The following is a 40,871-nucleotide window of genomic DNA, read 5'->3' on the forward strand; positions in this document are numbered from 1 at the left end:
TATTTTAAAGCAGGTGTATTAATAGATATAGAGCAGCCCCTTCAACTACTCGATTTAAAAATACCGTATTTGAAAGATAATCAAGTTCTGGTGAAAATGCATATGGCTGGCTTGTGTAGAAGCCAGCTGATGGAGAGTAAAGGCCTTAGAGGAGAAGACAAGTATTTGCCCCACTTAATGGGTCATGAAGGTGTAGGTGAAGTAATAGCAGTTGGCAATAGTGTTACCAAGGTTAAACAAGGAAATCGTGTCGTTCTTGGTTGGCTAAAAGGCAGTGGAATCGATTCCGGTGGGACACATATAATTAGCAAAGAGGGTCAAATTATCAATGCAGGTCCAGTTACGACTTTTTCAGAGTACTCTGTTATATCTGAGAATAGAGTAACCATTTGCCCTGAAGGTATTTCAAATGAGTTAGCTGTTTTACTCGGTTGCGCCCTCCCCACAGGAGCCGGTATGGTTCTTAACCAGATACAACCACACTCTAATAGTAATGTGATATTAATCGGACTAGGTGGTATAGGCATAAGTGCACTATTAATGCTTAAACATTTCAGACCAAAAAAAATCATAGTTGTAGATATTGAACAATCTAAATGTGACTTAGCACTACAACTAGGCGCCGATGAAGCTTATTTATATGAAGAAGCAAGCCTAGCTTTACTCAAAGAGCAACACCCTAACGGCTTTGATTATGCTATTGAGAGTGCTGGACTATGTGAAACCATAGAATTCGCTTTTAATAATATACATAACAGCGGTAAATGCTATTTTGCCTCACATCCAAAAACTGGCGATTTTATAAAGTTAGATCCTCATCAACTAATTTGTGGAAAGCAAATTTTTGGAACTTGGGGAGGTAATTGTAATCCAGACAAAGATTTAAAATCGATTGCAGATATTATTCAAAAACTTGAAATATCTATTAATTCTTTGATAAGCCATCGCTATTCTTTGAATCAAATCAATGAAGCAATATCGGCGCTCGAACGAAGAGAAATTACCAGAGCCATCATTACTTTTGAGAATATTGAAGTATGAATAAGCAAGTCCTTGTTCAAGGAAATTTTGACATTTTACACCCTGGCCACATTCGCTTACTTCGTTTTGCAAAAGAGTGTGGTGATAAACTAATTGTTGCTGTTAACAGCGACAAATCTATGGGGTTAAAGAGTCGGGTAAACGAACAACATCGCCTAGAGATGGTTCAATCCCTCGAATGTGTGAATGAAGCATTTTTATCAGATTTAACTCCAGCAGAAACCGTAAAGAGCCTCAAGCCTCATATTGTCGTGAAAGGTAAAGAGTTTGAAAGTAGGCACAATCCTGAGCATGCTCTTGTTGAAATGTACGGAGGAAAGCTTATTTTTGGCTCTGGTGAGTTCGAATCTAATTCCGAACAATATATTACAAGAACAATAAGCCATGGTCATAACTTTGATTATAAAAAATGCCAAAGTTATGCAACAAGGCATCAGTTTAATTATCAATCAATCAACACGGTATTTTCTCAATTTAGTGAAAACCGTGTTGCTGTAATTGGCGAAATAATCGTCGATGAATATATCCAAGGTACTGCGGTAGGCTTATCTCAGGAGGATCCTACCATAGTGATGACACCAGATAGAACGGATACATTTTTAGGCGGAGCAGCAATTACAGCAGGTCATATAAAAGGGCTAGGAGCTAATCAAGTTACGCTTTTCTCGGTACTTGGCAAAGATGATAAAGCTGATTACGTAAAAAATCATATTAACGCATACAATATTGATACTATACTTTTCGATGATGGCAGTCGCCCAACACCATTAAAATCACGATATAGAGCTGGCAATAAAACACTTCTAAGGGTCAATCAAGTTCGACAGCATAAAATTTCTAAAGAAATTCAAACAGATTTATACATGCAACTTGAAAGTAGTATTAACAACTTCGATTTACTGGTATTTTCTGATTTTAATTATGGATTATTACCTCAAACTCTGGTCGATAAAGTCATTGCTTTATGCAAAGAAAACAATGTACGTGTTGTCGCAGACAGCCAAACATCTTCTCAAGTTGGTGACATTGCCCGTTATAAAGATATGATGCTAATAACACCAACAGAAAAAGAAGTACGCGTAGCATTGAATAATATTGATGATGGTCTACCTATATTGGCCCAAAAACTTTGCGAAAAAGCAAATCCAACGTCTTTAGTTATTACCCTCGCAGGAGAAGGTATTTTTATCCATCTACCAGATCAAAACGGCCAATGGGAAAATGATATGCTTCCTGCGATTAACCGTAATGCGGTTGATCCTGCGGGAGCTGGTGATTGCTTCTTAGCTGCCAGTAGCCTGGCATTGTGCTCAGGTGCGACACCTTGGCAAGCTTTTTATATTGCAAGTATTGCAGCCGCTTGCCAAGTAGATACTCTCGGAAATCAGCCACTGTCCTTCAACACGCTACAGCAACGAGTACTGGAGTCATTCAAAAATATATGAAAGCAATATTGCTTGCAGCAGGGTTAGGCACTCGGTTAAAACCTTTGACTAATACAATTCCAAAATGTTTAGTGCCTATTAAAGGCAAGCCTTTATTGGCTTATTGGCTAGAAAAGCTCGATAAACTTGGTGTCAGCGACATACTCATTAATGTGCACTATTTCGCTGAACAAGTAGAAGAGTTTGTGTCAAAGTCCGAATACCGTAATAAAATAACAATCGTTAGAGAGAAAAAGTTACTCGGTACAGGCGGCACTTTGATTAGTAATAAAGAGTTTTGGCATTGTAGTCCCACAATGGTCATTCATGCTGATAACTATTGCGAAGATACCCTTACTAATTTTGTAGAAGCCCATTCAAAAAGGCCCAAAAAGTGTGATGCTACGCTTTTACTTTTTGAATCTGCTTCTCCCTCCTCATGTGGTATTGTTGAACTTGATTCAGACGCTTCAATCCAAAGGTTTCATGAAAAAGTATCCAATCCACCAAGTAACCTAGCAAGCGGGGCATTGTTTTTATTCTCCGCAGGAGTGTATGAAAAATACTTTTCACACTTTAAACAGGAAAGCTTCTATGAAATTAGCCACGACATGGTGCCTTTATTATTGGGCAGTCTTTATAGCTATAAAACCCATCTGAGATATATAGATATAGGCACTCCACAAGCTTATAATAAACTTCAAACTGAATTGCTGGCTATCAACAAACCTGCTTAATATTAAGATAAATAAAAACTAGGATATAAAGTGAAGTTATCTGAAAAACTTAAAAACAGCATTGCAAGCCATGCAAAACTTCCTGCAATTTTTGTTGATAATCAATACATTACTTATAAACAGTTTGCAAGTTACGCTAATAATATTAACACGAGCGAAATAAGTGAAGCTGAGCAAGTTGGAATTTTAAGTTACCGAGATACTCACTATTATAGCGCCGTACTTGCCTGCGCTTTAGATTCACGAACATTTATACCACTTGGGGTAAAACTGCCAATAGCTAGATTGGCTTCTATCATAAAGCAAGGCAACTTAAAGTATGTTTTATACAGTAAAAAATATTTGTCGATCAGCCAAGCATTAATAAAAGCACTCCCAGATAGAGTATTTGTATGTTTGGACGATATAGTCAATAAAAGCATTGTATCAACTAAATCACTACAAGCTCGCAGCCTATCCAATATCGCTTATGTTTTATTTACTTCAGGTTCTACAGGCTCACCAAAAGGTGTGCCTATTAGCATTGCGAATCTTAAGTCTTATCTTGATACTATGTGTGAGTCTTTACCCCTCAGTAATACAGATAAGGTAAGCCAAGTATTTGATCCAACGTTTGATCTAAGCATGCATGATATATTTGTTACTTGGCTGCAAGGTGCTTGTCTTTATGTAGTGCCTGAAACCGCTATATTTGCGCCAGGTAAATTCATTAAACAACACGGGCTTACAGTGTGGTTTAGTGTCCCTTCTACTGCATCAATTATGGCTAAACTAGGAATGCTTAAAAATGATGCCTATCCTAGCCTTCGTGTGAGTCAGTTTTGTGGTGAGCCCTTACCTAGAACACTCGCTCTGCAATGGCAAAAAGCAGCACCAAACAGCAAGGTTATTAATTTATACGGACCAACTGAGGCTACAATAGCATGCAGTAGATATGTATTTGATTGTAATGATGATAGTGATAGTAGCTATATTCCCCTGGGTAAAGCACTTAAAAACATGAGCTTTGATTTAGATGCACAAGGTGAGCTTTTGATTTCGGGGCCTCAAGTATTTTCTGGGTATTTAAATGACAATATTAAAACTCAGCAATGTTTAATTAAAACAAATAACATTACCCATTATCGAAGTGGTGATCTCGTAAAGCGTGATGCTCAAGGAGTATTTCACTATATTAGCCGTGTAGATGACCAAGTTAAAATCCAGGGATACCGCGTTGAGCTATCCGAAGTAAATACACTAGCACAAAATTTTTTATCAAACCCTTTGGTACAGGCTATAGCAACGCCAATACAACAACCTCAAAGTTTGACTTTATTTATTTGTAATCCAGCCGATAAAGAAAGTGAGCAAACACTGATTGATTACTTAAAGCAACAGCTGCCACTTTATATGGTGCCCAAAAAGATTATATGGATCGATTCCATGCCACTAAATAGTAATGGTAAAATTGATAAGAGCGCCCTACATACCATGACGGAGAAATAATGAGCTTAACAAATTCGATTGAACAAGCTATCAATAATAAATTAATAGAAAAGCATGGTGAGCAAATACTCGTATCATTGAATAAACAGGATAGTTTAATAAGTTCAGGTCTTTTAGATTCACTTGATTTTATTAGTATGTTGATGGAAATAGAAAACAGCTTAAATCTTGATATTGATTTTGAAGAAGCAGACCCTGTGCAATTTACATCTTACAGTGGCCTAATAAAGCTACTTAGTGAGTCTACTAATGCCTAACAAAGTGAACTGGCAAGAAATATATAATACGGAATATGTAAATGCTCCTGAGTGTTGGAAAACATGCGGTGGTTACTGCTGTAAAAATTTTTACGGAGAGCATTTTAATATCCTAGACAAAAGCGGTGTATCTTTACCTCTTCTTGAAAATGAGTATGAGTACTATAAATCAATTGGTGGTATTAAAAACATTACTACACCAGCAAAAAAGCGCACATTTACGCTTTCAAACGGTAAAAGCTTCAGTATCTACTTGCTCTCTTGTCAGTGTGGTGGTTTATGTGAACCTCATGGACACAGACCCTTAGTTTGCAGAATATATCCCTATTTCCCTATAGTAGATGCGTTTGGTACTGTTATTGACTTTGAGTATTCCGCTTTAATGGATCTTTTTTACCGTGATCCTGATAATAACCATAAATGTACGCTGGTTAGAGAGCAAGCCATAAAGTTGAAACGTGAACTTACAGTTTCTATGAAACCACTATTACGTGACCCTGAAGTAGTTTTTATCTTTAGGTGTTTGAAGGAGCTTGTAGACCGCCTCAAAGAAAAAATGGGGGGCTTTATTGATACCTTAGATGAATCACAGAAAAAAAAGTTTATTGCTAAATATGAATGGATGATTCTGTCAGGCAAGCCGTGGAAAGATCCCGCTTTTTCAAAAAGAATTGACACTATCTACGACGAAGTGAAAGCAGCTTTCGGCAATGAGGACTTTTTGTGAGAAGTATCAGCCAAGAACAAATTATTGCAACATTACATTCAGTTGGTATCAACATGAATGATAGTGTGTTTATACACTCTTCATTATTTACACTTGGCGCTATAGAAAATCACTCAGTAAAAGAAGTGCCTGAGGCGTTTCTAAACAGCTTTAAAACTGCAATTGGTGATAACGGTAATATATTTATGCCAGCCTTTAATTATCAATTCCCACGCAGTCGCAAAGAAGATTTGCGCTCACAAGAATGTGTCTTAGGGTATTGGCCTGAGTGGTTTCGACAACAACCAAATGTAGTACGCTCAGGGCACCCTATGTTCTCAATCTGCGGTTTAGGGCCTGATGTGGCAAAAATCTGTTTACCCAAAAAACCTGAATATTATGCCTTTGCAGAAAACTCAACGTTTAGTAGGTTAATAGAACAAGATACAGTGCTTGTACTGCAAGGCATTGGCCTTAGAGTCGCCACGGTGATTGTTCAAATAGAAGCAATGTTAGGATTAAAATACCGGTTTAATAAACCTTTTACCGGTGTGACAACGCTCACAAATGGAGAAGAGGCTAACGGTACTTTTTACCACTTTTGCTTTCCTATAAATAATGCCTACAGGGAAGACTATTCCAAGTTAGAAGCTGCATTATTAAACTCAGGGATTATGAAACAAGCCCAACTTGGAAGATCATTTATCTATACAATAAAGATGAAAGCACTTTATCATTTTGTAAAAGACTTTGTTGCTGATAACCAATTTGCATTGCTTAACTGTAACCCATCTGAACTATATCGTTTTGATAATGGAAAAGAAGTCTCTTATTCTGTCGATAAATAATTGTTTATATCGTTATATGCGGCAACAAGTACATCAGCTTGTCGCCATTGTTTACCGCCTGATCTGCCTGAAATAATTATATTATCGACACTGTTTTTTAATGTATCAAAATTAGCTTGATTATTTTTTTCAAATTCTAAAGTTGGCACAGGAAAAGTGCCATGTATGACCTGTTTAATATGACTGATACATGTAGCATCTTGGCCGACAACTTGCATTTTCTTTAATGTATTCACAATTTCATCCACGTCATACTGCTCCACCTCTTCTGGCCTGCATAATATTTCTGCCGACAAGTTCGCATGCTGACTTTTAGTGCTGAGGTTAGGGTATAACGTCAACCTAAATATATCCGTTTGATGATCCCACACCCATAGATAATGCGATTTTTGATCAAGTAAAGGCAAGTCAAAATTCAAATGAAATACAATAGCAGTTCTCAGTTCTGGCTTGTTATAAACTAAAGGTAAGCCTAATGCTTTTAAGGCAATAAACGGAGGAGCACTCCAAAATAACAACTGACACTCAAGGATTTCTGCTTTATTAGTAAGCTTTACTCCCGTGATCTGCCGTCCATTAGTCTCTATCTTCTCTATTGATGAAGAAAGTACAACCTCAACTCCAGCGCTTTTAACTTTAGTTACTAAATACTCAACCCAAGACTCAATGCCTTTATTTTCTAATGGATAAAAGTAATTTGGAGTTTTTGAGTTGTCTTTGGTTTGTCTTTCATGAAAATGCGCTTGCGTTTGATATCCAATTTTAGCATCAAAAGTAGGAATATTTTTCAGTGCATTTGCAACATCGGGCTCAAAAGCAAGAATGCGAGTAAAGCCAAATAGTCCTGCTGCGACCGTTAATGTATTTAAATCTGTATGTTTACCATAGAGCTTATACAGAATTGGTTTAATAATATGCTGGGTAAACGTCTTGCCTAATGTTTCTTCGCAATAAGGGAGTATAAGCGAACTGCCACTAGAAGAGGTTGCTTGAATAAGCTCAGCACAACCTTGATAATACTCTTCGCTTGGCAGTTTGTGACTATCTGGAAACGGAGAGTTTAAATCCCATTCACCGGCGAAGTAATTACCTGATTGCAGTTTTTCTATTACGTGCCAATAGTAATCACGATTTTCTAGCTCGCCAAATAACAGAGTATCAAGCGCTTCTATGCCCGTTGCGTTCGGTATATGTGATCCCATATCATAATATGCACCTAACTCATCTTTTATAGAACAAAATAATCCCCCAACACGCTCACTTTGCTCAATTATTGTAACTTTTTTAAAAGACTGTTTGAGTAGTAATGCCGCCATTAAACCACATACCCCACCACCAACAACGATAGCTGAATTTCGCATAATAATTCTCCAGAAACTAGTAAGTAGTAGCTATATGATAACCACTCATGATTACGTAATTTGAGCAATAGGTGATTTATATGCAACGATACTTCTTTGTGCAGAAGTGATCTTATCATTCTGATCATAAGAAACATCATACGATTGCTGCGTTATTGCAAATTTACTGAATAGTTCGCAAACATCTGCTTTAGAAGCAAAAAATAGGCCATCAATGTCAGTGAAATAATCCGGCGAAAATTGTCGCGCAAACCCATCATGCTGATATCCTGAGTTTATAAATGCAGGATGAGTATCAGCATACATAATAGAAAATATACAACCGCCTGGTTTTAACACTCGGTAAGATTCACTAAGGGCAACTAAAATATCTGAGCGAGGAACACAGTTTAAAGCGCTTCTGTCTATCACTAAGTCGAACGAATTATCTTGCCAAGGTAACTGAGTAAAATGACCATTAACTAAATCAGCTTTAAGTTGTAACCTTGTTAGACGCTCTTGAGCAAAATCTAAAGCAACTGAAGATATATCAATACCAGCAACATCAACTCCCTCTTCAGCCATAAAAACGATATTATTTCCAGCACCACAGCCTAACTCTAATGCGCTTAAACTTGAATTAGTGTGCCTTAATCGCATCACCAATGATACGATTGCATCATAAGGGTATTTATTTAATTGCCTGCCCTGCTGATAAATATTCTGCCAATTACCCATTTCACTTCATGACCAAGAGTGTTTGTTGCTCTAGCTTGTCAATTGCAGACGCCATATCTAAAACACTGCATCCATATTTATCCGCAATATCAATAGAGTCGTGCTCTCCATCACTATAATTTAATAACATCTTAATGTGATTAAGCTCATCGAGTTGGCTTACACGCTCTTTACTAAAAAAACTTAACGTTGGATACAACCCTTTACTACCTAAGTTAGGTTCACCAAAAGGTAGTGTATTCTCAAAAGTCGCAGCTTGTTCAAACGCCAAAAATATTTTCTCTAATTTATCAATACTATCAAGCAGTGGTTTTATTCCCATAAACGCTTTAGTATCAAGGGAAGTATGATACTGGTGGTAGCCAGAATGAAAACTACGGCTGACACAGCACACTGGCAATTGAAAGCCGGGAGAATTATATTGCCTTTCATCAGAACCACTTAAAGGACTAAATTGTATGTTTTCATGGTTATAATCATGTTGATTTAGATGATATAAAAGTTTATCTAGCATACCATTATCATTCCGACTATGTTTAAAAACTAATTTTTCAGGTTCTCCACCCATACAATTAATAACCAGTCCAGAAACCATGTTTGCAGTAAAATGCTCCCCCATTAAATGAAGCAATCCTAAACTACCTATTGTTTCAGGGTGTAATGCAAAACGGTAGGAGTAACGACGTTTTGGCCATTTTTTAATACGATTAAATAAGCCTAAAAGAACTAAAGGGCCGCTCAGCTCATTATTCGCCATTGATGGATGACATAGATATGAACTTAGTAATACTTCTTGTTTTGATTCACCATTTAAAACTGATTGGGCGATATCCAACGAACCATCTACAAACTGACTCCTAATTACAGCTTTGTATGTTCCCTCTTTAAGTTGTTCACGTATTTCATGAGCGATACAAAAACCCCAACGCTTTTTATAGTAGCTAGTAACATAAGGGATTGCCGTTGGCTGCTCAGGTAGGCTATATAAGTGCTTTTGAAGCTCTTCAAGGCTAAGCTCTATTTCTACAGATTCTGAGTAATTAACGACCTCAATATTCAATCGCTGCATATCAGCAATTTTCTCTCCATCAGGCCCTAATAAATAAGCATCTTCACAATGCCACTCCTTAGGTACAGTCCAATCAAATATTTTTTCACCAGAAGCAATAGAAGAAATATTAAGCGGCATATACCGCGAGAGAATACTATAACTTTGTCGTAAGCCTGGACCTGTTATAGAACGAAGAATAGGGAAAAGCTCATCAAATAACTCACTGTAGAAAGCCTCTGATTCTTGGTAATCTGTCACTATTATTCCTTTCCTAAGTCACATTTTTCATCATAGTGGATTTTATAATCAGCCATTATCTCTTGGATATAACATTTCCATAACTTATTTAGCTGTTTATATTTTTCTAAACAAAATACTTCGTCTTCATATTGATACAAAAGCGTAATCATCGGGCAGTGATAATATAAGAGCGCGCCTTTTATTATATGAAATATATGCCCTAAGCTAGTATTTCTTAAAGAGTAAACATACCTAGCTTGACGCTGTAATTGCTTAGCAGCAATACTACGACTTGTAATATCTTCATCAATAATTGAGAGTAGATGCTCGCAAATATCCTGAAGTCTATCCACTGCAATCAATCTATCTTCTACATCATCAACAGGTAATACTGTAAAATAATTATTCTTGATATTGCTGATAACCAACTCTTTATCAATCTCTTTTTCAATATCAATTAAATTATCTGCTGCAGTAGGAATAGCACCTTGAAGTTTTGCACCGTTTCCTACATTTATGCAGTTATTCACTTTGTAAAGACTTAGAAGCTTTTCTAACTGCGCATGAGCCACAAGAAAGAGATCATTTGAAACAACATGGCCACCCAAATTACCTTCAATCAATCGACCATTGAACTCTAAACTACCGTACCCCTCTGAATCATCATCATTATTTACTTTGTAAATACTATCTTTACTGTGATGTGAGCCTGATGGCTGTTTACCGTTATCAATACCAAAAAGATAGATATTTCTAAATCCCATATGAAGTAAAAACGAAAGGGCTGCATTTGCAACAACAGGATTACAGTAAGGGATCAATGGTAAAATTTGGGACAAATGAACTTGAGATATAACGTCCATTAAACATGTTCCCGCCTCATTACCTTTTCCCGCTATTCCTGCCCATTTATAACGTTTATTCGTATCAGGATATAAAGTATTAAGGCCCAGCAAGTTCACTTTTTTGTATTCATCAGCAGGGAAAATATCACCAAAAATTTTATAGTTCGAATATGGACGTTCAACTAACACATGAAAGTCAACTGGGATACCCTTCTTATATAATGACGCTATGGCGGTTCCCGCAGCGATTACGATCCCTTTTTGATGGTTATTTTTTAAAAATACTTCAGCTTCATCCAGCGATGGACCATTACCAACAATAAATATAGGTGTATCAAAGTCTATTTCCTGGGTCGTCTTCGTTAGTAACGCAGCTTTATTTCGAATATGATGGATACTATGAGCAAGCCCAGTTATTGCATCGTTGTAAAACCCATGACCAAACTGAAAACGGAAGTAATCTTCACTCCACTGCTTAATCAAAACATTTAGTTCTGTACCGGGTGTATGCTGATAGCAAAAACTGCGCACTAAGGAAAATGCACCAATGTCTTCGGCTATTTTTTCAAGGTCAATTATAAATGATTTATGATCAACACCTAAATGAAAAAACAAGCACCCTCCATTGGAATCAATTTTTTTTATAATTTCAAACCAATCAGTGCAAAATAAACTCGCAAAAAATTGTTCAAAATCTGGTTCAACTAAAAATATATAGTCAAATTGAGTATCTTCCAAAAGAAGCGGAACATGATAACCTAACCCGATACCAAAAATAACTGCGGAAGGAAATGAAGATGGTAAGTTACGAACTACAGGTTTACTTTCGGCTCTGACTTTTTTCATAAAGCGAGTTAACTTTACCATATATCGAGAGTGAATACGGGTATCGTCATCATCTTCAGGATAACCAGTGTAGTCAGTTAAACTAAATACGGGCCTTTCTCTTTGTGCCTGTATTTGTTTTTCAGTTTGAGTAATGGGGTCTTGTGAATAAAGTAAAGTATTTCCACCACTTGGTATAAAATTACCATGCCCGGACTCTGTAACATGTAAGCAAAAGTCATCTTTGGTTTTAAAGTTTTTTATTGCTATTGCTATATCAGGGAAAAACTCAGAAAAACACTCAAAATTCTTTTCAAATCGCTCATTTGCTTCTGTAGCAAAAATCGCCTCTCTTTCTTGATGTTTTATAGTTTTTTCAAGTTTTTCTGAGATGTGCTCAAGCTCGTTATTAATATCTATATTCTTTATCATGTCGGTTACCTACTTGATATTTTTATACACATTTATTTTTTTTTGCGTATTAATATGAATACCAAGTTCTTTTGCAGCCTGCTGTTTTTTGAGGCTTATTTCTAATACCGTAGTATTCAATTTGATTGAAAAATCCGATAAAAATAACACATCGTTTTCGCTGAGGTTCTCAGGTGAGGTAAAGAGTGCTTTCAATGTTCTATCAATTAATAGTAACTTGCTTTGAGCTGACTCTATATCACCTTCAGCTAAATATTGATTAATTACAGACAAATCGGGGGCTAACTGAGACAATAAACTAGCCGACATTAGCATCTATACCATTTTCACTAAGTGTTTTTTCTCGAACGTCATGAGGAATAGCATCCCAAGCAGACTTTATTTCTTTTAATAAATTAGATACTTCTTCAACAATTGCAGGATCATTTTTTATTGTTGCATCAACTAAGCGATCTATCATATAAGAATAAAGTGCATATAAATTATCAGTCACTTCACCACCAACTTTAAAATCTAAACAGCCCCTTAAGGCTTCAATAATAGCAGTCGCTTTAGATAAATGTTCGGCCTTCGCTTCCATATGTTTTCTTTCAATAGCAACTTTAGACATCACCATTTTTTCAATCGCACCCGCCATTAACATTTGAATTATTTCATAGCGATCAGCACCGGCAACACGGGTCTTGAGTGCTTCTTTCTGATAATTTTTTACTTTGGCGTTATACATATTAAAACCCTTTTAAATCAAAATTAATTTATGATTTGTTTCTTGTAAATCCAGGTAAGCTCGCAAGCTGCGCTCCTAAGTACTGTTGTGTTGATTGCATTTGCGCCAGTAACACATCTAAACCCGCATATTGCTTTCTAAGCCTACTTTCTAATTCGGTCATTCTAAATTCATGCTTTAGTACATCATCTTCTAAATCAGTGACCTGTGTATTTAAATTATCTTCTCTTTGCTTTAAAATGCCTTTTGAACTTACGTAATTATCTAAAAAAGATTCGAACTGTTTAGCAACACCATTTTCACCAGCAAAAGCCTTTCCGATATCATCAAAATTTTCATCCATTGCTGTATTTAAACTGCGGACTAAAGTTGATTTTTCTAGATAACCTTTCTTATCAACACCCAAGCCAATATCAAAAATACTTGTGAAAGGCCCTGCATCCGTTAAATTTGTAGAAAGCATATTGACCATTTGTGAGCTCAAAGTACGAATGGTTGCATCGCTATTTAAAGGTTTTCCGACTCTCGATTGCAGACCTAACTGCCCTATAGCATTGTTATAATTAGCAATAAATTCATCAATTAATGTTGTAACGCTCTCACGGTCATAGCTAACAGCCAACTTTGCCGTCTCTCCATCAACGCTTTGTCGTTTAGCGGTGATCGTCATATCTTGTACAGCATCTTTAAACGTATTGGTGTCATTGGTAATCTCAATACCATCAACTTTAATTACTGCACTTTTTGCTTTATTTTCATCTGCTATACCAATACCACCGCTACCAGAAGCTCCACCATTAGCATCAGTAGATACATTGTCTAGCTCAGCATTATCATTGGTGATTACCAAGTCATTATTAGCGCCACTTACACTTGAAGTAAGAACCAACTTTGACTCTGTACCAGTATTTATTATATTTGCTGTTACACCAAAATTATCATCCGAGTCATTAATTGCGTCACGCAAATCAGCTAATGTCGCACCTGCATCGAGAGTTAGATCAAAGCTTTTGTCTCCAGCAGCAAATGACAAGGTGCCTCCAGAAGCAGTAACCACATCATCCGTTGCCGTAAACAAACCAGCATTTGATGTCGCGCGACTGCCTTGAGCAAGTGCTAAAACTTCAATTTTAAAATTACCAGGCGTAATATCTTTTGTCGGTGTAACAGCAATTAAATCGCCGTCGTCACTAGTAGGTTGGCTAATATTGGCTATGCGTTTATTAAAATTATCAGGATCTGCTAGCTTTTTTATTGTGTCTTGTAGCTTGGATAACGCAGACTTGATCTCTCCGATTGAAGATAATTCAACTTCTAACGACTTGTCCTTTTTTGCAAAGGCATTCATTTTTGGAACATTTTCGGCATCAACAGATGCTTTAATGATACTTTCGAGATCCAGCCCAGATCCAATACCTGCGGATGTTATAAGTGGCATACTTCTCTCCTACTATCTGTTCCAAAAAATATTATACAGTTTGATTTAGTAACAAACCTTTGTTAGTTAGTTTATCGGCAAATTCATCTAAAGCTTTAGCAACTTCTCTAAACTCTTCAGTTGGAATTTCACGAATAACTTCTTCGCTTGTTTTATCAAACACTTTAATTATTGGTGGATCACCCTGCTCATCAAATTCAAATTTTAAATTTGTTGCCGTCACAGGAATATATTTATTTAATTTCTCTAAGTTTTCTTTCACTTCGTCGATCAGTGCTTTTCTTTCACTTTCAGAATCAAGTTGCTGACTATTATCAACAAGTGCGGGCTCTCTACCAGCAATTTTTGTACCAGCTTTTTCAACAGTTGCTTTTTTACTTGCTTCGTTTAACTCATTTTTATTTGTAAAAGATGAATTAGCGGTGAAGTTTTCACTCGATTTAATTATTCCACCTAAGTCAGCCATAATAGCTCTCCTTCAAAATACAAACAAAGTATAAGTCATTATCGAGACAATATCTCAATAATGACCTAATTAACCGTCTAGCCTAGTAACGATAATGCTACTTGTGGACGCTGGTTTGCTTGACTCAAAATAGATTGGCTTGCTTGTTGTAATATTTGAGATTTAGTCAAATTAGCTGTTTCGGCAGCGAAATCAGTATCTTTAATACGTGACTTAGCAGCACTCAAGTTTTCTGAAATGTTAGATTGGTTACGAATAGTTGATTGAAAACGATTTTGCACAGCACCGAGTTCGGCACGCTTTTTATCAACTACTGCAATCATTGCATCCATACCAGCCATTACCGCTTGTGCGTTAGCTTGAGAAGATACACTAATACCACTTGCTGTAAATACAGTTGCAAAGTCGGTATTATCAGCTGAAGCACCAACCTGTGAACTAATTGTTCCCGCAGTAGCACTTAAGCTTGCACCTGTCACAGCACTTGCTACACCTGCAATACCTGACATAGTAAAGCCATTATTACCCGCAACCGAGTTTGCAGTGCCACCAACAGAAGCCATACTAAAGCTAATATTCTGTACAGCATCAGCACCAACTTGGAAGTTAGCTGAGAATGAACCATCTAGGAGATTTTGACCACCAAATGTTGTATCTGCAGCAACACGATTCACTTCTTCTGATAATGAACGAATTTCTTCTTGTACTGCTAAACGATCTTCATCTGTATTTGAACCGTTTGAAGCTTGTTGAGCAAGAGTACGAATACGCTGGAACATTGACGTAGTCTCATCAAGTGCGCCTTCAGCAGTCTGCGCAAGTGAGATCCCATCATTAGCATTTCGGTTACCTTGATTCAAACCATTTATTTGACTAGTTAAACGGTTAGATATTTGCATGCCTGCAGCATCATCTTTTGCACTATTAATGCGAAAACCTGATGATAGACGTTGAAAGGATGTATCGAGCTGGTTACCAGATTTCATCAACTGGCGTTGTGCGTTCAATGAACTCACATTAGTATTTACATATAAAGCCATAATAGCCTCCGCTTTATCATTTTAAATAGAATAACAACGGGATACCCCTACCCTGTTATTACTCCAGACTGAGAGTCCTAGATTTTTAGTTCTCTAAGTCAGTTATCGTCAGATAAAACGGAAACTTTAGCTTTATTTATAAATTTTTAACAACGTTATACTATTCTAACCCTGTAACAAGCTTAATGCAGCCTGAGGCCTTTGATTTGCTTGGCCTAATATTGTTTGGCTCGCTTGTTGTAAAATTTGGTTTTTAGTTAAGTTAGCTGTCTCCATTGCAAAATCAGCATCTTTAATTCTTGATTTAGCAGAGGCTAAATTTTCAGAAATATTAGCTTGATTTCGTATTGTCGACTGAAAACGGTTTTGTACCGCACCTAATTCAGCGCGTTTTTTATCAACCACCGCTATTAGAGAATCCATACCCGCAAACACAGCCTGTGCATTTACTTGTGATGACACACTAATACCTGCAGCTGTAAATACAGAAGAAAAATCTAATGTTGTTGATGCCGTTGCGCCATCAACTGAGCTTACATTAGCTGCGAGCGTTGAAAGTGCTTTACCACCCACGGCTGAAGCAACACCGGCAACACCTGATATAGTAAAACCACCATTAGCAGCAAGAGAATTAGCTGTATCGCCAACAGACTGCATACTAAAACCAATAGTCTGTACAGCATCAGCACCAACCTGAAAGCTTGCAGAATAAGAGCCATCCAATAAATTTTGACCACCGAATGTAGTGTCCGTGGCAATTCGGTTAACCTCATCAGATAACTGTCTAATCTCTTCTTGGATAGCGAGCCTATCTTCATCTGTATTAGAGCCATTTGCTGATTGCTGAGCAAGTGTTCGGATACGTTGAAATGTAGAAGTAATTTCATCAAGCGCACCTTCAGCTGTTTGTGCCAGCGAGATACCGTCATTCGCATTACGGTTGCCTTGGTTTAAACCCAAGATTTGCGATTGCAAACGATCCGATATTTGTAAACCAGCAGCATCATCCGCCGCGCTGTTAATACGCAGACCAGATGATAAACGTTTAAAGGAAGTATCTAAGTCGTTGCCAGTTCTTTCAAGCTGTCTTTGCGCATTAAGCGCGCTGACATTCGTATTTACAAATAAAGCCATAATAAACTCTCTTCTTATCTGTCAAATTAAAGCCACTCTTTAATTTAATGAGTGGAATTTTGACAAAGTGACCTGTTACTACAGTCAAGTTAAGTTGACTGGGGGCAATAAACTGCCACTTTGCAGATTAATTTAAATCGTAATAAGTATTCAGCAATCTTTAGGCCAACTTTATAGATAGAGTTGCATTGAATTATAAAAAACGAGAAAAGGGCCTATAAGGCCCTTTGAAGATAAGTTTGAGAGTGGGTATGCCTAACACTTACTATTGGCATAGTTTGTGCTTTAACAATTATGTTCTTACAAATGTTAGAACAATACAGGATTTTTAAGCGCCTCCGCTTTATCAATCCGTTTCAGCGCCTTTGTTAATACCCCATTAAACAAAGGCGCTACATTCTTAGTCAATTAATTGACTATTTCCAACCAATTATCCTAGAAGACTTAATGCAGCCTGTGGACGTTGATTAGCCTGACTAAGAATTGTTTGGCTAGCCTGTTGTAGAATCTGCATTTTTGTTAAGTTTGCAGTTTCTTGCGCAAAGTCTGTATCTTTAATACGTGATTTTGCAGCACTTAGGTTTTCTGAAATATTTGACTGGTTACGAATCGTTGATTGAAAACGATTTTGTACCGCACCCAGCTCAGCGCGTTTTTTATCAACAACCGCGATTAATGAATCCATGCCGGCCATTACCGCTTGCGCATTCGCTTGTGAAGATACGCTTATGCCGCTTGCTGTAAATACCGCAGCAAAACCTGTAGCATCAGCTGATGAACCTACTTGCGAACTAATTGTTCCAGCTGTAGCACTTAAACTTGCGCCTGTTACCGCACTGGCAACCCCTGCAATACCTGACATGGTAAAACCGTTATTACCAGCGATTGAGTTAGCCGTACCGCCAACTGACGCCATACTAAAGCTGATATTCTGTACAGCATCTGCGCCAACTTGGAAATTCGCGGAGAAAGAACCGTCTAAAAGGTTTTGACCACCAAACGTTGTATCTGCTGCAACACGATTTACTTCTTCAGATAATGAACGAATCTCTTCTTGCACCGCTAAACGGTCTTCATCAGTATTTGAACCATTTGCTGCTTGCTGTGATAATGTTCTGATACGTTGGAACATTGATGTTACTTCATCTAATGCACCCTCAGCTGTTTGTGCTAATGAAATACCATCGTTTGCGTTACGGTTACCTTGGTTCAAACCGTTAATTTGTGATGTTAAACGGTCAGAAATTTGTAGACCTGCCGCATCATCTTTCGCACTGTTAATACGAAAACCTGATGATAAACGTTGGAATGATGTATCCAGTGCATTACCAGAATTATTTAATTGTCTTTGTGCGTTTAACGCGCTAACATTTGTATTTACATATAAAGCCATGATATCTCTCCAGAAGTAAACTTATCATTTACTCTCAAACTTACTAGATTAAGCAGTGGTTGTTATTTACAACGCTTTGCTTGGTTAATTAAGTTATCGGTCTAGCAAAAAAATCCTTTAGCTTTTTTTTTATTTTTTTTCCATTATTTTTTAAGCTCATGTAATTTAATGAATTTTATAGTGACTAAATTAATAAAACTCATTAAAAAACTAAAAGGATTATTGTGCAGGTCTTTTTCTTCAGGAAATTATTAAGCTGTTAAATAGTAAGGAGATGATCTTAAAAGGCTGGAAAAATACGAGAGTAAGGCAATATATTGCCTTACTCTTGATGTTCTTATAACTTACTTATAAGTAATCGAACAGTGATAATTTAGCTAAGCGGCCAAAAGTTGCCTGCGACGCTTGCAGTGCAGTTTCTTGCTTCGTGAGTTCAGTAATAGCCTCAGCCATATCAAGTTCAATTAAATCTGCACGGGAGGATTTATTATTTACATCCAGATCACTATTAGATTGCGTGATTTTCTCAGCTGTATTTAACCGCCCACCTAAACCAGCCTGTGTTAAAGAGACCTGATTTTTACTGTTATCGATTTGGACCATGGCCGATGCCAATACTTGGTCATAATCTTCTTGACTAATTGTTGGGTCAGTTAACCCAGCAATTAAATCGCTTAATGTGTTTAAAATATTTTCTTTTTTCGGCGCTTCTAAAGTAAAGTCTACCTGCCCGTTTGCAACTGGGCTAATATCAATTTCCATCCCAGCAAATTTAATTTTTGATCCCTCAAAGCTGCCAGAGCTGATCACACTTCCACCTTGTTCAACCTGATATGTATTAGGTGTACCTGGGGTTGTTATAATATTAAACGTATTTGCTCCGGCCGCGGCTGCGGGATCAGCGTTATAATTTGCTTTATGAAAAGCATCAAACTGAGCTTGCTCGCGTACATACACTTTTGCGCTAGTGATCCCTCCTGAAACAACGCCGTCATTAGAGGCAACATTCAACCGGGCATTGACCTTTTCAAACGTATCAACCCCATTATCACTGGATTTAATTTCAACTCCTTCCGCTACTTTAATTTTATGCTGGCCTTGGTCGCCACCATAAACATATTTGCCAGTTGAAGAATCAAGCGAATAGGTTTGGGTGTTATCTTGATAGCCTGAAAATATATACTTACCATCTTCAGTTTTAGCATTCATTAAATCAAGCACACTACTTTGTATAGATTTAATCTCTTCAGCAATACCTTCACGATCGATATCGGTATAAACACCATTACCTGCTTGAATTGCCAATGTATAGGCTTTTTCAAGTGAGCCTTTAATATTTTCAAGCACACTGTCTTGAGTCTTTAATCGACTCGTTAGCATGGTAATGTTTTTACTGTATTGCTCATTCGCTTGTATACGATCGGTATACAGTAACGCCCGTGCTGTTGCCGATGGATCATCTGAAGCTGTAAGCACTCGCTTTTGGGTATTAACTTGCTCTTGTGCTTTATTGACATTTTGCTGATTATTCAAAATCGAATTAACACTGTTTTGATACATCAAATTATTAGATAAACGCATAATTACCTCGCAGCATTAAGTAAAGTGTCAAATATAGAACGGGCTGTTGAAAGCACTTGTGCAGACGCCGCATAAGATTGTTGAAACCGCAATAAATTGGCAGCCTCTTCATCAAGGTTAACTCCCGAGAGTGATTCATACCAGGCTTCAGACTGTTGAGCTAATGCCTCAAAAGCAGCACCATTGGTCTTCGCTTGATTGGTAACAACACCAATATCAGTAACTAACCCTGCATAGGCTTGATTAAATGTTTTATGATTATCAGCCGATGCGGTTGTGGTAACATTTTGCCGCACTAGCTCGCCACTTTGTAACCCAGCTAACATTAAGCCATTGCGGTTATCGTCAAAACCACCTTCATTAAACTCCAGTGTAAAACTATCACCTACCGCTGTGGTGCCTTCAATATCAAAATCAAAACCGTAACTATCATAAGGAGGGCCAGCTTGCTCTAGTAGATTTTTAGCAGGTGGAGTAATCGTAAAAGTCGAGCTGCCGTTATTGTCTGTAATTGTATATTCATTAGCATTAGCGGTTTTCACTATCGTGATATCACCATTTGCTAGATCCGGAGGCGTCGTGGCTGTAAAGCCACCCGAAGTCACACTAGTAACAGTCCCTGCTGATATATTGCCATTACCTGTATTGTTTATATTATCTGCCGTACGAATTGGAGAAGCCAGCGCTAACGCTTCTGGTCTATCGGTAGCCAGTGTTAAACTCGATGCAGCCTCGGCATTCAGTTTAACTGCAAATTTATCGCCAACATTACCAGTCCCTGTAACGTTTAATTGTAAACCAAAAGATTCCCCACCGGTCATAGTCGATGAATCAATAACGCCAGCAACTATATTGGCGGTTGAGGGAGAGCCTAATGGTTCACCTTTATTATCGACCGGTTGTATTTCTACCGTTGTGCCACTGGTATAAGTAACAATAAAGTCACTGGCAGGAATTTCACTGCCTTTACCTGGTTCTAAGGTAGCCGTTATGCTTGAATTGCCTGTATTGGCTTGATAAGCGTGACCGCCAATCGTTGGGATTGTAAAAATATCACCACCGAGCTCGCCATTACCGTCCATTCCTAAACGGTTTTGTTGATTAAAAGCATCAGCAATCGCAAGCCCCATTTGGCCAAGTTGGTTTTGTGCTGGCACTAAAATGTCATCACGAAATGCTAATAATCCGCCAATTTTACCTTTAAGCTTAGTCACATCAACATCAAGCGGCACAGCTTTGCCGCCATCTATGTCTAAATGTAATTCTTTAAAATTAGGATCAGGATCGCCCGCCATCGAAAATAAATTAAATGCGCCATCTTGCATTACTAATGATTCGCCGGTGCCCATAAATACGAGCTTTTCACCGTTGGGGCCATCAAGTGTCTCTACATCAATTAATTCCGATAACTTACGAATAGCAAGGTCTCTTTCGTTGTACGTGGTGCTTGAGTTTGCCTCGTTACGCGTACCATTTACGGTAGCTATTTGCTTATTCAAGCTGCTAATATTTTGAATTAATGTATTCGCTTCATCAGAAAATATTTCTAACTGATCATTCACGATATTTTTTTGATTAAATACAATGCCTGATAAGCGATCCATTTGATCAATCAAATTTTTTGCATCCGTCATTACGAGCGATCGTGCAACTGAGGATGATGGCTGATTTAAACTTTCCTGCACATTATTGAATAACGAATTCATACTAGTCGATAGACTATTGGATTCTTGAGAAAACAAACTATCAACCCGGCCAGCCTCAGTCACAAATTGGTCGAAAAAGGTTTTATTTGAGGTATCACGATTGAGTTGCTTTTGTGCAAACTCATTTAATAAACGATAGGTTTCTCCACGACCGACTTGGTTATCAATCATGGTCATATGCTCTGTACGCTCGCGTACATAACCTACCGTATTAACATTGGTAATGTTCTTACTGGTGGTTTGCAGTAACTCAGAGCTAGCTCGAACTCCTGAGCTTGCAATGTCAAATAAGTTAAACGACATGTTAATTTACTCCTTGGCGAACCAATGATGTCGCCAATGTCTTAAGCTCTGTGTGGTTTAGCACTTGCTTAATTTTGTCAGCGTAATTGGGGTCAGTGGCATAACCAGCTTTTTGTAATGAATCTAAAAAGGCAGCCGGTTTTGCGGTATTTTGTAGCGCTTCTTGGTAACGTGGGTTTTCTATCAAAAACTGCACAAAGTCATTCACACTCTCTTTAATAGAATCATATGCACGAAAACTAGCTTGTTTTTTAACTGGTGTGCCTTGCTCAAATTCAAGCGTCATTTTGTTGGCTTTCTCACCTTGCCAGCTTTTATCTGATTTAATATTGAATAAATTAAAGCTGCTATTACCATCACTTTTATTAATGATATGTTTCCCCCAGCCAGTCTCAAGAGCTGCTTGTGCAACCATCACAGCGGGGTTCAAACCAATTTTCTCAGCAGCTGTTTTGGCATGTTCCCAAACACTACTGATAAAATCTTCTGCATTTTCAAACTGAGGTTTTTGCGCTGTTGATGAGCTGCTATTGACAGCCTGAGTGTCAGCCGCCTTATCAGCATTCTTGCTGGTTGCACGTTGATCACTGGTAAAATCATCGACGGTGCGCAGCACTGAACTAGGGGTAAATTTTTTCCCGTCAGGAGAGAGTTGTTGCACTATGAGATCGGCTAAGCCCAATGAACCTTTTGAAGATAAATCAACCGATAACTGTTGATCATGCATTTCTTCAAAAAACTTTACTCCACTGGAGTTAAAAGGGCTGTCTTCGTCTTCAAACGCTTCGTTTGCTTTACGCATACTTTTTAAAAGCATTTGCGTAAAAATAGATTCAAATTGTGCCGCTGCTTTTTTTAGCGCTTCTTTTGATGCTTCAGGCGAGGCACCACTTTTTAAGGCATCTTGACGTAATGTATTGAGATTGCCTAAATCAAAGAAGTTTTGTTTATCGAGATGATTAGTATCCATCAGCAATTTGACACAGTGATTAATAATAGTATTAACAATGCAATAATTAAGCCAATGCGAGTTTGCGAAAGTATAAAAGCGTTGATTAATTATGCAAGTCAAGGCCCCCTAAATGCAAGTTAACGCAAACTTAGGGGGTCAATATGGTTTAAATAACCACGAGTTGACCGCTAATGGCACCCGCTTCTTTTAATGCTTCTAGTATCGCCATTAAGTCACCAGGCGCTGCTCCAACTTCGTTAATTGCGCGCACTAAATCGTCAAGGCTAACACCGGGGTTAAATACAAAGGCCCGAGAATCATCTTCGTTAACATCAATAATACTTTGATTAGTAACGGCAGTTTCCCCTTCACTTAATGCGTTAGGCTGCGATACATTTTGCTGTTCTGCGATCGTAACGGTAAGACCACCATGGGTAATTGCCGCCGCTTGTAACCGCACGTTTTTGCCGATCACTATGGTGCCAGTGCGTGAATTTACAATAATTTTTGCCGAAGTATCGGCAGGTTTAAACTCTAAGTTTTCAAGCGTAGACAAATAAGCAACACGCTGCGACGCATCACGCGGGGCAATAACACGAATTGAAGCGGCATCAAGGGCATGTGCACTGTCTGGGCCGATAAGCTCATTAATGGTTTGCTCCAAACGTTTAGCAGTAGTGAAATCAGGACGATTTAAATTAAAAGTTATGTAATCACCTTGCATAAAAGGACTTTTAATTGCCCGTTCAACCGTTGCGCCATTTGGAATACGTCCTACCGTGGGCGTGTTCATTACGATCTTACTACCATCAGCTCCTTCGACACCTAACCCGCCAACAATTAGACTACCTTGCGCGATAGCATAAGTATTTCCATCAACCCCTTTCAAAAAGGTTTGTAGTAATGTTCCACCACGTAAGCTACCCGCACTACCAATTGACGATACAGTAATATCGATTGTCTGCCCTGGCTTTCTAAATGCAGGTAATTCTGCATGCACAGCAACCGCTGCTACATTTTTGATTTTGGGTTTTAAATTCGATGCCATGGTAATACCAAAACTATTTAGCATGGCTTTAAAACTTTGTTCAGTAAAACGACTTTGCTCACCGGTGCCAGGTAAACCTACTACCAGACCATAACCAACTAACTGGTTTGAGCGAACACCTTCAACCATTGAGACATCCTTGATACGTTCAGCGCTAGCAATAGAATGCCAAGCTAATAAACATATACACAGCAACGCTTTCAAGCTATTCATATCAACATCCTTTAAAAAGGGAACAGAGAGCTGGTGAAGAATCGAGTTAACCATCCTGCCGTTTGAGTCTCTTGCATTTGCCCTTTACCAGAATACTGAATACGCGCATTCGCGATTCTGTTAGAGGTCACAGTATTATCTGCAGTAACATCTTGCGGACGAACAAGTCCTTCCAGACGAATAAATTCTTCGCCGGTGTTTAAAGTCAGCCATTTTTCACCACGGATCACTAAATTACCATTAGGTAATACCCGCATAACATTCACGGAAATATCACCAAATAAACTATTAGATTGATTTGACTTAGTATCACCTTTGAATTTAGCACCGCTGCCCACACCAAACTGAATACTATCGCCACCAATATTAACCGGTAGTCCGCCTAACCCAATGACAGGATCTAAGCTGGCATCACTTTGTTTATCCGTTTCAGTTTTAGCTGCTTTAGATGATTGCGTCGATTCTTGCAGTTTAACTGTAATAATATCTCCGGTGCGTAACGCTTTTTTATCTGAATATAAATCGTTTGATAAATTGCTATCAAACAATGAGCCTGTCGGTACAACTTGCGCTGCAGCAGGCTCTGGGTACATAGGAGCATAGTATGGATCATCTTGAACCACGCTGTGGTTTTGAGTCGTCATACAACCACTCAATATAAATGCACCCGTTAAGATTATAGATAAATTACGCATAACTTTGCTCCGAATTAGTTAAAGTTGCTGACTGATGTAACTCATCATTTCGTCAACCGCTGAAATCACCTTTGAATTCATTTCATAGATACGTTGAGTTTCAATTAGGTTAACTAACTCTTCGGTTACATTTACGTTAGAGGTTTCAAGTGCGCCTTGGACAACAGTGCCTAATCCTTCTAGACCAGGGTTACCTTGTACAGGTGCGCCACTGACGGCCGTTTCGGTATATAAATTTTGGCCTACAGGCTCTAGACCTGATGGATTGATAAAGTCACTGATCGTTAACTGACCAATCACCACATTCTCAGGTTGTCCTTCTATTTTCACCGATACCTCACCATCTTGTGATACGGTAATTGACTTCGCATCATCCGGTACATTCATTTCTGGCTGCACAGGAAAACCTGCACCAGCAGTAACAATACGACCATCTTCATCCGTGGTAAATTGACCATTTCGAGAATAGGCGATATTGCCATCGGGCTGTAAAACTTCAAAAAAACCGGGCCCTGATATCATCCAATCCAATGAGTTTTCAGTGGTTAACATGTTACCTTGAGAAAAGTTCTTCTGATTAGCAACTACTTTGGTACCAGCACCAAGCATCAGACCAGAAGGCATCTCTGTATCTTGTGATGAACGCCCCCCTGGCTGATTAATATTTTGATAAAGCAAATCTTCAAATACAGCACGACTTTTCTTATAACCAACAGTACTGGCATTGGCTAAATTATTTGAGATAACCGAAATATCGGTTTGTTGAGCATCAAGCCCCGTTTTACTTATCCACAATGCAGGATTCATATTAATGTCCTCTCAATAAAGTTAAACAATACGCAGCAATTGAGTTTGACGTTCGTCAATTTCTTCAGCCGTTTTCATTAACTTAACTTGTAATTCAAATTGGCGTTGATGGCTTATCATATCCACCATCTCATGTACCGGATTCACATTTGACATTTCCAAAGTGCCACTCATTACTTTCACATCATTAGAGATGTCACAAAATCCACATATACCATTTTCCAGTAATTCGGGTTTTGGTCGAAATAAGCCATCATTGCCTTTTTCAAGCTCAGAATTATTTGCCTTAATTACCTTCAAACGGTCAACAACTTCTAAAAAGTTAGCCGGCGCACCTTGCGGGCGAACTTGGATTGAACCATCGTCACTAAATTCGACTTTCTCCACTGGCAATGGCAAAATAATCGGTCCACCTTCGCCAATAACTTGACGCCCGTGACTGGTGATCAAAGCGCCATCAGGAGTGATATTCAACGTGCCAACTTTAGTATATGCCTCATTACCTGAAGCATCTTGCACTGTAAGCCACCCTTTATCGCTCATAGCAATATCAAGATCACGTCCAGTTTCAACAATACCGCCGGAAGTCATATTAGAGCCTGGCCGTTCCTGCATAGTAAAAACACGTGTCGGTAAGCCTTCACCAAAAGCTTGCATTGAGCGCGCTTGCGCGAAGTCAGCTTTAAAGCCTGTGGTATTGGCATTTGCTAAATTATTTGCTTTAAGCTCTAGGCCCCGCAAACTTTGCTTAGCTCCAGACGCTGCAATGTAGACCATCTTGTCCATAACATCGACTCACGTTAAAAATCTATAACATGACAAATGCAAGATAAGTGCCACAATAAAATGACGTAATAAATTACAAAATATAATCAAGCACAAATAAAAAAGGCTGCTAATAAATAGCAGCCTAGGTGTCGGATTGTAAAAAATATTAAAACGAGATTAACGGATCTGCAAAATAGCTTGCTGTAGTGTTGAATTCACTTCGAGTGCACGCGAGTTAGCTTGGAAGTTACGCTGTGCGCTGATCAAATCAACAAGCTCATTGGTTAAGTTCACGTTTGATTGCTCTAATGCTGATGAGCTAATCTTACCAAATGCGCCTGAATTTGCTTCACCCGCTACAGGGTCACCTGAAGTTAAACTTTTCTTCCATGACGTATTGCCTACTTGTTGTAACCCCTGTGAATTGGGAAAACGGACTAACGCAACTTGTCCTAAATAATTAGAGTCGCCATTACTATAAGAAGCAACAATTTTTCCATCAACACCAATGTCTATATTTGCCAACCGTCCCACAGCAGCACCATCTTGAGATAATACTTTATTTTCAAACTTGCCTGCATGCTGAGTCGGGATTTTTGCAGAGGTACCTGCTTCATCGCGCCAGTTGATAGTTACATTATTAGGAAAGCTAGCACCATTGCCTAAAAACCCTGTCAAATTAGTGCTATCTAACACAACAGGGTTAAATGTATTGCCTGTATTTGCGGTACCATTGGTGTTAAGTGGTAAGCCGTTCGCATCAAACTGAAATGTTGAAATTGGGTTAAATGGTCCAGTAGCGCCTTGCGAGCTACCATCTGGGTTGAATGCTTGACCGTCTAACGTTGCATAGGTTTGCCACTCATTAGCATTACCTGTAACAGCTGCATCTGTTTTCACAAAATACAATTGCATAGTATGCGGCTCACCTAGCGAATCATAAACATTGGTTGAGGTAGAGTGAGTATATGACCCTGATTGAGTTGGATCAAATGGTGTAATAGTCGGTGTATCTTTGGTCGAATCCAATCTAAATGACGAATATACACTTGTGGTAGCGCGCGGGGAACCTGACGAATCAGGAATTTGAATCGCCCCAGAGGAGGTTAAACTTACTGATGTTGCATCTCCACTAACTTCATCAACAGGAAAGCCTTGTAAGTAATTACCTTGTGCGTCAACGATAAAGTTATCTTTATCTAATTTAAACGCCCCTGCACGAGTAAATGTTTTATCTTGTGAGCCTAACTCATTGCTAAGAGCAAAGTATCCTTCACCTCCTATAGCAAGATCGAGTGAATTTTTAGTGCCTAATGTTGAACCTTGGTGAAATTGCTGTGCTACAGATGCTGTTTGTACACCATCACCATTTTTAGTTTTACCCGAAGAAAAAACTGATGATGAATAAACATCGGCAAACTCAGCTCTCGATTCTTTAAAACCGTAAGTATTTACATTAGCGATGTTATTAGCAGTAACATCCAAATCTTTTTGTGCGGCAGCAATGCCAGTTAATGCAATATTAAAACTCATAATTCACCTCTAACCTATAAAATTTAGCCAATAGGCTAAAAAATAAATAAAATTTATCACGCAATTTCTGCGACATCAGACAGCTTAACTGCCCCTTCTTTAGTGTTAATAATAATACCGTTAGCGCCATTAATATTGACGCTATCAATATTTTTATAAGAGGCCATGGGTAAACTAGTAAATTCTTCGCCCATGCTGCCCTCTGCTTTGATATTGTATTCTCCTGGCGGAAGGCTCTCACCGGCTTCATTTTTTCCATCCCAGTTAAAACGTAAGCCACCAGCAGGTTTATCACCTAACTCAATTACTCTCACTAGTTGTCCGGAAGCATCTGTAATACTGAGCCTTAAATCTTTAACGGGACTTTCAACAGCAATCATGCCCGAGACATCACCACTGCTGTTAAGATCTAATGTATCTGATTCAACTAAAGCTTTTTTACCTACCAGAGTTGATGCTTGCAACGCTGAATTAGAGGTCATTGAAGCAGCCAAAGACTCAAACTTTGAATTTAAATTTGAGATACCTTCTGCCATGGTAAAGTTCGTCATTTGTGCAATCATTTGGTCGTTGTCCGCAGGTTTACTGGGATCTTGAAACGACAGTTGCTGCGTTAATAATGAAAAGAAATCCTCTTGCGTTAATGCATCACTTTTCTTTTCACCAGTCTTTTCGTCAGCCTCTTGTTTACTCGGCCAACGAAGCGAATCTATATAGCTTGATGATGCAGTATTTATGTCGTTACTCATAATCTAACCCTCAATTACCGCTGCCCAAGCAACAGTGTTTTACTTAACATTTGCTTCGCTGCATCAGCAACTTGCACATTGGTTTGATAAGAGCGTGAGGCGGAAATCATATTAGCCATTTCTTCAACGACATTAACGTTAGGTTTGTAGATATAACCATTTTCATCCGCACTGGGGTGATTTGGGTTATATTCAATTTGCAGTGGTTTATTACTCTCTACAATGCCTAGTACTTTAACGCCAACAGACGATCCCTGCGTATTACCAGTTGATTCTGATGCTTTCATCAGTTCAGCTGCAAAAACAGGGTGACGCGCCCGGTAAGTTTTGTCTTGGCTTGAGCTAATGCTATTGGCATTGGAAATATTACTTGCGGTGGTGTTCAAACGCACATTTTGCGCACTCATACCACTACCTGAAATATCAAAAACGTTATATAAACTCATGCTTAGGCTCCTTGACTACCGAGGGCTTTTTTAAGGCCTTTAATTTTACTACTCATAAATTGCAGGCTTGCCTGATACTCTAATGAGTTCTTTGTATACAAGTTTCGTTCCACTTGTATATCAACCGAGTTACCATCACCTGTATCTGCTTGATTTGGCGAACGAAACATTTCACTATTACCGACATAACGACTACCACCGGCAATGTGATTCGGGTTAGTTGTTACCATGTTATTGCCGCCTTGCTGGTGGCTTTTTGCCGCTTTCAATGCTGAGGCAAAGTCGATATCCTTCGCTTTATAGCCCGGCGTATCAGCATTAGCGATATTGGTTGCTAATAACTCAGCACGTTGCGAACGGATCAACATTGCATGAGGATGAACCCCAAATGCTTTATCAAAACTGATAGCCATAACCATCTCCAAAAAATTGACTTAAGATGATTAATGCAAAAGGTGAGCCAACTAGATTAGTATTTTATGAAGTGTTTAATTTTTGATTTAAAAAGAAAAACGATGTGGAGGCACATCGTTTTATCGTATTCTAGATTCGGCTTTACTACCGATGAGATTTGAGTTACTTACGTTTTAGCGCGTTATTTACGCTGGTAAGTTATTTCTTTTGATAAATAATACCAGGATTACAGCGTACCATATCAAACTCGTTACTTAACCCTGACATAGACTCTGAAGCACCTAAAAATAAATACCCCTTAGGGTTAAGTGCTTGAGCAAACTGAGCAATAATTTTGGCTTTCACCTCAGGTGCAAAATAAATCAGCACATTACGGCAAAAAATAATATCAAATTTGCCCATTAGTGCGTATGAATCTAATAAATTAAGGTGTCGAAAACTCACTAATTTTTTTATTGAGTCGTTAACTTGCGCCATCCCATTGCCGCTATCTTTGAAGAACTTCTTCCTGCGCTCTACCGACAGCCCTCTAGCTAAAGCAAGAGAGTCATATTCTGCATGTTTACACATATCTAACATAGTATTAGAAATATCGGTGCCGATGATCTGCGCGCCCATTTTTAATACACCCGGCTGCTTAGCTTGAAACTCAGCGACCGACATGGCAATAGAATATGGCTCTTGTCCTGAGGAACTTGCCGCTGACCAAATTTTCAACGGTCGACGCAACTCTTTATGCTCTGGGAATAACTTACTTTGTAATAGTTCAAACGGGTATTGATCCCGAAACCATAAAGTTTCATTGGTCGTCATAGCATCAACAACTGCGGCACGTAACTGCCGCTCATGCGGACTCAGTGTTTTACTGACCAATTGTGACAATGACTCAACATTGAAACGAACCATTAGCGGAGCAAGCCTGCTTTTGACTAAATAAAGCTTATTATCACCCAAAACAATGCCACATTGTTGCTCTAAAAAAGAACGAAACTGATCGTACTCACTTTGTTGTAAATGCTTATTTTCCAAAGTAACACCGCCTTTTCAAATTAGTCACAATGAACCCATTTTTTCACTGCTGTAGCTAACTCATCCGGATTGAACTTAGCAATAAAGTCATCAGCCCCCACTTTTTCAATCATCGCTTGATTGAACACACCACTGAGTGATGTATGCAGAATAACATGTAATGGGGCTAACTTTGGATCTGCTTTTATTTCAGCCGTGAGGGTATAACCGTCCATTTCTGGCATTTCAACATCAGAGATCAATAAACCAACTCGCTCGGTAATATCATGCTTACAGTCAAGTGCAGCAATTTCCCGGAGGCGAATTAATGCTTCTTTCCCGTTTTTAGCAAGCTCAGTCTGCACGCCTAACGGCTCTAGAGCACGTTTGACTTGATTACGAGCAACGGCAGAGTCATCGGCAATAAATACGATGCGCTCACCTAAGTCTTTTTGAATTTCACCATCATTAGCTATTGCTGCACTGACTTCAGTATTTACCGGGCAAATTTCATTTAATATTTTTTCTACATCAAGAATTTCGACTAACTCATTTTCAATTTCTGTCACTGCTGTTAAATACGAATATCTGCCAGCCCCAGACGGTGGCGGCATTATTTTTTCCCAATTCATATTTACAATTCGCTCAACGCCGCCAACCAAAAAACCTTGTACGGAGCGGTTATATTCAGCAATGATAATAAAACTATCTTTAATATTCTCGATCGCAGGGCCACCTACAGCCATTGATAAATCAATAACAGAAATAGTTTGCCCACGTATATGTGCGACACCTCTTACATAGGCATTCGACTTCGGCATGTTTGTTAAAGGAGGGCATTGCAGTACTTCTCTCACTTTAAACACATTAATACCAAAGCGCTGCCGCCCTCTTAGCTTGAATAATAATAATTCAAGACGGTTTTGCCCAACCAATTGAGTACGTTGGTTAACTGAGTCTAAAATGCCTGCCATTTCAATCTCCTGAAGAAAGCGAATAAGAACGGAACAATAATTGCTTTCTTTCTGTAAAGCTACATAACTACACGGGAGCGTCTGTTTATTGACGCTAAATATTTATACCCTGTTTTCAACCATAAGCATAGTCGAAACATTATGAGTTTGTTAAAAAAAAGCCGAAGATACAGTGTTTTTTATTTTCTTGCTAGCTTATGCCTAGTTACTCCACTGTATGCACAAACATATAGCAAAGAACAATTGCAAGAACTTGCTGTATCCCATGTCTATGATCAATTAGACCCTAATACCGCCGATGATAAGGAACTCAATGCTCTAACATTGGATAGTCGGATACCTGATCGTGGCTGCAACAGCGACCTTGCATTTAATATTCCTACTGAGCCGCCATTTAATCGCCAAATAACCGTACAAATAAAATGTGATGACCTCAATGGTTGGAGTCAATATGTTCATGTACGTATGATTGAACTCACACCTGTGATTATAGCCACTGAAAATTTAAGTCGCGGGGAGGTTATTGAAGCTCATCATTTACGTTTGATTATGAAACCAAAACATTTCGTAAGAGCGCAGTATTTACAAAATCAAGAGCTGCTGATTGGTAGCCGCAGCAAACGTAATATCCGCAGTGGTTACCCTGTTGCATTAAATCAAATCTGTATGGTCTGCAAAGGCGATAATGTCACTATTTTTGCAATAATTCGAGGATTGAAAATAAAAACTTCCGGTTTAGCCCTAGAAGATGGTACTTTAGGAGAGCAGGTAAAGGTTAAAAATGCAAAGTCAGGGAAAGTTTTAAATGCCCGCGTTGATGGTGTTGAGTCTGTGCAGGTAATTATTTAAATTTTCGTATTTGTGCTAAAGTTTCTAACATGGTTGCCGATAACAAGGCATGTGTTGGATAATGTATAGGTTAAAATCATGGTAAGCCAAGTAAATAAAGGTCAGCAACAGGCTAATGTGTTGACCAATGCTAAACAGCAAAAAATTGATTTACAAAATAATAATGCTAATACTGCGCAAGCAACTACGCCAAAAGCGACTGCTGACTCAGTAAGCTTAACGCCACAAGCGCAACAATTAAAATCTTTGCAAGATAAAGCACAGCAATCTTCTGGTTTTGATAGCAACAAAGTGGCTGAGCTAAAAAAAGCAATTACTGAAGGTAAATATCAAATCGATGCTGAAAAGCTAGCTAAAAATATCGCTGCATTTGAGTTTGATGTGTATGGCTGATCACACCAGTTTGATCAGTTCTAAACTTGTTATGCAGCTAAATTGCTTAACATCCCTTGCTGATATCTTAGAAGATGAATTAACCGCTATAGCCTCCCGTCGTGGCGAGGGCCTTAAAGATATCGCGAAACAAAAACTTACCTTTTTAAGTCAAATTCAAACGTTAGATAAAGAACTCAAAGCCTTATTTGCAGGTAATGACGTTGAATCTGACGAAGTAACAAGCTTAACGAGTGATGTGCATAAGCTATTAGAGTCATGTAAAAAGAAGAATGACGTTAATGCTCATGCAGCCCACCATGCACAATTAACAGTAAAACAATTAAAAGACATTTTGATTGGTGTGCCAACCTCTACAACATATGACCAAGATGGTAGTGTTGTTCATGGTAACAGTAAGATCGTCCATAACTTAAAAGCATAATTTGACTCCTACTTTTAGTTTTACAAAATTCCCTTTATTATTTTTCTTTCCCTATTTAAAATTATCTCGAAAGTGATTAAGCGCGGGACAACCCGCGCCTTATATCTTTTGCTTAACAATAATTAACTATCAATTTGATTATTGCCGCTTTCGATTAATTTCTTAATCATTTCCTCTGATTGATTTTGCACATCAAGAGCAGGCTCCGCAGTAGCTTTCTGCTGTGCTGTAAACACCAGACTATTACTCTCACTCACAGGATCGAGTGCGAGCAAGTTATTTTGTTCACTCTCTGCAAGAAGATCTGCAACTGTTAATTGACTCAGTTGTGGTGTTAATTCAGATACCGGAGCAACACTGCTAATTTTACTTAAATCAATACTATCATCGTTTGATGATAATAATTCAGTACTATTATCACTGCCACTGAATTCAGCGCTAGGTTCAACACCTGCAGAACTAACATCCACTCCATTTATCTCAAGGTCCTGACCATTAATATCAACCACTCTTATATTACCGATTGAATCTGTAATGCTAAAGCGAGCATCGCTTAAGCCTGCGCCAAGTAAATCGGCCAAATTTACATCAACAATGCCGATATTCCATGTGCCATTATTTACAACAGCCCCACCATCACTTAATAAGGTGATCCCGAGTGCCAGCGCATTATCAAGCCTTACAATAGCTCCATCTTCAGCATCAGTTTCACCATCAAAACCTGTCACAACTAGGCCTAACAATATACTATTTGTATCTATGTTCGTAAGTGATGGCGGGATAGTATCTATCTCAAGACCTGTCATCGCAGAGGTAGCAGTGGTATTCCCAGCAATATCTGACACTGTTGCACTGACGGTATAACTGCCATCAAGCAGAATATCGTTTGGTGAAATACTCCAACTACCATCGCCTTGCGTAGTAGTTGTTACTGATGTTTGCGCTATACCATTATCAAATATCAGCGTGACTGTGCGCCCAGCTTCACTCGATGTGCCGCTGATTTCAGGTGTCGCATCATTGGTTAATATCAGCCCACTCGTAATGGCAATAGTCGGAGCAACCGTATCAATAACACCTGATTCTTGTACCGTGGTGGCATTACCGTATTCATCCTGCACGGTCACATCCACAGTATAACTACCCGCTGCAAGTGCTGTATTTGGTTCAATTAACCAATTACCGTTACTCGCAGTTGTGGTTGTAACCGTTTGCGTGTTACCTGCCGCATCAGTAAACAATACAGTAACTTGGCTATTTCCAGGTGCACCAGTTACTGTGCCGGTGATCTGAGGTGTTAAATCATTTGTGTCACTGATTACATCAATAGCAATAACAGGACCCGTTAAATCTAATATTAGTGTCGCGGTATTGCTACCTTGATTACCTGCACTATCATTAACCGAGGCGGTAATTGCGACACTCCCTTCAGCCAGTATTTGATTTGATGCAACACTCCATACTCCCCCAGCTTGTACCATAGCAGTAACTGTATCTGTAGTACCTAAGCTATCAACTAGTACTATGGTAACTATTGAACCGACTCCCGCATCAGTGCTACCCGATATTACAGGTGTTGCATCGCCACTAGTACCAGGCTCATTAATAGTCAATACCGGTGCAGTAATATCAACTAAACCGCTAACACTAGCATCTGCTGTTAGCCCTGCTTCAGTGACTGTCGCTGTAACAGTATAAATACCTTCGCTAAGAGCTTGAGTAACTAAGACAATCCACAAACCATCGACTACTGTTGTATTATAAGTTTGTGTCTGGGCCGCGCTATCCGTTACTGTAACAACGACTTCACTGCCATCGACAGCGTCACTACTGCCACTGAAATTGGGAGTTGTGTCATTGGTATCTGCAGGAGCAACAATTGCAATGCTTGGTGCACTGGTATTCAATAATCCAGTTACCGACGTTGAGGTTGTTGAATTACCCGCTAAATCAGTAATACTTGCAGCGACTGTGATAGTGCCGTCAACCAGTGAATCTGTAACATTAATTGACCAACTGCCATCGGCTTGTACTTGCGTCGTATAAGTATAACTGGAATTATTATCGGTAACTGTGACGCTCAATTGCGTACCTGCAGGCTCATTAGTTAAACCACTGAGTTGAGGGGTGGCTACATTTATAGTCCCTATAGAATCAACCGAAATAGTTGGCGCACTGGTATCGATCACAGCTGTTGTTGAAGCTGTTGTAGTCAGGGCCGCACTATCTGTCACTGACGCTGTTGCTGTGAATGTGCCATCAGGTAAAGCTGCTGCCGTGGCTTGCCAATTACCATTACTATCTATAGTAGCAATTAAATTTTGAGTATTACCATTACTATCCACCACAGTAATAGAAACTGTGCTTCCTTGTGGCTCATTTGAATTACCACTTATGGTTGGCGTACTATCATTAGATAATGATAATGGCGCTATAGTTAACTCTGGTGCTTCTGTATCTATACTTAGGTTCGCTGTTTGATTGATACTGTTACCTGCACTGTCACTCACAGTCGCATTAATATTATAATCGCCATCAGTAAGAGTCGTTGTAGTGACTTGCCATAAGCCAGATCCATTTACTAAAGTTGTTAGTGTTTGGCCATCAATGGTTACGGTTACCGTTGCTCCTAACTCATTACTTGTACCGCTAATCGTTGGAGTCGCATCACTGGTAATTGATAAAGGATTTATAGTGAGTGTTGGCGCGGTAGTATCAATTACACCACTGGCCGTCTGCTCAGTTAGGTTGCCGACTCCATCGCGCACACTCGCTTGAACCGTATATTGTCCATCACCTAAGTCTTGCGGTACATTAACTGACCAACTGCCATTCGCTTGCACTGTCGCGCTAAAGGTTTGTGTTGCAACTCCTTGACCAGTTACCACCAATGTTACTTGCGCTCCCTCACCTAAATCAGTGGTTCCGCTAATAGTTGGGGTGCTATCCATCGTCAATGCAGGGGTAGATAACGTTAGTTCAGGCGCCGTATTATCAAAATCCAAAGTACTAATAGTCGTGGTATTGCCAGCCGCATCGGTTGCCGAGGCTTCAACGTAAGCTAGTGTCAGTAATGATACCGATAAATTCAATACGCTCCAATCACCGTTCGCATCAACCGTTGCAGTGTAAGGTAAACCAACAGCGCCTCCCACTAAATGGTTTGTAATGGTAACAACACTGCCTTCAGGTAAATCTGATGTGCCAGATAAGGAAACCAAACTGCCTAGAAGGAAAGAAGGGACAATCGTAAGTGCAGGTGGTGTAATATCGACTTCACCGCCCGTTTTACTGTCTTCTCCTTGATTACCCGCCATATCAGTGATTGTTGCTTTTACGGAATAAACACCTTCAGCTAACGCGGTATTTGCAGCTGCTTGCCAATCACCTTGAGCATCCGTAGTAACTGTTACAACCTGTTCAGTACCACTTGCGTCAGTAAAGGTCACCTCAACAGTGGCATTCGCTTCATCAGATGTCCCACTAATAAGTGGCGTTGTGTCTTGTGTTAATATCAAACTACTTTGATCAATTGTGATCTCAGGGTCAATACTATCTATAACAGCATTAGCGGTTAGTTGCCCTACATTACCCGCAGTATCGGTGACCACAGCAGTGACTGAGTAAGCGCCTTCCGCAAGTGCTTGGGAAGCTTCGACTTGCCATGTTAAATCTGCTGCGAGTGTTGTATTGATGGTATGACTAGCCCCTTGTGCGTCAGTAAAAGTAACAGCAACGGTGTTGCCAGCAACAGCCCCCACAGCTCCCCCTGAAACAATTGGGGTTTTATCTGCGGTGCTGCTTAATGGATCAATCAACACTGTTGGTGGAGTTAAATCTATTTCACCTGTTGTTTGAGCCAAATTGCTATTCCCAGCAATGTCAGTGATAGTTGCAGCAATGCTATAACTTCCTTCTGCAAGCGCACTTCCAAGCGCTACAGACCATGTACCATTTGCTTTAACTGTTGCCTGCACAGATTGCTCTGTGCCAGTACTATCAGTGATCAATAATTCAACTACAGTGCCTTGCGCAGCATCTGATGTGCCACTAATTAATGGTGTTGTATCATTTGTAATACTAGGCGAATTGACAGCCAATGTTGGTGCGGTTAAGTCTATTGCTAGGCTAGTACTTGACGAGCCAGTTAAACCGTCCTCGCTGACAACTGCATTCACAGTATAGCTGCCTTCAACAAGTGCATTACTGACATCAATAGTCCATTGCCCAGCCAAAGCTTGAGTAGTCAATGTTTGCACAACAATGCCCGAGGCAATAATTTCAATCGTTACATTCGTACCATCTCTGGCATCGGTGGTACCAGAGATAGTTGGTGTTGTATCCATCGTTGCTTGTAAACTCGCAATCGAGATAGTCGGCGCATTAGTATCCAATGTTGCGTTACTTGAAGCCGATGCTTGATTGCCAGCAGTGTCACTCACATTAGCCGTAATAGTAATTGCGCCATCGTTTAATGCATCAATAACTTGAACTGACCAGCTGCCATCTGCTTGTACAACAGCAGTTAGTTGATAACTGTTTGAGTCATCATTGACATTCACTGTTACCGTGGCGCCTATTTCATCACTACTCCCTGAAATCATCGGTGTACTATCATTAAATGTGCCTAGTCCGTTCAAGGTTAAACTAGGATCTAATGTATCAACCGTGCCATTACCTTGAACTGTGCCTATATTGTTAGCGGCATCAGTAATAGTAGCCGTAACAATGTAGTCACCATCAGCAATATCAGCGGTTGGAGTTGCTGAATAACTGCCATCGGCTTGCACTAGTGCTGTAAATTGCTGAGTGTCACCGTTTGCATCAACCAACACGATAGCCACTTCAGTTCCCTGCGGCTCTGTTGACGTACCAGAAATTGTTGGCGTCGCATCGTTGCCCACTCCAAGGGCTGTGATTGTAAGCACTGGTGTCGTGCTATCTATGGTCAGTGTCGCAGATGCCGTTTGTTGATTACCTGCATCATCGGTGATCGTTACATCAACCGTGTAATCACCATCAGTCAATGCACTTGGTAGCGTTACTTGCCAAGTGCCATTACTTGCCACTGTCGCTTGCAACGTTTGTCCTGCAATTGTGACCGATACATCTCCGCCTATTTCATTACTGCTGCCAGTTATTGTTGGGGCAGTATTTGCTGTTGGCGCTAAATTATCGATAAATAAACTTGGCGCCACACTATCAATCACTCCAGTCGTTTGCTCAGTAGTCAAATTACCAACCCCATCGCGCACAGAGGCAGTAACGGTATAGGTTCCCTGTGCAATAGCTTGCGGCACAGATACTGACCAGGTTTGATCAGCCTGTACCACTGCGGTAAATGTTTGGCTGACATTATCACTATCAACCACTGTCAAATTAATCACAGTGCCTTGACCCATATCCGTATCACCTGAAATAACTGGCGTTGTGTCGTTGCTCAACGCGTCAACACTGACCGTTAAATCAGGTGCTACGTTATCAAAATCGAGTGTGCTGACCGTACTAATATTTCCTGCTGCATCAGTTGCGCTGGCAGTAACATAGGCAAGGTCAAGTAATGGCACCGTTAAGTTAAGTAATTGCCAATTACCATCAGTATCTGTAGTTGCCGTATAACTTGCACCAATTAACCCTCCCACTAAATGTTCCGTGATAGTGATGGTGCTTCCCGCTGGTAAGTCTGAATCACCTGATAGCGATACTAAATTGCCAAGTAAGAAGGAAGGTATAATTCTCAGTTCTGGGGCGATGGTATCCACCACGCCGTTGTCACTGGCGCTGGCTGTATTGCCTGCATCGTCGGTGATACTGGCAGTCACTGTGTATGCACCATCAACCAGCGGTTGCGTGGCCTCGGCACTCCAATTACCACTGGCATTGGTTTGCACTGTCACGGTATGGCTGCCATTAGCATCCGTAAAGGTAATCGCAATGTCACTGCTGGCTAGATCCGATGTGCCTGTCACCACTGGCGTATTATCATTCGTCAATGCCGGTGCATCGATGGTAACGCTTGGCGCGGTTGTATCTATCACCCCAGTTTCGCTATCGGTGCCGGTATTGCCTGCGGAGTCTGTCACACTGACATTGACTGTGTACTCGCCTTCGATAATCGCATTACTGGCCTCCACGGACCAATTGCCTGCGCCATCCGTTGTTGCTGTCGCGCTTTGTACTGCGCCATTGGCAGCGATGATTGTAACGTTCACTTGCGTACCCGCTGGCACCCCACTGCTTTGGCCACTGATGAGCGGAGTAACATCACTGCTATCTGCCAGCGCATTCACGCTAATAACCGGCGCGGTGACATCAACTAACCCGTTCACACTCGCACTGGCTGGGTTCCCCGCTTGATCTGATACACTTGCAGTAACCGTATAAGTGCCTTCTGCTAATGCATCCAGCGCCGGCACTGACCATGTGCCTGATGGTGTCATTTGCGTAGTGACTGTGTGTGAATTACCCGCGGCATCATTAAACACCAGCGTAACTATGCTGCCCTGTGGCGCACTGGCGGTGCCACTGATGGTAGGCGTGGTATCGTTACTGTCGGCTGGCGGATTAATACTGATATCCGGCATGGTGGTATCAATGATCCCAGTGACGCTGGCGGTGCCTTGATTACCCACGCCATCTTCAACGGTGGCGGTAACACTAAAGTCACCCTCCGCTAAATCACTGCTGGCCGTGACACTCCATGTGCCGCCGGTTACGGTAGTTTGAACTGTCTCTGCGGGGTTTATTCCATCATTTATCACTACCGTGACAACACTGCCATCTGGCGCATCACTGGTGCCGTTAATGGTCGGTGTAGTGTCGTTGGTTTCACCTATCGCGTTGATGGTAATACTCGGGGCTAAGGTGTTAAGTGTAAAGGTATCGGTGGCACTGTTGCTGTTGCCCGCTGCATCACTGACACTCGCAACCACCGTGTAATCATCATCACCGAGGACTGGCGAGGTGACCGCCCACTCACCATTGGTATTAACCGTTGCACTAAGCGTGGTACTGGTCCCGACACTATCGGTCACAACAAGATTTATAATAGTTCCTGCTGGCTCTGACGAGGTGCCACTGAGTGTCGGCGTATCATCATTAATGGCACCGAGGCTATTGATACTGATCAACGGATCTAAGGTATCCACACTGCCAGTGCCGGTGTCACTGCCGGTATTGCCTGCCGCATCGGTAATACTGGCGGTTACTGTATAACTGCCATCCGTTAAGCTTGGTGCTGTTACTTGCCATGAACCATCAGCGAGGACGGTGGCACTTAATCCATAACTATCGCCATTGACATCCACGATACTGATGCTAACAACGGTGCCCGTAGGCTCGGTTGAGGTACCCGTAATCGTTGGTGTCGCATTGTTTCCAAGGCCATTATCATTAACCATAACAACAGGCACTGAGGTATCAATAGTGCCCGTTAAGTTGACTTGCGTGCTATTTCCAGCCGCATCCAGGATGGTCGTCTCAACGCTGTAATCGCCCTCGCTCAAGCCATTTGGTACTTCCACAGACCATTGACCATTGCTTTGTACTGTCGCGCTTAGGGTTTGTTCGACCCCGTTAGCATCGGTAACCACTAAGGTCACTGTGCCACCGATTTCATTGCTGGTGCCACTGAATACCGGGGTGACGTCACTGCCAGCACCGACACCTTGTACAGTGAGACTCGGCGAGGTGGTATCAATCACACCACTAACCGAGTCGGTGGTTTCGTTGCCAACACCATCAAGGACACTGACATCAACACTAAACGCACCATCAGGCAGTGGGGTTGTCGGGCTAATTACCCAATCACCATTGGCATCCACGGTGGCGCTGAGGGT

35 protein-coding genes (1 of these 35 cut by a window edge) are annotated in these 40,871 nt (G+C 40.0%); 10 read left to right on the forward strand and 25 right to left on the reverse strand.

Going from position 1 to position 40,871, the window contains the following annotated elements:
• The 7 genes in view from H5201_RS04220 to H5201_RS04250 are tightly spaced (at most 30 nt apart) and all read left to right on the forward strand, a layout consistent with a single transcriptional unit that may run on beyond the window.
• Positions 1 to 1,041 carry the 3' portion of an alcohol dehydrogenase catalytic domain-containing protein gene (locus H5201_RS04220; protein ID WP_182718196.1) on the forward strand. Its footprint begins 15 nt before the window's first position, so 1,041 of the gene's 1,056 nt are visible here — the last part of the coding sequence; its start codon lies beyond the left edge, outside the window; it ends in the stop codon at positions 1,039 to 1,041.
• On the forward strand, positions 1,038 to 2,486 hold the full coding sequence (locus H5201_RS04225; protein ID WP_182718197.1) for a PfkB family carbohydrate kinase: 1,449 nt from the start codon (positions 1,038 to 1,040) through the stop codon (positions 2,484 to 2,486). The genes H5201_RS04220 and H5201_RS04225 overlap by 4 nt, the downstream gene beginning before the upstream one ends.
• On the forward strand, positions 2,483 to 3,202 hold the full coding sequence (locus H5201_RS04230; RefSeq protein WP_145239477.1) for a nucleotidyltransferase family protein: 720 nt from the start codon (positions 2,483 to 2,485) through the stop codon (positions 3,200 to 3,202). The genes H5201_RS04225 and H5201_RS04230 overlap by 4 nt, the downstream gene beginning before the upstream one ends.
• Before the next feature lie 30 nt (positions 3,203 to 3,232).
• Positions 3,233 to 4,690: an AMP-binding protein gene (locus H5201_RS04235; protein ID WP_182783774.1), complete on the forward strand. Its 1,458-nt coding sequence runs from the start codon at positions 3,233 to 3,235 to the stop codon at positions 4,688 to 4,690.
• Positions 4,690 to 4,947, forward strand: a complete 258-nt coding sequence (locus H5201_RS04240) for a hypothetical protein (protein ID WP_182718199.1) — start codon at positions 4,690 to 4,692, stop codon at positions 4,945 to 4,947. Before H5201_RS04235 ends, H5201_RS04240 begins: the two co-directional genes overlap by 1 nt.
• A complete protein-coding gene (locus H5201_RS04245) occupies positions 4,940 to 5,674 on the forward strand; it encodes a hypothetical protein (protein WP_058559738.1) in 735 nt (244 codons plus the stop codon). Before H5201_RS04240 ends, H5201_RS04245 begins: the two co-directional genes overlap by 8 nt.
• A complete protein-coding gene (locus H5201_RS04250) occupies positions 5,671 to 6,501 on the forward strand; it encodes an AAC(3) family N-acetyltransferase (RefSeq protein ID WP_182718201.1) in 831 nt (276 codons plus the stop codon). The genes H5201_RS04245 and H5201_RS04250 overlap by 4 nt, the downstream gene beginning before the upstream one ends.
• Here H5201_RS04250 and H5201_RS04255 read toward each other — a convergent pair.
• The 24 genes from H5201_RS04255 to H5201_RS04370 form a co-directional block, all read right to left on the reverse strand.
• A complete protein-coding gene (locus H5201_RS04255) occupies positions 6,483 to 7,862 on the reverse strand; it encodes an FAD-dependent oxidoreductase (protein WP_182739659.1) in 1,380 nt (459 codons plus the stop codon). The two genes, H5201_RS04250 and H5201_RS04255, sit on opposite strands and share 19 nt — an antisense overlap.
• A 51-nt stretch (positions 7,863 to 7,913) precedes the next feature.
• The gene (locus H5201_RS04260; protein WP_182739658.1) at positions 7,914 to 8,579 is read right to left on the reverse strand and encodes a class I SAM-dependent methyltransferase; all 666 of its coding nucleotides are present in this window, start codon (positions 8,577 to 8,579) and stop codon (positions 7,914 to 7,916) included.
• A 1-nt stretch (position 8,580) separates the two neighbouring features.
• Positions 8,581 to 9,888 (reverse strand): DUF4910 domain-containing protein, encoded by a 1,308-nt coding sequence (locus H5201_RS04265; RefSeq protein WP_182739657.1) that lies wholly within the window; start codon positions 9,886 to 9,888, stop codon positions 8,581 to 8,583.
• 2 nt (positions 9,889 to 9,890) lie between these two features.
• On the reverse strand, positions 9,891 to 11,972 hold the full coding sequence (locus H5201_RS04270; RefSeq protein ID WP_182739656.1) for a 6-hydroxymethylpterin diphosphokinase MptE-like protein: 2,082 nt from the start codon (positions 11,970 to 11,972) through the stop codon (positions 9,891 to 9,893).
• A gap of 9 nt (positions 11,973 to 11,981) precedes the next feature.
• Positions 11,982 to 12,281, reverse strand: coding sequence for a hypothetical protein (locus tag H5201_RS04275; protein WP_182718206.1), 300 nt, complete (start codon positions 12,279 to 12,281; stop codon positions 11,982 to 11,984).
• Positions 12,271 to 12,699 (reverse strand): flagellar export chaperone FliS, encoded by a 429-nt coding sequence (gene fliS / locus H5201_RS04280; RefSeq protein WP_149981556.1) that lies wholly within the window; start codon positions 12,697 to 12,699, stop codon positions 12,271 to 12,273. The genes H5201_RS04275 and fliS overlap by 11 nt, the downstream gene beginning before the upstream one ends.
• 28 nt (positions 12,700 to 12,727) lie before the next feature.
• The gene (gene fliD, locus H5201_RS04285; protein WP_182783776.1) at positions 12,728 to 14,137 is read right to left on the reverse strand and encodes a flagellar filament capping protein FliD; all 1,410 of its coding nucleotides are present in this window, start codon (positions 14,135 to 14,137) and stop codon (positions 12,728 to 12,730) included.
• A 31-nt stretch (positions 14,138 to 14,168) separates the two neighbouring features.
• A complete protein-coding gene (locus tag H5201_RS04290; RefSeq protein ID WP_149981560.1) occupies positions 14,169 to 14,603 on the reverse strand; it encodes a flagellar protein FlaG in 435 nt (144 codons plus the stop codon).
• 77 nt (positions 14,604 to 14,680) lie between these two features.
• Positions 14,681 to 15,643: a flagellin gene (locus H5201_RS04295; protein WP_149981562.1), complete on the reverse strand. Its 963-nt coding sequence runs from the start codon at positions 15,641 to 15,643 to the stop codon at positions 14,681 to 14,683.
• Between the two features lie 165 nt (positions 15,644 to 15,808).
• Complete coding sequence (locus H5201_RS04300) at positions 15,809 to 16,777, reverse strand: flagellin (protein ID WP_182718208.1); 969 nt, start codon at positions 16,775 to 16,777, stop codon at positions 15,809 to 15,811.
• Between the two features lie 430 nt (positions 16,778 to 17,207).
• Complete coding sequence (locus H5201_RS04305; protein ID WP_149981565.1) at positions 17,208 to 18,170, reverse strand: flagellin; 963 nt, start codon at positions 18,168 to 18,170, stop codon at positions 17,208 to 17,210.
• A 348-nt stretch (positions 18,171 to 18,518) separates the two neighbouring features.
• A complete protein-coding gene (gene flgL / locus H5201_RS04310) occupies positions 18,519 to 19,751 on the reverse strand; it encodes a flagellar hook-associated protein FlgL (RefSeq protein ID WP_149981567.1) in 1,233 nt (410 codons plus the stop codon).
• A 2-nt stretch (positions 19,752 to 19,753) separates the two neighbouring features.
• Positions 19,754 to 21,760: a FlgK family flagellar hook-associated protein gene (locus H5201_RS04315; RefSeq protein ID WP_182718210.1), complete on the reverse strand. Its 2,007-nt coding sequence runs from the start codon at positions 21,758 to 21,760 to the stop codon at positions 19,754 to 19,756.
• Position 21,761: 1 nt separating this feature from the next.
• Positions 21,762 to 22,730 (reverse strand): flagellar assembly peptidoglycan hydrolase FlgJ, encoded by a 969-nt coding sequence (gene flgJ, locus H5201_RS04320; protein ID WP_182718211.1) that lies wholly within the window; start codon positions 22,728 to 22,730, stop codon positions 21,762 to 21,764.
• Positions 22,731 to 22,878: 148 nt separating this feature from the next.
• Positions 22,879 to 23,973 (reverse strand): flagellar basal body P-ring protein FlgI, encoded by a 1,095-nt coding sequence (locus H5201_RS04325; RefSeq protein WP_149981574.1) that lies wholly within the window; start codon positions 23,971 to 23,973, stop codon positions 22,879 to 22,881.
• A gap of 11 nt (positions 23,974 to 23,984) precedes the next feature.
• Positions 23,985 to 24,668, reverse strand: a complete 684-nt coding sequence (gene flgH, locus H5201_RS04330) for a flagellar basal body L-ring protein FlgH (RefSeq protein ID WP_149981576.1) — start codon at positions 24,666 to 24,668, stop codon at positions 23,985 to 23,987.
• Positions 24,669 to 24,686: 18 nt separating this feature from the next.
• Complete coding sequence (gene flgG / locus H5201_RS04335; RefSeq protein ID WP_149981578.1) at positions 24,687 to 25,475, reverse strand: flagellar basal-body rod protein FlgG; 789 nt, start codon at positions 25,473 to 25,475, stop codon at positions 24,687 to 24,689.
• Between the two features lie 21 nt (positions 25,476 to 25,496).
• The gene (locus H5201_RS04340; protein ID WP_182718213.1) at positions 25,497 to 26,261 is read right to left on the reverse strand and encodes a flagellar basal body rod protein FlgF; all 765 of its coding nucleotides are present in this window, start codon (positions 26,259 to 26,261) and stop codon (positions 25,497 to 25,499) included.
• Positions 26,262 to 26,420: 159 nt separating this feature from the next.
• Positions 26,421 to 27,776, reverse strand: a complete 1,356-nt coding sequence (gene flgE, locus H5201_RS04345) for a flagellar hook protein FlgE (RefSeq protein WP_182718214.1) — start codon at positions 27,774 to 27,776, stop codon at positions 26,421 to 26,423.
• A gap of 56 nt (positions 27,777 to 27,832) precedes the next feature.
• Complete coding sequence (locus tag H5201_RS04350) at positions 27,833 to 28,525, reverse strand: flagellar hook assembly protein FlgD (RefSeq protein WP_182718215.1); 693 nt, start codon at positions 28,523 to 28,525, stop codon at positions 27,833 to 27,835.
• A 14-nt stretch (positions 28,526 to 28,539) separates the two neighbouring features.
• Entirely contained in the window at positions 28,540 to 28,971 is a 432-nt protein-coding gene (gene flgC / locus H5201_RS04355) for a flagellar basal body rod protein FlgC (protein WP_149981585.1), read from the reverse strand.
• A gap of 2 nt (positions 28,972 to 28,973) precedes the next feature.
• Complete coding sequence (flgB, locus tag H5201_RS04360) at positions 28,974 to 29,384, reverse strand: flagellar basal body rod protein FlgB (protein WP_145239549.1); 411 nt, start codon at positions 29,382 to 29,384, stop codon at positions 28,974 to 28,976.
• 199 nt (positions 29,385 to 29,583) lie between these two features.
• Entirely contained in the window at positions 29,584 to 30,414 is an 831-nt protein-coding gene (locus H5201_RS04365) for a protein-glutamate O-methyltransferase CheR (RefSeq protein WP_149981589.1), read from the reverse strand.
• Positions 30,415 to 30,434: 20 nt separating this feature from the next.
• Positions 30,435 to 31,367: a chemotaxis protein gene (locus H5201_RS04370; RefSeq protein WP_149981591.1), complete on the reverse strand. Its 933-nt coding sequence runs from the start codon at positions 31,365 to 31,367 to the stop codon at positions 30,435 to 30,437.
• A gap of 141 nt (positions 31,368 to 31,508) precedes the next feature.
• On the opposite strand from H5201_RS04370, the gene flgA reads away from it, so the two are divergent.
• The 3 genes from flgA (at position 31,509) to flgN (ending at position 33,033) form a co-directional block, all read left to right on the forward strand.
• Positions 31,509 to 32,216, forward strand: coding sequence for a flagellar basal body P-ring formation chaperone FlgA (gene flgA, locus H5201_RS04375; RefSeq protein WP_182718216.1), 708 nt, complete (start codon positions 31,509 to 31,511; stop codon positions 32,214 to 32,216).
• 78 nt (positions 32,217 to 32,294) lie between these two features.
• Positions 32,295 to 32,609, forward strand: coding sequence for a flagellar biosynthesis anti-sigma factor FlgM (gene flgM, locus H5201_RS04380; protein WP_149981594.1), 315 nt, complete (start codon positions 32,295 to 32,297; stop codon positions 32,607 to 32,609).
• A complete protein-coding gene (gene flgN, locus H5201_RS04385) occupies positions 32,602 to 33,033 on the forward strand; it encodes a flagellar protein FlgN (RefSeq protein ID WP_182718217.1) in 432 nt (143 codons plus the stop codon). Before flgM ends, flgN begins: the two co-directional genes overlap by 8 nt.
• 122 nt (positions 33,034 to 33,155) lie before the next feature.
• On the opposite strand, the gene H5201_RS04390 is transcribed toward flgN, so the two are convergent.
• On the reverse strand, positions 33,156 to 40,856 hold the full coding sequence (locus H5201_RS04390) for an Ig-like domain-containing protein (protein WP_220497140.1): 7,701 nt from the start codon (positions 40,854 to 40,856) through the stop codon (positions 33,156 to 33,158).
• Positions 40,857 to 40,871: the final 15 nt, after the last annotated feature.

It is taken from the genome of Pseudoalteromonas sp. SG43-6 (assembly GCF_014164365.1).
GTDB classification, from domain to species: Bacteria; Pseudomonadota; Gammaproteobacteria; order Enterobacterales; family Alteromonadaceae; genus Pseudoalteromonas; species Pseudoalteromonas rhizosphaerae.

What these genes read in the sequence shown, in the direction of transcription:
- flgE (WP_182718214.1), bottom strand. Translation starts at nt 27,776, where the DNA reads ATGAGTTTTAATATTGCATTAACTGGCATTGCTGCCGCACAAAAAGAT.
- flgC (WP_149981585.1), bottom strand. Translation starts at nt 28,971, where the DNA reads ATGAGTTTATATAACGTTTTTGATATTTCAGGTAGTGGTATGAGTGCG.
- H5201_RS04260 (WP_182739658.1), bottom strand. Translation starts at nt 8,579, where the DNA reads ATGGGTAATTGGCAGAATATTTATCAGCAGGGCAGGCAATTAAATAAA.
- flgM (WP_149981594.1), top strand. Translation starts at nt 32,295, where the DNA reads ATGGTAAGCCAAGTAAATAAAGGTCAGCAACAGGCTAATGTGTTGACC.
- H5201_RS04315 (WP_182718210.1), bottom strand. Translation starts at nt 21,760, where the DNA reads ATGTCGTTTAACTTATTTGACATTGCAAGCTCAGGAGTTCGAGCTAGC.
- H5201_RS04290 (WP_149981560.1), bottom strand. Translation starts at nt 14,603, where the DNA reads ATGGCTGACTTAGGTGGAATAATTAAATCGAGTGAAAACTTCACCGCT.
- flgL (WP_149981567.1), bottom strand. Translation starts at nt 19,751, where the DNA reads ATGCGTTTATCTAATAATTTGATGTATCAAAACAGTGTTAATTCGATT.
- H5201_RS04340 (WP_182718213.1), bottom strand. Translation starts at nt 26,261, where the DNA reads ATGGACAAGATGGTCTACATTGCAGCGTCTGGAGCTAAGCAAAGTTTG.
- H5201_RS04305 (WP_149981565.1), bottom strand. Translation starts at nt 18,170, where the DNA reads ATGGCTTTATATGTAAATACAAATGTTAGCGCGTTAAACGCACAAAGA.
- flgG (WP_149981578.1), bottom strand. Translation starts at nt 25,475, where the DNA reads ATGAATCCTGCATTGTGGATAAGTAAAACGGGGCTTGATGCTCAACAA.
- H5201_RS04255 (WP_182739659.1), bottom strand. Translation starts at nt 7,862, where the DNA reads ATGCGAAATTCAGCTATCGTTGTTGGTGGTGGGGTATGTGGTTTAATG.
- H5201_RS04295 (WP_149981562.1), bottom strand. Translation starts at nt 15,643, where the DNA reads ATGGCTTTATATGTAAATACTAATGTGAGTTCATTGAACGCACAACGC.
- H5201_RS04370 (WP_149981591.1), bottom strand. Translation starts at nt 31,367, where the DNA reads ATGGCAGGCATTTTAGACTCAGTTAACCAACGTACTCAATTGGTTGGG.
- flgH (WP_149981576.1), bottom strand. Translation starts at nt 24,668, where the DNA reads ATGCGTAATTTATCTATAATCTTAACGGGTGCATTTATATTGAGTGGT.
- flgA (WP_182718216.1), top strand. Translation starts at nt 31,509, where the DNA reads ATGAGTTTGTTAAAAAAAAGCCGAAGATACAGTGTTTTTTATTTTCTT.
- H5201_RS04245 (WP_058559738.1), top strand. Translation starts at nt 4,940, where the DNA reads ATGCCTAACAAAGTGAACTGGCAAGAAATATATAATACGGAATATGTA.
- flgN (WP_182718217.1), top strand. Translation starts at nt 32,602, where the DNA reads ATGGCTGATCACACCAGTTTGATCAGTTCTAAACTTGTTATGCAGCTA.
- H5201_RS04350 (WP_182718215.1), bottom strand. Translation starts at nt 28,525, where the DNA reads ATGAGTAACGACATAAATACTGCATCATCAAGCTATATAGATTCGCTT.
- H5201_RS04240 (WP_182718199.1), top strand. Translation starts at nt 4,690, where the DNA reads ATGAGCTTAACAAATTCGATTGAACAAGCTATCAATAATAAATTAATA.
- fliD (WP_182783776.1), bottom strand. Translation starts at nt 14,137, where the DNA reads ATGCCACTTATAACATCCGCAGGTATTGGATCTGGGCTGGATCTCGAA.
- flgB (WP_145239549.1), bottom strand. Translation starts at nt 29,384, where the DNA reads ATGGCTATCAGTTTTGATAAAGCATTTGGGGTTCATCCTCATGCAATG.
- fliS (WP_149981556.1), bottom strand. Translation starts at nt 12,699, where the DNA reads ATGTATAACGCCAAAGTAAAAAATTATCAGAAAGAAGCACTCAAGACC.
- H5201_RS04225 (WP_182718197.1), top strand. Translation starts at nt 1,038, where the DNA reads ATGAATAAGCAAGTCCTTGTTCAAGGAAATTTTGACATTTTACACCCT.
- H5201_RS04325 (WP_149981574.1), bottom strand. Translation starts at nt 23,973, where the DNA reads ATGAATAGCTTGAAAGCGTTGCTGTGTATATGTTTATTAGCTTGGCAT.
- flgJ (WP_182718211.1), bottom strand. Translation starts at nt 22,730, where the DNA reads ATGGATACTAATCATCTCGATAAACAAAACTTCTTTGATTTAGGCAAT.
- H5201_RS04230 (WP_145239477.1), top strand. Translation starts at nt 2,483, where the DNA reads ATGAAAGCAATATTGCTTGCAGCAGGGTTAGGCACTCGGTTAAAACCT.
- H5201_RS04300 (WP_182718208.1), bottom strand. Translation starts at nt 16,777, where the DNA reads ATGGCTTTATTTGTAAATACGAATGTCAGCGCGCTTAATGCGCAAAGA.
- H5201_RS04270 (WP_182739656.1), bottom strand. Translation starts at nt 11,972, where the DNA reads ATGATAAAGAATATAGATATTAATAACGAGCTTGAGCACATCTCAGAA.
- H5201_RS04275 (WP_182718206.1), bottom strand. Translation starts at nt 12,281, where the DNA reads ATGTCGGCTAGTTTATTGTCTCAGTTAGCCCCCGATTTGTCTGTAATT.